Consider the following 56,867-nt stretch of genomic DNA (forward strand, 5'->3'; position numbering starts at 1 on the left):
GTACGCGCCTGCTGGATCGCAAGCTTGAACTGGGCGTGCGCGGCATTTATCACAGCGATGTCAAAACCAGCCAATACGACCGCCTGCTGCAACAAGGGCTGGCCGACATCTTCACCTTCACTGGCAAGCCTTACCACTGGCGCCCCACGCTGCTGCTGGATGCCTATGGCCGTTATCGGATCAACGACACCCTGTCGGTCAATGCCAGTGTCACCAACCTGACCAACCGCTACTACCTGGACCCGATGTCCAACGTCGCTGCGCCTGGTCCTGGCCGCACCGTCATGCTGGGCATGCAAGCCCTGTTCTGAACCGTCTTTTGCCGGTTTTCAAACGCAAAACCGGATGCTTACCCACTCTCACAAGGAAGCCTGTCATGATGTCCAAAACCATCCTGTCCGTCGTTCTGCTCGGTGCCTTTGTGCCTGCCCATGCGGCGGTCACCGGTGGCACCAGCAATGCCGCCAGTGTTGCCCCGCAAGCCTCGACTGCACTCCCCTTCGGCGCCAATAAGCCGGGGCTCTCGCTCAATGGATCTTCACTGGTCATCAACCTGAAAGACGGCCCGATTCATCACATTGCCAAGAAGTACAGCAACACGCCCATCAATAGCTCGCTGAGTGCCAGCGTGGACGGGTTGGCCAACCCGAAGTACCTGACGCTCAAGGATGTCAACGCCGTCGCCGGCCTGTTCACCAACCCGACCCTGGGCCAGATCTGGTACGAACAGCGCAGCCCGAATGAAGCCGTGGCAGGACAACAAACGGCCATCTTCGGGGTGTACAGCATCCGCCAGATCGCCAACCCGGCTCTGCCAGCCGCACCGAAATTCGGTGGTCTGGTGATCGCCGAGGTTCCCAACCTGCCTGCAGGCACGGCCGTCTATTTCGGCGAATGGGGACCACGCGCCGGCAATCCCAGCACGGGCTCCGATACCAATCTCAACCTGAATACGGCAGACCACACGGTGTGGTATGTCGGTGAAAACGCAACCGGCAGCACCAAGCACCTCAGCACGGCAAGCTATGCCGTGCTGGGGGTCAATCAGCACGTTCCCGGCCAGAATGATTTCTTCCAGGGGCAACTGGACGCCACCTTCGGCAATCAAGCCGAGGGCAGCCTGAATGGCGCATTGACCCGGGTGTCCAACAGCAGCGATGTGGTCGCATTCGATAACGTCACCATCAACAACAACGACGGGACTTTCTTCAAGGACGCCGCCGGCAACCGGATCATTTCCGGCCAATTCTTCGGGCCTAATGCCGACGCGTTGGCAGGCTATGCCACCCGCGGCACCAGCAACCCTGCCGATGATGTCGCCTTCGGCGGCAACAGGGTCCAATAAACCGGGCTGCCCAAGCCACACCGGTCCCGCCCACATGGCGGGGCCTGTCCCGACTCAGGAAAGCGACACTCGCCGCAGCCGCCCTCTTTGCCTCGCAGATGACCCGTCCGCTCCCCAAGCTGTTCCTGGCCTGCCTTCTCGCCTGCCCTTACTTTTCCGCCTGCGCCGACGACGACGATACCCGTTTCCTGCTGAACACCACGCAACAGCAACTGCGTGTCGAACAACAACGGGACTGGGCGCACGCCGATACGCCGGCAGGGGAAAGACGCCTGATCATCGAAGGCCAGGAATATCGTGTCGCAGAAGATGCTGCCGGCCTGGCATTGGGTATCTTCTATGCCATCAACCTGCAGCAGTGGGATAAAGTCGAGGAATTCCTTTCGAAGTACCGTCTGTTGGCAGCCAGCCGAAAAGAAGTGATCCTGCTGGCCGAAGGCCTGCATGCCCGCGCACGAGGCGATACCGCAACTGCGCTGGAGCGCCTGCGGCGCGCCAAGCTTGCCGCCCCCGGCGACACCCGTATCCGCCTGGAACTTGCGCGGCTTTATGCCGAGGACTATCAGAGCCACGAAGCCATCGAACAATTCGAAGCCGTAAGGGCCGAGGACATTCCGCCTGAAACCCGCAGCACCATCGACACCTACATTGCCGCCGTCGCTCAACGCAACCGCTGGCACGGCTCACTCAGCATCGGTAGCGGCTACAGCAACAACATCAACCAGGCCAATGGTGCGCAACGCTGCGTCGTCCAGATCCTGCAGCAATGCTTCGTCACCGAATCCCTGCCCGCACCGGTGTCATCGTCCTTCCTGAACTACCAGCTTTCCCTGCAGAAACGCATTGCGCTGGGCGGCCATCACAACCTGCTGCTCCGCCCGCTGCTCTACGGCACCCGATATCACAAAGAAGACAACCAAAGCACTTTTCTCAAGGACAGCAGCGACAACACCACCGTGCTCTATGCCGGCTACAACTACAAAAACGCCAGCACGGAGTTTGCCGTCTCTCCCTACTTCGAGCACTATTACCGGGGCACACACACCCATTACACAGCACCCGGCCTGGAACTCAGTTTGTCGCATGACCTGAACCGCCGCTGGACACTGAATGCCCAGGCCAACAGCAAGCGCTACCATTACTCGGACGCGGAAAAGTTGTACTTCTCGGACTACACGCAGTCCTCGGCCGGCCTGGGAGCCAGCTTTCAATTGTCTGCCACGGGGTCCCTGTTCGCAGGGGTCGATTGGACCCGCCGCCGCTACCCCTGGGCGGCCGCCAGCAGCAAGGACCAGGCCTGGCGCATCGGCCTGTTCAAATATTTCGACAGCGGCTTTTACCTCAATGCCATGGCGCTCTATCGTGACAGCCGCTATGACGAGCGCACCTTCCTGTCGGACAACCCGCGTAAGGACATTCAGAAAATGCTGATCGCCACGCTGGGCATGCCACGCTGGCGCATCGGCAACGTTTATCCGGAAATCCGCTTCAAAAGGCTGATCAACGATAGCAACATCATCCACTATCAATATCGTCAAAGCGAAGCATCACTCAATTTCAAGTACATCTTCTGAGCCCTGGCAGACCTGGCAAACCGGCCTTCGACTGCACACCCAACAGCATCCAAAACAGCTCCCACAACAGCGGGAATGATAATTGTCATTGTCTTTCACGCCATGACGCGCCACACTGCGACGCATCAAGGCTTTCCATCCAGACATCATGCATCGCCCGTTTCCACACCCGCAACGCCGCCGTTTGCTGCTGTCCCTGGCATTGGCGCCTGCTGCGACAGCACTGCCCTGGCATACCCATGCCTCGGAAGCCGCTGCACCTGCCCGCTACCCTATCCTGACCCTCTCCGGCCCGCCCGCGACTGTCACCCTGCCGTTGCTGCACATGCTGGAAACCAATCCGCTGGCCGATGTTGCCGAAAAACTGGTGTTCAAGCCCTGGCGCGATCCCGACCAGCTGCGTGTCATAGCCATCGAGCAAAGCGCGGATTTCATTGCGGCGCCTTCCAATGTGGCAGCCAATCTGTATAACCGCGGCGTGCCGCTGCAACTGCTGAATGTGTCCGTCTGGGGCATGCTGGCGCTGGTGTCGCGCACGCCAGGCCGCCATACGCTGGCAGACTTCAAGGGCGAAGAAATCGCCATGCCGTTTCGCGCCGACATGCCCGATATCCTGTTCCAGCTCCTGGCACGCGCGCAGGGGCTGGACCCGCAGCGCGATTTCAAGCTGCGTTATGTGGCCTCGCCCATGGATGCAGCGCAATTGCTGATCACTCGCCGGGTCGATCATGCGCTGCTGGCCGAACCTGCCGTTTCCATGGTGCTGGCGAAGTCGCAGTCTTTTCCTGCCAATGTCATTGCGCCCGACCTGTACCGCAGCGTGGATCTGCAACAGGAATGGGGCCGGCTGCTGCAGCGCGAACCGCGTATTCCGCAAGCCGGTATCGCCGTGCTGGGCCAGGCCGCGCAGGACCCGGCCCTGCTGGCGCGTTTCAACGCCGCCTATGCCGATTCGCACGCCTGGTGCCTCGCCAACCCGGACGCCTGCGGCGAGCTGGCGGAAAAGTATATCGACCTGCTGCGCGCCGATGCCGTCGCGGACGCCCTGCGCCATACCCCCGGCTATCTGACCAGCGCCGCCCAGGCACGCCCGGAACTGGAATTCTTTTACCAAACGCTGCTGGAACAGAATCCGCAAATGGTGGGCGGCAAATTGCCCGACGACGGCTTTTATTACACCCCGTAACCCCCCACGGCCAGACTGGAACTCAGTACCGACACCCAGCCAGGCGCCATGCCGCCTGGCCGCCGCCCTGGCATGCCGGACGCCCTCGGGATGGCCTGCTCTATATGGCCTGCCTGTATGACCATGCTGCATGGGGCTGGCCCAGCGTACGGGATACGCGCACAAGACCGCTCGCCTCCGGCTGCCCTGCCCGGGCCACAGTCAAAAATAGTCGGCCACTGTCCGGCCAATGATAATTATCATTGGCGTTGCATGCCCGATCTGGTGACATGGCAGGTTTACTTACCTGTCCGGTATTTTCCCTGCGCCATTCCTGTGTCCATGCCTTCATGCCAGGCCTCTTCATGTCAGACCTCCTCATGCCTGCCTTTCTTTAGCGTCAACAGGCCGTCCACGTCATGACCTTATTCCGCCGTCTGCTGGCCGCTGTGCTGGCCTATCTCTGGAGTGGCTGGGGCGCCATCGCCAGCCTGTGCCTGTTCGCCGCCGCCTGGGAATGGGCAGCGCTGGCCTATGGTCCGCTGATCCTGCCCGCGCCGGGCGCAGTGCTGGCCTCGCTGGCCCAGTTGCTGGATACGTTTCCGGCCTGGGAAACACTGGCCATCTCGGCGCGCCGCGCCATGGCAGGCTTCACGCTGGCCCTGGTGGCAGGCAGCCTGCTGGGTCTGCTGGCCGGGTTGTCCATGACCGCCGCCATGGCCTCGCGGCCGCTGGTCACGCTGCTGGTCGGCATGCCGCCCATCGCCTGGCTGGTACTGGCCATGCTGTGGTTCGGCAGCGGCGACCTGACCCCAATTTTCACGGTGTTCATCGCCTGCGTGCCCATCGTGTTCGCCGCTGCCATGCAGGGCGCGCGCACCTTGGGCAATGAGCTGAAGGACATGGCGCGGGCCTATCGCATGCCCTGGCACATGATGCTCACCGATCTGTATCTGCCGCACATGCTGTCCTATCTGTTCCCTGCCTGGATTACGGCGCTGGGTTCGTCCTGGAAAGTCGTGGTGATGGCAGAGCTGCTGAGTTCGTCCGACGGCGTGGGCGCGGCACTGGCCGCCGCACGCTCCCATCTGGATACCGTCGCAACACTGTCCTGGATCGCCGCCATCCTGGGCCTGCTGCTGGCCGTGGAATACCTGCTGCTGGAACCCATCAAGCGCCAGGTGGAACGCTGGAGGCCGCAAGCATGAACTGTTCCTGTCAGGTGCCCGCAGAAACAACCCCCATGCCGCCCGCCGCTGCGCCTTTGCTGCATCTGCAGGGCATCCATCACCGCTATGCGCTCACCGACGCGCTGGTGGGCGTGGATTTCGCCATGCAGGCCAGCGAAACCGTTGCGCTGATCGGCCCATCCGGCTGCGGCAAGAGCACGATGATGCATATCGTGGCCGGCCTGCTGCAAGCCTCGCACGGCAAGGTCGTCAATCGCGCCATCAGCATCGGCTGCGTCTTCCAGGATGCCCGGCTGCTACCCTGGAAACGCGTGCTGGAAAATATCGCGCTGGGCCTGCGTGCCCGTGGCGTATCACGGGTCGCCAGGATGCGGCATGCCGCTGCGCTGGCCGCCCGGATGGAGCTATCAGTCAACGATTACCGCAAGTTTCCGCACGAACTGTCCGGCGGCATGCAAAGCCGCGTCGCCCTGGCCCGCGCGCTGGCCATAGACCCGGATCTGCTGCTGCTAGACGAACCGTTTTCAGCGCTGGATATCGGCCTGAAAACCGAGATGTACCGGCTGCTGCGCGAATATGTGGATGAACGCGGCTGCGCGGTGCTGATGATTACCCACGACCTGATGGAAGCCGTCCGGCTGGCCGATCGCATCATCATGATGGCACCTTCGCCCGGCCGCATCGTTTATGCACATGCCCTCGCCACCCCGCGCACGCAGCGCGACGACGCCTGGATTTACCAAACCGCCGGCGCCTTGATGCAGCTGCCCGAGGTTCGCCAGGGCTTCGAGCTGGAGCCCGCAACCGACCTGCCGCCCATCGTTCACCAGGGACACTCATGCGCCTGAACCCGCCCCAGGCCCTGCTCGCCCGCTGCCTTCGGCCGATGCTGGCCCACCCGGTGCTGACCTGCGCCTTCCGGCCGTTTTTCCTTTTGACCGCCATCAGCGGCGCCCTGCTGCTGCTTCTTTGGCTGGCATCTGCCACCCCATTGCCGCTGTTCGCCTGGCTGCGCCAGACCATGCCCGGCGGCGGCACGGCCTGGCATGCCCATGAGCTGATCTACGGCTATGGCATGGCTGCCGTCGCCGGTTTCCTGCTGGTGGCCGTGCCCGAATTCACGCAAACACCGGCATTCTCACGCGCCAGGGCTGCCACCCTGGCCCTGCTCTGGCTGCTGGCCCGGCTGGCCTACCTGGCCGCACCCATCTGGCCCTTCGGCCTGGGGCTGTGGCCCGCCTTGCTGTGCAATCTGGCCCTGGGGCTGCTGCTTGCCGCGACGGTCCTGCCGCCGCTGCTACGTGCGTCCGGGCGCGGCCAGTCCGGCTTTGCCTGGGGCTTGATCTGCTTGCTGCCGCTACAGGCCGGCTTCTTTGCCGCGTCGCTCATGCATGGCGATGGCATGCGCTGGCTGCATGCCGCTGTCGGCGCGTTGATGGCCCTGATCATTGTGGCGGCCAGCCGCATTTCCATGCGCATCGTCAATAGCCGTATCCATGAAGGCCGGCTGCTGGACCCCTTGCCGGAAACACCGTTGTACCTGGCCCGGCCGCCACGCCGCAATTTTGCCATTTTCACCATCGCGCTGTGCGCAGCGCTGGAATTCCTGCAAGTCGCGCCCACGGTGCTGGGCTGGTGCGCGCTGGCCGCCTGCGCCGCCATGCTGAACCTGCTCAACGACTGGCATGTCGGCCGGCCCTTGCTGACCCGCTGGGCGCTGATGCTGTACGCCTGCTACTGGCTGATGGCGCTGGGCTACGGCCTGATGGGCGCGCACTGGCTGGGCTTGCCGGGCGCCTTGTCGGCCGGGCGCCATCTGCTGATGATAGGCGGCATGGGGCTGTCCATTTTCGCGGTCATGTGCATCGCCGGGCGTTTCCACAGCGGGCATTGGCTGGATCAACGGCGCTGGATACCGCTGAGCGCCATCGCCTTGTGCGCTGCCGCCCTGCTGCGGGCCTGGGCCGGCCTGACGGCCTCGCCGCTGGTGCAGCACCTGACACTGGCCGCGTCCGGCCTGCTTTGGGTGGCCGTGTTCTCCGCCTATGCGGTGTACTTCTGGCCCATTCTGATGCGTCCCCGCACAGACGGTCTGGAAGGCTGCGCCGAACCACTCGGTGATGAGCACGGCGGCGCTCCGCACCAATGCGGATAACGTTCCCGCCACGATCCCACCGGGATGGCGCTCAGGCAACACCTGCTGCACCAGCAGAAGTTGCCGCCCCGACAACAAGCACTGGCGGCGCCCCCTTCAAATGAATAGTTCTTATTTCCTACCCAAGCCACGCTATTCATGCCAAAATCAACGTCCCACCAGGCATCCCTAGCGCAGCCACGCCACCCAGGCCGGGCTGCGTCCTCGCCACCGCGATACGGACATGGCCTTGATTGACGACACCTCGTTTGCCACACTGACTGCCCATCCCTTGTTCCGGCCACTGACGGAAGCAGGGTGCCGGCAACTGGCAGCGGAAGCATCCACCTTCCGCTTCAATACGGGCGAACATGTTTTCCATACCGGCGGCCCGGCGGAGTCCTTCTATCTGATCAAGGAAGGCAGCATACGGCTGTACCGGCCCAACCACGAAGGCAACGAGAAAGTCTTCCAGATCCTCCACGGCGGTGATCTGGTGGCCGAGACCGCCATGTTTGCCGAGCCCTGCCTGTACCCGCTGTCGGCCCAGGCGGAAAGCGCCGCCACGCTCTACCGCTTTTCCCGCGACGGTCTGCTGGCGCTGGCACGGCGGCACAATGAATTCTGCATGCATCTGCTGGCCACGATGTCCGCCCGCATCTACCAGGCGGTCAACCGCATCGACCATCTCACCGTCGGCAATGCCAGCCAGCGCCTGGTCATGTACCTGCTGGATCTGTGCCGTGAACAGCGCAGCCGGCGCATCCACTTTCCGGTATCCAATCATGCACTGGCGCGCCAGCTCAATATCACGCCCGAGACCTTGTCACGCCAGCTCAATCATTTCAAGCGCACCGGCCTGATGGACGGCAAGAACCGCGACTGGATCCTGCTCGACCTCGATGCCCTGCACCTGGCGGTCGGTCTGCCCTCGCCAGGAAAAGCCATGCGCGAGCAGTTCCAGGTGACCGACCTTGGCGGCAATCTGTTCGGTTGCTGCAACTTCCGCTAGCTCCCCCGGAAAGCCGCTGCAACCGATGCTCACGCACAAACTTTACGCAATGCTCACCAACAGACACAGTCGGGTTGTAGTACAGTGGCTCCCTGATGTGCCGCATCGTCCGCGCGAGGCGCGTGGTCTGCCGTACGCACCGGTTTTTGCATTGGAAGTCGCCACATGAACATGAGCTCGCGCGTCCGTGCGCATTTTGAAGCCAATATTGCCGCCACCCAGGCCAGCATGGATGTGCTGACCGAACCCGTGGCGCTGGGCGTCGATATTCTCTTCAACGCCCTGGTCAATAACAGCAAGATCCTGGCCTGCGGCAATGGCGGTTCGGCCGCCGATGCCCAGCACTTCATCGCCGAACTTGTGGGCCGGTTCGAGCGTGAACGCCTGCCACTGGCCGGTGTTGCGCTCAACACCGATACGTCCATCATGACAGCCGTCGGCAACGACTATGGCTTTGAACATGTCTTCGAGCGCCAGGTCCAAGCGCTGGGCCAGCCCGGCGATGTGCTGGTGGCCATCACCACCAGCGGCAATTCCGCCAATGTCCTGCTGGCTGTCGAAGCCGCCCGCGAGCGCGAGATGCGCGTCATTGCCCTGACTGGCAAGGACGGCGGTTCCATGCACGATCTGCTGTCCACCGATGATGTTCACCTGTGCGTTCCCAATGACCGCACCATGCGTATCCAGGAAGTCCACATAGTGTTGCTGCATGCCCTGTGCGACGGCATTGACGCCCTGCTGCTCGGAGACCCGGAATGAAACAAACACCGCTGCGCGCCTGCCTTTGCGCTCTGCTGCTGAGTTCCACCCTGCTGTCTGCCTGCGCGCCGCTGATCATCGGCGGCGCGGCGGCAGGCACGGCGCTGGTGGCAACTGATCGCCGTACCGCTGGCACACAGCTGGAAGACAAGAACATCGACCTCAAGGTCGATCAAGTGCTGGTCAAGGAATTCGATAATGACACCGTACGTGTGATCAGCACGGTGTATCTGGGCAAGGTTCTGCTGACCGGTGAGGTGCCCGACGCCGCGATGAAAGCGAAGATCGTCGATCGCATCAGCAAGGTGGAAAACGTGCGCGGCGTACTGGATTACATGGTCGTGGCCGAACCCATGACCCTGGGCCAACGCACAGATGACAACTGGCTGGGCTCCAAGGTACGCACCGCCCTGCTGCGCACCAAGGGCGTGCCGTCACGCACCATCGTCAGCACGACGGAGCGCGGCGTGGTCTATCTGATGGGCCGCGTCACCCAGACCGAAGGCGCCTACGCAGCCGCTGCTGCCGCACGCGTGAGCGGCGTGCAGCAAGTCATCAAGCTGTTCGACTACGTCACACCGGAAGAAGCCATCGCCCTGGACAACGCCAACGGGTCCCCCGAGGCTGACAAGCAACAGCCGGCTGACACGGCAGCGCCCACCGCGCCGGCCAGCAATACGCTGCCCGCCCCGATCAATGACGGTCCCGAGGTCATGGCCATCGACTGACGGCCGAGCCCCCAGGATTGGTTCGATATCCGCTGCATGAAAAAATGGCCCGGCGCATGAAGCGCCGGGCCATTTTCCTTGGTGGACGCAAGCGGCTGTCCTGCCCGCCTGCCTGTCCTTCAGGGCAATGCGCCGATCAGAATGCCGGCACCACGGCACCCTTGTACTTTTCGACCAGGAAAGCCTTCACTTCCGGCGTCTGCAGCGTTTCCACCAGTTTGATCACATCCGGATTGCTGGCGTTTTCAGGACGCACGGCAACCAGGTTGGCATAGGGAGAATCCTTGTCTTCCAGGAACAACGCATCTTCCAGGGGGTTCAGACCGGCTTCCAGCGCGTAGTTGGTGTTGATCAGTGCCAGATCCACGTCAGCCAACACGCGTGCCAGGGTAGCGGCTTCGAGTTCACGGAACTTCAGCTTCTTGGGGTTCTCGACAACATCACGCGCAGTTGCCAGGATGTTCGTCGGATCCTTCAGCTTGATCAGGCCTTGTTGCTGCAGCAGTACCAGCGCACGCCCGCCGTTGGACGGATCATTGGGCAGCGCAACGGTAGCGCCGTCGCGCAGTTCGCTCAGATTCTTGATCTTGCTGGAATAGCCACCAAACGGCTCAACATGCACCAGCGCCACCGAGACCAGATCCGTGCCGTGATCCTTGTTGAAGCTGTCCAGATAAGGCTTGTGCTGGAAGTAGTTGGCGTCGATATTCTTTTCGAAGACCTGCTGATTGGGCTGGATGTAGTCCGTGAACACCTTGATGTCCAGGTCCACGCCTTCCTTGGCCAGGGTAGGCTTGATGAACTCCAGCACTTCGGCATGCGGCGTCGGCGTGGCGGCGATGGACAGCTTGCCGGCGTGGGCAGCACCTGCGGCCACGGAGAAAACGGCGGCCAGCAGGGCAGAACGGATCAGGGTCGATTTCATGATGAAGCTCCTTGAAAACCAGATTAAAGGTACGCTTATGACAAACTAAAAAACAGACAAAGACAGCACCCGCGCCCCGCTGCATGCGGCAGGCGCAGCGCTACCCGGTCATCCGGGCAGCGACACATCAACGGCGCTGCAAACGGCGCACCAGGCTATCGCCAAATACCTGCATGGCCTGCACCAGCGCCACCAGGATAATGACCGTGGCCCACATCACATCGCTTTGGTAGCGTTGATAGCCGAAACGCAATGCCAGATCACCCAGGCCGCCGCCACCAATCACGCCCGACATGGCGGAATAACCGACCAGCGTGATGGCCGTCACGACAATCGCGGCCACGATGCCGGTACGCGCTTCGGGCAGCAATACCCAGAATACGGTTTCCCGCGTGTTGGCTCCCATGGAGCGGCTGGCCTCCAGCACACCCGGATCCAGCTCGCGCAATACATTTTCAACCAGCCGCCCGAAGAAGGGTGCAGCGCTGACCACCAGTGGCGGAATCACGCCAGGCACCCCCAAAGCCGACCCCATGATGATGCGCGTCAAGGGAATCATCAGGATCAACAAAATCAGGAAAGGCACGGAACGCAGCACGTTCACCACCAGCGACAAGACCTGATACGTTCCACGCTGCTCGAGCATCTGCCCGGGGCTCAGCAGGAACAACAGGACGCCCAGCGGCAAACCCAGCAACACCGTAAACACCAGGGAGGCGCCCGTCATCGTCAGCGTTTCTACCGTCGCCCAGCCGATCAGTTCCCAATCCAGTCCAGCCAGCAATGACCAGAAGCCTTGCACATCCGCTCCGTTCATCGCAGCACCTCGTATTCAATCCCGGTTTCTTCCAGCTTTCCTGCCAGCGCTTGCCAACCTGCATCGGCGCCACTCACGGCCAGCACCAGTTGCCCATAGGGCTCGTCCTTGATACGGCCGACGGTCCCCTGCAGGATGGATAGATCCAGCGCCAGTTCGCGGCTGACCTGGCTCAGGAACGGCGTCAGCGTCGTTTCGCCACGGAAGCTCAGGCGTACCACGCGGCTGCCGTCAGCCGCCTGCTGCACCAGCTCGCGCCAGCCATCGGCATCCTGGCCACTTTCCGCCAGCAAGGAACGGGTCACATCATGCTGAGGGTGCAGGAATACATCGAGCACATCCCCTTGCTCCACCACCTGCCCCGCTTCCAGCACCGCCACACGATTGCAGACGGCACGGATCACATCCATGCCATGCGTGATCAGCACAATGGTCAGGCCCAGCTGGCGATTGATGTCCGTCAGCAGACGCAAAATCGACTGCGTGGTTTCCGGATCCAGGGCGGAAGTCGCTTCATCACACAGCAGCAGCTCCGGCCGATTCGCCAGCGCGCGTGCAATGCCTACCCGCTGACGCTGACCACCAGACAACTGCGCAGGGAATTTGTCACGGTGGCTTTCCAAGCCGACCAGTGCCAACACCTCATCGGCGCGGCGCTCGCGCTCCGCCCGGGGCATGCCCGCCAGACGCAACGGAAAGCAGACATTTTCCAGCACAGTGCTGGAGGCCAGCAGATTGAAGTGCTGGAACACCATGCCGATACGCTGGCGCAACTGCCGCAGGCCGGTTCCTTGCAGCTGAGTAATGTCCTGGCCATCCAGAATGACCTTGCCCGCGCTGGGACGCTCCAGCAGGTTGAGCAAGCGTATCAGCGTGCTTTTCCCTGCGCCCGAGCGCCCGATAATGCCAAAGACTTCGCCCCGGCGGATATGCAGGTTTATGCCGCGCAAGGCATGGTAGCCCTGGGCATCGGCCTGCCGGCCGGGCGCTGGCGGATAAACCTTTTCAATGTTTTCTAGATGGATCACAACAGTAATAGCATCAAAAGGCATAAAGAGGCTTTTGACCCCCTTATTTGCCTTATTTGGGAAGCAGAAGCGCAGATTACCTGAAAAGCCCCGCAAAGCCCAAAACACATCTGGTTGTTAGCTAAGAACCAAAAAAGTAATAAGCGAGCGAAATAACCTATTCATCCAGGCATAAACACCACTGACTGACGCCAGACCGGCTTGCAGCACCACCGACCTAGGACAAATGGCAAGACGCGCCACGGCTCGGCCCCCAGGTCTGTATCGGCGATACGCGTTCTGCCCCGACTGGCCGGAAAGAAAAAAAACCGGATGGCGGGCTGCACCATGCAGCCCGCCATCCGGCCAGACAGATCCTTAACGGATCACGGAGAAATCGTGGGTCAGGCGCTACAGATCCAGCACCAGGCGGGGGGACTTGGCACGCGATACGCAAACCATCATGACCTGATTCGAGGCTTTTTCGACACTGCTCAGAATCCCGTCAAAATGCTCTACCTCGCCATCCAGTACGCGGACTTCGCAGGAACCGCAAACCCCTTCCTTGCAAGAATGGTCGCAGGCCACGCCCGCATCCAGCAACGCATCGAGCAGGCTCTTGCCCGCAGGAACCTGCACGGTCTGGCCCGATTGTTCCAGATAGACTTCGAAGGCGCCGTCCTGCGCATCCGGCGGCAATTCCACCGCCGCGAAGCGCTCAATGTGCGCATGCGGGTACCCCAACTGCTCGCAAGCGCCCTCGAATGCCGACAGCATGGGCGTCGGGCCGCAACAGTAGTAATGCGTGTCCGCACCCTTGCCCGCCAGCAAGCCTGCCAGATCCGGCGGGCAGCCGGCTTCCTGGTCAATATGCCAGGCGACCGTTACGCCTTGCTCGCGTGACAGATCCTCAATGGCTTCAATAAATGCCGCTTCGCGACGGCTGCGGGCACAGTAAACCAACTCCACGCTGGCGTGGCGCGCCACCAGATGCTGCAGCATGCACAGCAAGGGCGTGATACCAATACCGCCAGCGACCAGTACCGTGTGCGGCGCCGCGTCATCCAATGCGAAATTGTTGCGGGGAGCTGAAATCGTCAGCCGTTGCCCGACCCGCAACTGTTCATGCACCCAACGTGAACCGCCACGGCTGCCACGATCATTCAATACCGCGACGCGGTAGCAATCATGCCGGGCATCGGCCGGTGTCGCCGGCTGGCACAGGGAATAGCTGCGCACCAGGCCATTGCCCAGGTGAAGATCAATATGCGCGCCCGGCTCATAGCCGGGGAAACGTGTCTGCGCCTGGTCTGGCCGCAGTTCGATACTGACGATGCCTTCGGCTTCGTAGCGGACGGAATGGACCAGGGCACTCAGGGTTTTTTCTGTGCTCATACAAAGGCTTCTTCATCAGTAGGGAGAGGACGCACAGCCCAGCCCGCCCGGATGGGCGGGCCAGGCTCAGGCCACGCTGGCAGTACGCACCGCAGGCTTGGCCTGCGCCGCTTCCCGCGCCTGGATCTGCTGCTTGGCCTGCGTACGCAGATAGCGCCGCAAGCGCACCAGCCCCATGTCGTGCTGATACAGCGATTCCCGCTGATTGGCATCGGCTTCCATATGCTCGACCAGCACCCTATCCTGCTCCAGCACGGCCCAGTGGCGCGCCTCCAGGCGATTGCGGTACAGGAAACGCCAGGTGTCGCGTTGCCAGCCCGGCGCGAGCCTGCGCACACGCCAGAAGAACACCGCGGACATGGTCGGGCTGATCGGCGAAACGCCGTAGATGATGGTGAAGTTGCCGCCGGGCCCGCCCGTCTTCGGATACGGAATTTCCAGGCGCATCCAGTGCGTGCCGGTATCGCCCCATTCCGTCCAGTCGAAGTTGACGTTGCGCTGCCCTTCCTTTTCAAAGACGAAGCCGTGCTCGGTATCGCGGATGGCGAACTTGGCCTTGGTATCGCCTTCGAACATGGTGTGCGATTGCTTGTGCAGGAAAGTGCCATGCATCGGATCCATGACGTTGTCGCTCACATAGCGCCAATCCCCTTTCCACTCGACATAGCAGAGGAAACGGGAATAGGTGTCGTCATCCGTCAGCTCCTCCGGCAGCACCAGTTCCGGCGGCGTTTCGCAGTCCGGCTCAAAGGCGTTGTACACCCACACGGCACCCGCCACTTCGCGCACATGGAATGTACGCGTCGCACGCGAACCCTCCAGCTTGCAGCCGGGGCTGCCGGGCACCTTGGTCACCACCCCGTCGCTGCGCACTTCCACGCCGTGATAGGGACAGGCAATCGTGTCGCCCAGCACCACCCCCAACGACAGGGGGGCACCGCGGTGCGGGCAATGATCTTCCAGCACATGCAGTTTGCCGGTCGTCGCATCGCGCCAGAGCACCAGTTTGCGGCCCAGGCGGCGCAGCGAAACCGGCGTTTCCTTCACGAAACCGGATGGGCAGATGGGATACCAGAGATCTTTCAGGCCTTGCTCCAGCAACTGCTCTACAGGGTCGATCTGAGTCAGGGTTTGCATGATTCGATTCCTTCTTGCATGCACCGGCATGCCGGTGCGGTATGACGGACAGGCTGGCCTTTCGTTGCGCAGCCAGCGTGGCGGTTACTGCGCCAAGGTCTTGATTTCGGCCTGATAGCTCTCCGGCGTCCAGGGCTTGCCGCTGGGGCTGACCGGGCCAGTCCGGTTCAAGTACTCGACCAGGCCATCCAGCTCGTGAATGCCCATGGAAAACGCCCGCTCCAATGCATCGCCCAGCAGGTCTTCATAGGTGGTGGCAGGACGCGTACGGGCCTGATGCGGGTCGAGGTAACGATCATTTGCTTGCATGCTGTACTCCTTTAGTTCCGTTGATGATGGCGCCGACAGGCGCTCAAGCCGTGACGCGGTCGTGATCCAGCGGCGTGCTCCAGGCGTCATAGCCATAAACCCAATCGGCGTTGCCGCCCTCCCGCAACCAGTTGTTGCCGCGCGAACCCAGCTGCACCCGGCTGGTACGTTCCTGCCGCGCCTGCTCGAACTGCTGCAGCGCCTGGGCCACGGCGCTGGCATCTGCACCATCCACGCCTGCCAGGCAACGCGCCAGTACCACACCGTCCTCGATGGCCATGCCCGCCCCCTGTGCCATGAAGGGCAGCATCGGGTGGGCAGCGTCTCCCATGAGAGTCACGCAGCCCTGCGACCAGGCCGGGAGGGGGTCGCGTTCATACAGGGCTGTCTTCAACACCTCGTCGCAGGCTTGCAGCAAGGCGCGCGCATCCTCATGAAAACCGGCATAGGCCGCACGCAGCTCATCGACATGACCCGGTGTAGTCCAGGACTCCTGCTGCCAGGATTCCTGGGCCGTCGTGGCGAAAATGAAAATATCCTCGCCGCGATTGAGGGGGAAAGTCACGATCTGGGTGTAGTGATCCGGCCCCCACCACTTGGTGAACGCGCCCAGGTTCGGCACACCCGGCAAACGCGCGGCGGGCACGACGGCGCGGTAGGCGACAAAACCGGTAAAGCGCGGCTGGTCCGGCCCGAACATGGCATTGCGCACGGCGGAGTGAATGCCATCGGCGCCGACCAGGGCAGCCGCCAGCAGCTGGCGGCCATCGGCAAGCTGTACCTGCACGCCTGCCTCGTCCTGAACAAAGGACTGCACTTTCGCCCCCAGCAACACGTTGTCGGCTGGCAGCGCCTGCGCCAGCGCCGCCAGCAGATCGGCCCGATGTATGGTCAGCTGCGGTGCGCCGTAGGCGCGCTCGGCCTGATCCGACATCTCCAGGCGCGAGGTTTCCTCACCCGTATCCCAGGTGCGGCTGATGCGATGCGTAGGCCGTGCGGCGCTGGCCCGGATCGCCTGCTGCAGCGCGGTGTCACCCAGGCCGTCCAGGGCACGGACGGCATTGGGCGTCAGGTTGATGTCCGCGCCCACCCGCATGAATTGCCGGGTCTGTTCCAGCACCAGCACATCATGGCCCAACCGGCGCAGCGCAATGGCAGCCGTCAGGCCGCCGATACCGGCGCCAGCAATCACGATAGGCCTGGCAGGTGCATTGTTTTGGTTCGTCATGGTGGTTCTCGTCGTCGATTCGCGTCGTCAGGATTGGCAGGGCCGATGCGGCTCACGCGCCAATTCAGGATTTTTCGGTCAGGAACTTGCCCTGCGGGCCATCCGCATTCTTCTGCCGCCGGGTATTACCGTCTATCCCGCCGTCGATGGCCCATTCGGCAAACACCGTCGGCCCCGGCTCGAACTCGCGCGGCTCCCATTCGGCGGTCAGGTGATCTTCGTCCGCGTAATACTCGATCAGCGCGCCCGCCGGGTTGCGGAAGTACCAGAAATAGGCGGACGACACCGGGTGCCGGCCCGGGCCCAGCTGGGTTTCCCAGCCGCAGCGCGAAATATGCATGCCGCCGCCGAACACCTCATGAATGTCGCGCACGGTAAAGGCAACGTGGTTCAGCCCGCGCTTGCCGGTGGGCAATTGCAGCAGGAACAGGTCGTGGTGGCCGCCGTCCGCCGAACAACGCATGAACGCGCCACGGCCTGGGTAGCGGTCAGACGCGCTGAAGCCCAGCTGATTGGCGTAGAACGCTTCCGTCCTTGCCACATCGGCCACGAAAAAGACCACGTGCCCGACTTCGATAGGCGTCGCGCGTTCGTAGATCGGCGCCGGCTGGTTGACGCGCGGCTGTTCCTGCCAGGTATTCATCGCCGCGCAGGGCAGCTCCAGAGCGTGCTTACGCGTCACCTGCAGGCGCACGGCCAGCCCGTTGGGGTCGGTGCAGCCGATACGGCGCACACCATTCACCAGCCCATCCACAAAACCCGGTTCTGTCGCAATGCGTGCGGCAATGGCATCCAGGTCTGCCGGGCTTTCCACTCCCCACACCACTTCGCGCAAGGTCGGCCCCTCCTCAATCCCGGCAGGCAACCCTGGCTTGGCCGTATCGGCCACCACCACGCGGCAGCCATTCAGACATTCGAACACCAGCTCGTCCGGTGCTTCGGCAACCAGCGTCAGCCCCCAGTCCTGCATGAAGCGCCGGCAGGTTTCGAGGTCATCGACACCATAGGTGATCTGGTCTATGCCCAATATGCTCATGTTCTGCTCCTTGCTGATTCAGTCGGCGGGGTTGGCCCAGGCGATGGGCGACTCGTTCGTGCCCCAGTACAGGCTTTTCTGCTCCATGTACTGAAGGATGCCTTCATGGCCTTTTTCCCGGCCCAGGCCGGAATCCCGCCAACCGCCAAATGGCGTCGAAATCGAAAACTGCTTGTAGGTATTGATCCAGACCGTCCCTGCCTGCACCGCACGGCCCAGGCGCCAGGCGCGCTTGAAATCACGGCTCCAGATACCCGCAGCCAATGCATACAGGCTGTCATTGGCCTGTTCGATCAGGCTGCCCTCATCATCGAAAGGCATGGCCACCAGCACCGGCCCGAAGATTTCCTCGCGGGCGATACGCGCCTGGTTATCCAGGCCTTCGATAATGGTCGGGGTATAGAACCAGCCGCGCTCGAACTGGCTGCCTGCCGGGCGTACGCCACCCGTCCGGATGTGGCCGCCTTCGGACACGCCCAGATCAACGTAGCGCTCAATGCTCTCGCGATGGCGCGCGGTAATCAGCGGCCCCATCTGCGTTTTCTCATCCGCCGGATCGCCCACGCGCAAGGCCTGCGCGCCCGCAACCAGCCGCTGCATGAATTCGTCGTAGATGCCGCGCGCCACGAACAGCCGCGACCCGGCAATGCAGGATTCGCCTGAACTGCTGAAAATGCCGTACAGCACGCCATTGACGGCATGATCCAGCTCAGCATCATCGAGCACCATCGTGGCGGATTTCCCCCCCAGCTCCATCGAGACCGGCATCATTTTCTGCGCGGCAATGCCGGCGATATGTTTGCCCGTGGAAGTGCCGCCGGTAAAAGACACCCGCCGCACCAAAGGATGGCGCGTGATGATGTCGCCAATCACCGACCCCTTGCCGGGCAACACGCTGATCATGCCCTTGGGAACGCCGGCTTCTTCACACAGACGCGCCAGTTCCAGCGCCAGCAAAGGCGTCACCTCGGCAGGTTTCAGGATCACGGCATTGCCCGCAGCCAAAGCCGGTGCCAACTTCTGCGCATCGCTGGCGATGGGAGAGTTCCAGGGGGTGATGGCGGCCACCACCCCCATCGGCTCATGCACGCTCATGGTGACGTAATCGCCACGCGAAGGCGTGATGACATCTTCCAAGGTTTCGCAGGCGGCGCCAAAGTATTGGAAAGTCGCCGCAGCACTGGCGACCAGGGCACGGGTTTCCTGGATCGGCTTGCCGTTGTCCTGGCGCTGCAATTGCGCCAGCATTTCCGAACGCTGGCGAATGAGCGCTGCCACACGGTAAAGCACTTCGGCACGCTGGTGCGGCAGACGGCGGGCCCAGTCGGTACGCAGAAAAGCCGCGTGCGCACCCTCGATGGCTTCTTCGGCATCGGCCGCGCTGGCTGCATGCAGGCGCGCAACTTCCTCGCCCGTTGCCGGGTACAGGCTGGCATATTCCTCGCCGCGGCCTGGCCGCCATTCACCGGCAATATTGATGGGCAAAAGCGCTGGATACATGATGTCTTTTCCTGGAGCGTTAGGTTTCGCTGCGGCGCTAGATCGCCACTGCCGCCACCCGGTTGTGTATCGCCCGCGCCAGGCTATAGACCGTCTGCGCGGAAGTTTTGGGATTGCTGGCCAGCGGCAGGTTGCGCATGCTCAGCTCGAAGCTGCCGAAAGCGCCCGTGGCTTCGACGGTATGAATGTTGTCGCTCACGCCCGGATCCGCCACCAGTTGCACCTGCGTCGCGTCCAGGCCCAGACCGGCCAGCGCCACTGTCGCCGCCACATTGGCATTGCGCGGGTACAGCCGGGCAGCTTCTCGTGCCGTCCCTTCAAAAATCACCTGGGGTTGCGCCAGCCCGGCCAGGTCGGCCACCTGCTCTGCCGGGGTATCGCGCCAGGCGCGCGGCGGCTTGCGCCCGATGTAGCGCACCTGATCCAGCCCACCCAGTCTGGCGGCGGCCAGCACGTCGATGGCGCCGATGGCGCCAGCCACGAACTCGGCCCGCGTCGCACCGTCCTGGGCCGCCTGTTCGATCTGCTCCACCATGCCCGGCTCCGCCATCGCCCCCATGGACGCCACGATGCAAGGCACCCCTGCGCGCAGGGCCGGCAGGACGTGCTGGATCACGGCGGCATGGCCGGCGGCTTCCACGACCAGATCGACCGCCGCCAGCGGCACCTGGCGCACTGCCTGCGCATCCGGCAGGACAGCAGCCAGCCGCGCCGCCATCGCGTCATCCGGGGTGACGACCGCCACAATGCGAACCGCCGGCTCTTGCTGCAGCAACTCCGCCAGCGCGCTGCCTATGGCGCCAAAACCAATCAGGGCGATGCGTAGCATATTCAGGCGCTCCTGCTCACAGCGTGGCCGGCTGCAGCGCCGGGATCTGATTCAGCTGGTTCACCGGCGGACCGGCAAAGACAGACTTGAACTGACCGATAGACAACATATCCACCTCCAGCAGGAAGGGCCCTGGGCGGCTATTGGCCTGCTGCAGCACGCCAGGCAATTGCGCCAAATCCGACACCCGTGCATGCGCCAGGCCCATGCTCTGGCACAGCTGGGCATAGTCCGGCGTGTGCAGATCCACATAGCAACGACGGCTGCCGTACTGGGCATCCTGAATGTTCTTGATGACGCCATAGCCCTTGTCGTTCATCAGGACGATCAGCACATCGCAGGCTTCCTGCACCATCGTCGCCAGCTCACCCAGGTTGAGGATGAAGCCGCCATCACCGGCCAGACAGAGCGTCTTGCGTCCGGATTGCGTCACTGCCGCCCCGACTGCCGCCCCGATCGCCATGGGCATGCCCTGGCCGATACCGCCGCCCGTGGCATGCACGCCCTGGTTAGGTTCAAAAATCCGCAGTTCACGATTGCCCCAGGTGCTGTTCGATACCGTGACATCACGCACCCAGTTGAAGTGGCGTCCATAGGTCTGCTGCAACTGCGCCACCAGCGCCTGATACGGTCCCAGCCCATCGCGCAAGGTCGCGACGGCTTCTGCCTTGACTGCCTCCAGATCGTCGATCAGGGCAGGGTCGGCATGCCAGCCGCGCTGTTCCAGCCGATCCGCCAGGCCTTCCAGCACCAGACACGCATCCCCCCAGACAAACAGATCATTGGCATAGCACCGGCCGGCTGCGGCCGCATCGGCGTCCACGCGGTACAAGGGCTGCGGCAACTTCAATTCGTACTTCAAGGTTTCATTGCTGCGCAGGCGCGAACCCACGACCAGCATCGCATCGCAACGCTGATAGAACGCCTCGACCGGCTTTTGCAAGTTATAGGCGCCCAGCGAACCCCGCTCGTCTTCCGGCACGATGCCACGGCCCTGCACACTGGCCACGATGCCGAAACCCAAACGGCGCAGGCGCTGCACCGCCGCGCCTGCATGCCGCGCGCCACCGCCCAGCCACAGCAAGGGACGGCGAGCCGCCGCCAGCTGGTCGGCCAGGCTGTCGAGCTGCGCGGCATCCGGAACGGCGCGGGGAATGGGCAAAGGTTCCAGGGCCAGGTCATCTGGCAGCGGAATCAGGCTTTGCTGCACATCAATCGGAATTTCCAGGCTGACCGGGCCGGTGGGTGCCGTCAATGCGGCCTGCACGGCTTTTTTCAGCACGCCCAGCACATTCTCGGGGCTATACACACGAAACGCTGCCTTGGACACCGCTTCGAGCATCTTCAGTTGTGCCGGGGCCTCGTGGATGTACGACATGCCACGATCCAGATACGGCACCTCGATCTGGCCCGTGATATGCAGCACCGGCGCGCCGGCAGTCAAGGCTTCGACCATGCTGCCGGCGATATTGCCAGCCGCCGGGCCGGTGCTGGTGATGCATACGCCCAGTTGCGAGGTCGAACGCGCATAGGCGTCCGCCATATTGCCGGCACCAGCTTCGCCGCGCGCCGGGACGAAACGCACCACGCCGCGCTGCGCGAAAGCATCGAGAATCGGCATGTTGTGAATGGAGATGACGCCGAACGCAGCGCGCACACCGCACTTTTCCAGAAAGGCAGCGACGACCGCACCTACGGTCACCATCGGGGGTTGTTGATGTTCAGGCATTGCGCGAATGACCTCCAGAAATATCCATGTGGCTGCCCGTCGTATAGCTGGACAGGGGAGAAGCAAGAAAAACCACGGCCTGCGCCGCCTCTTCGGGCCGGCCCAGCCGGCCCAGGGGAATGTGTTTGGTGCGCGCCAGTTCGCGGGTCCAGTCCGTCCAGTCCTGCTCGCGTTCGCTGCGCGCCTCGAAGCGCCTGCGCCACTGGCCGGATTCGATCAGGCCGATCAGGATGCCGTTGACACGCACGCCCTGGGGCGCGAACTCCGTCGCCAGCGAACGCACCAGATTCAGCAATCCGGCCCGGGCGGCCGAGGTCGCCACCATATGCGGCTCGGGCTGCCGCGCCAGCAGCGAGTTGGAACAGACAATCGCGGCATCGCCCAGCTCGGCCGCGCTTTGCGACAGCTGCGGCAGAAAGGCGCGCGTGGGGTAGATCACGGAAAAAAACTTCAGATGCAGCTCTTCACGCCAGGCCTCATCTCCCGTGCTGGCAAAGGTGGAGACCCTGCCCTGCCCCGCGTTGTTGATCAGCATGGCCGCCGGACCGAGCTCGCGCTCCACCGCATCGGCAAAATCACGTACGCTGGATTCGTCCAGCACATCGCAGGTTCGCGCCAGCAAACGCGCGCCAGGATGGCGCTGGCGCAGGGTGTCCTGAGCCGCCGCCAAACGTGCGCTGTCTCGGCCGCAAATCGCCACCGCAGCACCGCAGGCCAGCAGCAGATCCGCGGTCGCCAGGCCGATGCCGGAACTGCCGCCGGTCACGACGGCCGTCCGGCCAGCCAGCGCATCATGCCGCCAGCCAGCCACCGGCTGCGACACCGGCGGTACATGCCCCTGTCCGGCAATGCTTGCCGATCCCACGCCTGCACCTTGGCTTGTGCTCATCATGCCGCTCCTTTCATCAGGTACTGGGGCTTGCGGCGCTGCTGCGCCGGGGCGTAATCCAGCAGTCCGGACAGTTCATTGGCCACCTGGCTGACGCTGTCGATCAGCATCAGCTTCTGTGCCGGGTCGATATGCGGCATGCCCAACGTGACGCCCAGCGCGGCAACGATCTGGCCCTGGTGGTTGTAAACCGGCGCTGCAACCGTCGAGATATGCAACTCATAGAAACCTTCGGCAGCGATGTAGCCGCGCTCGCGTATCCGCACCGCCGATTCGTACAGTTCATTCACATCTTTCGGCGTCTGCGGCGAGAACACTTCCAGGCTGTTTTCGGGATACAGCTCCTTGAGTTGTGCCAGCGTCAGGCCGCCCAGCAGCACATGCCCCAATGCGGTCGCATGCGCAGGCAAACGCGTACCGACCGACACAGAGCCGATGAAGGGCGTATTCGGCGTCGTGGTCTTGGCCACATACACGATGTTCTGCCCGTCACGCACCACCAGATTGGCCGCATGGCCGACTTCATGACACAAGCGGTTGATCAGGGGCGTGCCCAGCTCCGTCAGGTCCAGCGAAGCCAGATACTCGAAACCCAGCCGCAGCACACCCAGCCCCAGCTTGTATTCCCGGCCATTTTCCGAACGCTCCAGATAGCCCATGTATTCCAGCGTATTGAGCAAGCGAAATACCGTCGAGCGCGGCAACTGCAGGCGCTGCGTCAGCTCCGGCGCACCGATCTGACGCTTCTCCCGGCTGAACTCGCTCAGTATCAGCAGGCCGCGCTCCAGCGCCGGCACGATGTAGCGCAGTGCCTCATCATCCTGTGCATTGATGGCGATTTGCTCGTTCATCCGTTGACTCCTTGATCGGGTCGGGCAGGCAAGCTCTGCAGCACCTGCCCCAACATGGCAGCCAGCTCGGCCGGCTGCTCCACATAACAGGCATGCCCCGCGCCGCTGATGCGTTGCAAAGGCACATCCAGCGCCGCCGCCACGGCCTCACAGGAGGCGGGCGGCGTCACGACATCTTCGGCTCCACACCAGACATGCACCGGCAGGCCGGGCTGCACGGCAGCAATATGGCGACAATCCGCCAACACATCACCGCCACACAGCATTTCCACGGCCTGGGTGTAGCCAGGCTCATGCAAGCGCGCCATATTCCAGTGCACCCAGGCCCGAGCACGCGCATCCGCCTGCGGAGCCAGCAAACGGCCATGGCGGCGGGCGGCCATGCCCGGAATGCCTCCGGCCATGGCGATTTCCGCCAGACGTTGCTGCCTGACCTCCGCGCCCTTGGCTTCGCGCGCCAGCGCGCCGTAACCCTGTGCCGGACTGATCAGCACCAGCGCTCGCGGCGTACAGCCCGGCCACTGTTGCGCCACCAAGGCTGCTGCCACCAGCGCGCCCAGCGAATGCCCGACCAGCACGAAATCGTCGATGGACAACGAGTGCAGCAGGCGGCGCAACGCTGCGGCATAATCCCGCGCCGCGGGCCGGCTCACCGGCAAGGGCGTGGATTCGCCGTAACCCGGTGCATCCCATGCCAGCAAGCGATGCTTCAGGTTGAAGATACGCGCCAGTTCCAGCCAAGACGCAGCACCTGAGCCGATACCGTGCAAACAGACCAGGACGGGCTTGCGCACATCACCGGCGACGGTGTCGCGTACGGAAACCAGCTCGCCATCCGCCAGGCGGATGTTGAACAGGCCGAACGTGGCTTCCAGATCCGCCAGTTGCCCGGCCGTCATTGCCGGAGAAGCTGTCAGGGTTTCAGTCATCATGTCCATGTCGGGAAAGGGCCGCGCTTGCCGCGATGCTTACTTGGGCGCCCGCTTGATATGAGCCAGCGGGTGATCTTCGGGATAAGTCGGCGTGACCGGTTTTTTGGCTCCCAGCATCACGCACATCAGCGCATCCTCATCGCCGATGTTGATTTCCTCGCGATAGACGCCCGGCGGCACGGAGACCAGGTCACGGTCAGTCAAAATGGTTTCATAGCGTTGATCACCCTGAGTGATGACCAGCTTGAGCTTGCCCCGGATGACGAAAAACACTTCTTCGACATCGACATGGATATGCGGCGGGCCTTCATGACCGGCAGGAATCACCATGGTAGAAAAGGTGAAGTGCTCGCTGGGAACGGTATTGGTATCTGCCGCGACCCCGGTGCCGCCGGTGCCGACATAGCGCATCTGCGCACGGCGGTATTTGGGGTCGTAGTCAGCCTGGAACTTCAGCGCATCCCAGTCGTACTTGCGGGTCGAGAAACGGGCGATACGGCTGTTGATCCACTCTTCGAACGAGGCGCCTTCCGGACGCGTCCAGGTAGGCTCGGTATGACGGGATTGATCGACGACTTCAGACATGGCGGACTCCTGCGTAAGATCGGTTGAACTTTCGAAATGAAATTGACGGTTGAGCTTTCGGCATGCGCAGTGGCTGCGCTTCAATGCATCACAAAACCGCCGTTGACCGGCAGTACCTGGCCGGTGACGAAACGCGACAAATCGGACAGTGCGAACAGCACGGCGCCGCAAACATCGGCAGCCTGCTGCTCGCGCGGCAACGCCCGGCCGTCGAGATACTTCTGGTGGCGTGCCTGCGGCACATACTCCGTTGCCTCCACCAGCGTCAGGCCCGGCGCCACGGCATTGACGGTGATGCTGTCGGCCCCCCATTCACGGGCCAGGGCATGCGTCATGGCCGACACCGCCCCCTTGCTGGCAACATAGGCCAGCAGATTGGGCGCGCCCCACATCGCGGTATCGGAGGACAGATTGACGATTGCCCCCCGGCCGCTGGCCTTGAGCGCCGCATGGCATGCCCGGCTCATCAGCCAGGTGCCGCGCACGTTCACATCCATGACCTGATCCCAGGTCGCAACACTCAGTGCATGGGCATCCTTGCCGCCGGAATTGGTAATGGCCGCGTTGTTGACCAGGCCATCCAGGCCGCCCAGGCGCTGTACCGCCGTTTCGGCTGCTTGCTCGACACTGGCGGGATCCGCCAGGTCCAGCGACACGGTATGCACATCAGCCCCCTCCTGGCGCAAGGCGGCCCCGGCCTGCGCCAGCAAATCTTCCAGCCGATCCGCCATGACCAGGCTGGCGCCTGCCCGGGCGATGCTGCGGGCAAAGGCCAGCCCCAGGCCACGTGCCGCGCCCGTCACCAGGATGCGGCGGCCACTCAGCAAGCCCGCCGGAATGGCGTCCAGCCAGGCCTGCAGGCTGGCCTCATCGGCCGCGCCCAGGGCTTGCGTATGATGGTTCTGCTGACTCATGATTTCTCCCCGGCCTCAGTGCGTTGTCACCGAAGCACGCGGCAGGTAGTGCAACACCCTGCGCTCCAGCCACACCACCGCCCAATAGGCCAACAAGCCCACCAGCGTCAGCGCCGCGATGGCGACGAATACGGCAGCGGTATTGCCCTGCCCTTCGCCATCCACCAGCAGATAGCCCAGGCCCTTGTTACCGCCCACCAGCTCACCGACCGTCACGCCGATCACGGCCAGCGTGGCAGCAATGCGCAACCCGGAAAACAGCGATGGCAAGGCGGAAGGAAACTCCACCAGACGGAATATCTGCACCCGGCTGGCATTCAGGGTACGCACCAGATTCACCATGTCCGGATCGACCGTCCGGACAGCCGACAGCACATTGATCATGACCGGGAAGAACACGATCAGAATGGCGACCAGAATCTTGGGGTAGATGGTGTAGCCCAGCCACATCACGAACAGCGGCGCGAATGCCACCTTGGGCGCAATCTGCAAGGCCAGGATATACGGCGACAGCACGGACTCCGCCTTGGGCGACAAGCCCAGCACCACGCCAAACATGATGCCCAGCAGAGAGCCCAGCAGAAAGCCCAGCACGACTTCCAGCATGGTGATCCAGAAGTGCGAGGCCAGATCGCTGTTGTGCCACATATGCACCGCTTCGTTGACCACCCGGGAGAACTTCGGGAACACATACTCGGGCATACCGAACAGGCCCGGCCCCCATTGCCACAGTGCCAGGAATACCAGCAGCACCGCGATGCTGCTGAGATAGGTGGAGAAATCTTTCTTCATTGCGCCATTGCCTTGTAGTGATGCCCTGTCCGCCCGGCCTCAGCGGCTCTCGACAAATTCGTTGGTGTAAAGCTCATCGAGCGGCTGCGCCCGCGGCACGATGCCCTGCTCGACATAGAAGGCCTGAACGTCCTCCAGACGCGCCGGATCCATGCGGCCCAGCACTTCCTGATCGGCATACACATATTCGCGATAGAGATCGAAGATCCGCTCGATCATGGCCTCTTGCCCCTGGTAGGAAGGCACTGCCTGGATGTAGGCAGCCGCGGCCGCCTTGGGGTCGCTGATGATGTCTTCCATGCCGCGCAAGGTCGCACGGACTAGCTTGCGCACCAGCTCGGGGTTCTCCTTGATGGTCTGCTCGGATGCGAGAATGGCCTGTGCCATGCTCTGGAAGGTTTCTTCCCTGGGCAGAATGCGCACCTTGGTGCCGGTCTGCTCAACGTTGGCAATCCAGTCCGGCACGGCCGCCATGGCATCGGCACGGCCCGCGTTGAACAACTGCCACACCCCGGCCGGACCCGCTGCCTGGGCATCGACGTCCCGACGCGTCAGCCCGGCTTTTTCCAGCGATCCGAGAAAGGCGTAGAACGTGGTATCGCTATAGGCCATGACAGTCACCGTCTTGTCCTTGAGGTCTTTGACATGGTGAATATCGCCATCCTCTTTAGCCGCCAACAACGTCAGCGACCCGCCCCCCAGCACCGCAACCGCTTTCACCGGAATGCCATTGGCGCGCACGATGATCGGCGTATCGCCGATGGCACCCCCCACAGGCGCATTGCCTGCGCCCACCTGCTTGGCGACATCCACGCCTCCCCGGCCCGCCACGAATTTGACGTCCAGCCCTTCTGCTTCGTAGTAACCGCGTTGTTTGGCCAACATCCACGGCGCAAAGGCCGTCAGGGTTGCCGGTGCCGGCAGGAGATACGTCACTTCTTCCAGCTTCGCGGTCTGGGCCTGCGCCCCGGCGGGCACCGCCAGGCTACAGCTCAACGCCAGCGGTGCCAGCCATTTGCGTACTGCGGGTATGCCGTTCAGAGTCATCACAGAGCTTCCTAGAATGGGTGGGGTGACAAGGAAACACACGCACTGGCAAGACTGCGCCGCCAGGCGCGCTATTCCGGCTTCAGTGCAGCGAGTCCTGCCCGACTTTGAGCAGTTCCATCAGGCGCCCCTGGATCGGAGCCACTTCCGGCATCCGGCGGCGCTGCATCGGGTTTTCGCGATGCGGCAAATCCACAATGATTTCTTCGATGATCCGGCCCGGCCGTTCACTCATCACCAGAATGCGGTCAGACAGCGCAATGGCTTCGATCAGATCGTGCGTGATGAACAGCGCGGTTTTCTTTTCTTCATGCAAGGTGGCAGCCAGATCCTGCTGCAACACCATCTTGGTCTGCGCGTCCAGCGCCGAGAATGGCTCGTCGAGCAGCAACACATCGGGATTGACGGCCAAGGTGCGAGCCAGCGCAGCGCGCTGGCGCATGCCCCCGGACAACTGGTATGGATAATGGTTTTCAAACCCCGCCAGATGGCAGCGCACCAGCAAGGCCTCGGCGATGGCGCGGCGCTTGGCGCGCGGCACCGAATTGATTTCCAGGCCCAGCTCGACGTTTTCGCAGATGGTGCGCCATGGCATGAGCAAGTCTTTCTGAAGCATGAAAGCCACCTGGCGCACCGGGCCGGTGACCGGCTGGCCATCCACCATCACCTTGCCCTCAGTCGGCAGGTACAAGCCCGAACCCATGTTCAGCAGCGTACTCTTGCCACAGCCCGACGGGCCGATGACCGACACGACCTCGCCACGGGCAATCTGCAGGTTCAGATGCTGCACGGCATACGGGGGCTCGGCCTGGGTTCGCGTGGGAAAGCGCTTGGCGACAGAACTGAATTCGATGTGGTGGTGCATTTCCGCCCTTTGTTTCATCTATAAAACAACAATTCACCAATGGAATTTGAGTGAATTAAATCAATATCGTCTTTGAGCCGATATCAGTGAAAACACTGCCTCATCCCGCATTCAGACCCACGCAAAATCCGTGCCAGTTTTTCACTATCGAATTGTTGTTTCACTGATAAATCACTCTATTTCAGGTGCGGAATAAACCGTGTTTCAGGACGATAAATTCACCCTTGAAAAACCTTTTCCCATTCATGGACTTAAAAATAAAATCCGAAAATAAATTGAATTGTCAGATCCCATTGCAAATGCCCTTCCCTGGTGCATTGCAATATTTCCAAAGCACTCAAAAGGTGCTAAGCAATTCCTCAAATACGGCAATTGCAATTCATTCCCAATTCCCTCTAAACATAAGAATCAGGTAATAAAGAAAATCCAATCATGACTTGCAGCGCCCTGGCTCCCGCCAGCCATCGGGCTGTTTGACACGTCCGGGATGGACACGCCTGACCACTGTGTCCGTATCTGTATGGCAACCGCAGCGAGCACATGCGCCGTCACGCATACAGGAACACGTCTGCCACCAGATTCCCGCCCCGGGCGCGATACAATGCCGCGCAGATGGTCTGCACCGTTGCAGCCGAACCGCTACCGAACGAGACCCGATCCGCCATGTCTGATTCCCCTACTCTCACTACCGCGCAACTGCCCTCGGACATCAAGGCCGAAGTGCTGTCGGAAGCCCTGCCCTATATCCGCCGGTTCCACGGCAAGACCATCGTGGTCAAGTACGGCGGCAATGCCATGACCGAAGAGCGCCTGCAGCGCAGCTTTGCCCACGATGTGGTGCTGTTGAAGCTGGTGGGCCTGAACCCGATCGTCGTGCACGGCGGCGGCCCCCAGATCGACAATGCACTGCAACGCCTGGGCAAGCAGGGCAAGTTCATCCAGGGCATGCGGGTGACTGATGAAGAAACCATGGAAGTGGTGGAGTGGGTGCTGGGTGGCCAGGTGCAGCAAGACATCGTGATGATGATCAACGCTGCCGGCGGCAAGGCCGTCGGCCTGACAGGCAAGGATGGCGGGCTGATCCAGGCTACGCACAAACTGATGGACGACCGCGAGCACCCCGGCCAGAAGATCGACCTGGGTTTCGTTGGCGACATCGCCCGCATCGAACCTGCCGTGGTCAAGGCATTGCAGGATGATCAATTCATCCCGGTGATTTCTTCCATCGGCTATGGCGAAGACGGCAATGCCTACAACATCAATGCCGATGTCGTCGCCGGCAAGATGGCGGAAGTGCTGGGCGCGGAAAAGCTGGTCATGATGACCAACACCCCCGGCGTGCTGGATAAGGACGGCAAGCTGCTGACGCGCCTATCGGCAGCGACGATCGACGCCATGTTCGAGGACGGCACGATCTCCGGCGGCATGCTGCCCAAGATTTCCTCCGCCCTGGACGCAGCCCGCAATGGCGTGAATTCGGTACACGTGGTCGATGGCCGCGTGCCGCACTGCCTGCTGCTGGAAATCCTGACGGACAAGGGTGTGGGAACGATGATCCAGGGCGCCTGAACCCGGCGCATCCTGACTCCGGAGCGGCATTTCAAGCTGCCGCTCCCACTGCATCAGCCGTGGCGCTCGCCACAGACCGGACAGCCCGGATCGCGCACGACCTTGACGCTGCGCCACTGCATACCAAGCGCCTCCAGGCGCCACAGCCGTCCGCTCAGCGTCTGGCCCATACCCGCCAGCAGCTTGAGCGCCTCGGCCGCCTGCATCGCGCCTATCATGCCCACCACCGGGCCAAACACGCCAGAGGTGGCGCAAGTCATGGTATCCGGCTCATCAGATTCCGGAAACAGGCAGTGGTAACAGGGTGAACTGGCCTGACGGGTATCGAACACACTGATCTGCCCATCAAAACGGATGGCTGCCCCCATGACCAGTGGCTTGCCCAGACGGACGCAGACCCGATTGATTGCATGGCGCGTCTCGAAATTGTCGGTGCAATCCAGCACCACATCGGCATCCGCTGCCAGGGCTTCCAGCCCGGCCTCATCCAGCCGCTGGCAGACGGCCTGCACCTGCACTTCCGGGTTCAGGCGCGCAAGCGCCTGCTTGCCGGATTCGGCCTTGTATTCGCCTACCGTGGTCGTGTCATGCAGCACCTGGCGCTGCAGATTGCTGAGTTCAACCCGGTCATCATCGACCAGAATGAGGCGTCCCACGCCTGCGGCAGCCAGATATAGCGCCGCCGGCGACCCCAGGCCGCCAGCACCGACCACCAGCGCGGTACTGTCCAGCCAGCACTGCTGGGCTTCTATGCCCGCCTCATCCAGCAGGATGTGGCGGGCATAGCGCAACAACTGATCGTCATTCATGACGGCCGGTCATCACTTCTTGCCGGGCACGACGCCATCGACCGTAATGCGCTGGGGCACTGCAGGCGCCGTTTCCACGACCGTCGTACCGCCAGGTCCGCCGGTTTCCACAGGCTTGCCCTCCAGCAGGTTGATCGCCTGGCGCAGCTGGAAGTCATCCGCACCGCCGAACTCGAACATCTTGAAGTCTTTCAACTGTTCCTTATCGAGTTCATTGGAACGAACTTCTTCTTCCGGCGTCTGCTTGTTCGACAGGTGGCGCTGCAGATCCGCCTCGCGCGGCAAGCGGAACAGATCGCCCTTCTCGGTATCGGACACAACGATGTCGGGTTCGATACCCTTGGCCTGGATGGAACTGCCATTCGGCGTGTAGTAACGCGAGGTGGTCAGCTTGATGCCGGTATTTTCGGACAACGGCAGGATGACCTGCACCGAACCCTTGCCGAACGTACGGTTGCCCATGACCTTGGCACGATTGTGGTCCTGCAGCGCGCCCGCCACGATTTCCGACGCCGATGCCGAACCTGCGTTCACCAGCACCACCAGCGGCACGGTCTTGGCCCATTCAGGCAATTCCCGCATGTAATTGCTTTCGCCACGGGCGAAATCAACGGGGTTGGCCAGATAACGATGGCGCGATTCCGGCGCGCGGCCATCCGTGGACACCACCAGGACGTCCGGCGGCAGGAAAGCTGCCGATACGCCGATGGCGCCCGTCAGCAGGCCACCCGGGTCATTGCGCAGGTCAAGCACCAGGCCCTTGGGCGCGCCGTCGCGGCCCAGCTCACGCAAATGCTGCACCAGGTCGGCCCCGGTGCGCTCCTGGAACTGCGACACACGGACATAGCCGTAGCCGTCGTCCAGCATCTTGCTGCGCACGCTGCGCACCTTGATGACGTCGCGCACGATGTCGATCACGATGGGTTGATCCACACCATCGCGCACAATGGTCAGGCGGATCGGCGTCTTGGGCGCGCCACGCATGAGCTTGACGGCGTCGGTCAAGGTCATGCCCTTGGTCGGCGTATCGTCGATTTTGATGATCAGGTCGCCGGCCAGCACGCCGCCACGGGCGGCAGGCGTATCCTCGATAGGCGAAATGACCTTGACGAAGCCGTCCTCTGCGCCGACTTCGATCCCCAGGCCGCCGAATTCGCCCTGCGTCGCCGTCTGCATATCCTCGAAGGCTTCTGCATCCAGATAGGCCGAATGCGGATCCAGGCTCGACAGCATGCCGGAAATGGCACCATTGATGAGATTGGTATCAGTGACCGGTTCGACGTAGTTGTTCTTGATGGCGCCGAAGACGCTGGTGAACTGGCGCAGCTCATCCAGCGGCAATGGTGTGCCGCTGCGCTCCGCCACGGCACTGATGCCGATACTGGTCAATACGCCGGCCACGGCGCCCAAGGCAACCAGGCCGAAACTCCGCGTTTTACGAGTGCTCATGCACATTCCCGTATGAAGGCCGGCGGTGGAAACGCCGGCGATAGATTGCCGCCCTGCCAGGGTATCGTGCCGCCGGGCTCAACGCGCAATGAAACGCGCCGGATCGACAGGCGTCCCACGATGCCTGACCTCGAAGTATAGGCCCGAATCCACCTGTCCGCCTGTCGCGCCCGCCAGTGCAATGGCTTCCTGACGGGCCACCGCATCACCGACCTGTTTGAGCAGGCTCTGGTTGTGGGCATAAACAGACAAGTAATCCCGGCCATGGTCAACGATGATGATATTGCCGAAGCCTCGCAGCCAGTTCGCATACACCACCGTGCCGGATTCAATGACCCGCACCGCCGTCCCTTCCGGCGCCGCGATCAGCTGGCCGCGCCACGCGCCGCCATCCGGTTTCTGCGTGCCGAAACGAGCCAGCACCTGGCCGGACAACGGCGCTTTCAGGCCCGTACGCAAACCATTGCTCAACCCTGCCTGCCCCTGGCCGCCGGGCGCCACTGCCGCCACAGCCGTCCGTTCCGTCCGTTGCACGGGCTGCGCCGGTTGTGCCGGCAGCTGCGTTACCGTCGGTTCGACAGGTGCGGGTGCTGGCGGTTCCGCAGGCCTGACATCTACGGTTTCGACCGGCTCTTCGCGCGGCAGTTCCGCCTGCGCCAAGGCAGGTGCCGGCGCGGCGGCGCTCGCCCCCAGACGCGGCCCCTCAACCTGCCGCAACGTGGAAACCGGCCCGCCTTGCGTGGCGGTCTCACGAGCAGCCAGCGCACGTTCACGTTCACTGGCGCGCTGGGCAGCACGCTCCGCTGCGGCCTTTTCTGCGGCCACCTGCTGCGCAGCGGCGCGCGCCGCGGCCTGGCGTGCCCGGCGCTCGGCTTCTGCCTTTTCGCGCGCCACACGCAATTCTTCCTGGCGCCGCAACTCGGCCTGCCGGCGCACCTCGGCAGCACGCCTCGCCGCTTCCAACTGCTTGCCCAGGTCATCGACCAGGCGGCCCAGCCGTTCATCATCGCGGCTCAGGCGACTGGCCTCGACACGCTGGGCGCGAATACGATCTTCCAGCCGCGCCAGCACAGCCGCGCGCTCTCGCTGCTGCGCCGCGCGCTGGCTGCGCTGGGCCTCGGCATCACGATTCAAGGCGACCAGACGCTCGTTGCCAGCGCGCTGCTCCGCCTGCAGCGTCTCCAGGCGACTGATTTCGGCGTCCAGGCCACGCACGGTTTCTGCGCGCGCCTGCGCCACATAATCCAGATAGGCCAGCTGACGGCCATTATCTTGCGGGTCGCCGCCTGACAGCCAAACGCTCCAGGGCGACAACTCATTGGCATATTGTTCGCGCAGCTGGCCCGCCAGAATCTGGCGGCGCTGCTCGAGATCCTTCTGCAAGGCGGCGATGTCACGCTCCAGGCGCGTCAATACCGCTTGCTGCTGGCGGGCCTGTTCGGCCAGTTCATGCAGACGCCGGTTGCTGTCGGAAAGCGCCTGTTCGGACTGGCGCAGGGCATCTGCCGCATCCTTGCGCTCTCCTTCACGCAATTCAAGTTCCTGCTGCACGGTACGAATCCGTTGCTGCAGTTCCTTGCGGCGCTCCTGCGCTTCACGCTGGCTGTCACTCACCTGCTGCGTGTCCGGCGCCGCGCCCGCCAATGGCGGCGCCAACAGCGCCAACCACAGCAAGCTCGATCGGCACAGGCGGCACCACGCGCCCGGACGGAGATTCATGATGGACAGCCCCTGTGAATGCCAGCCTTCTATTACTTCGCGGCCTTGCCCTGCGCAGCCACGGCGGCAACCGCCGCCGCGATGGCCTCGGGATCGCCCAGGTAGTAATGGCGGATCGGACGCAGATTTTCATCCAGCTCATAGACCAGCGGCTGACCCGTCGGAATATTGAGGTTGACGATTTCCTCTTCGGAAACACCATCCAGGTACTTGATCAGGGCGCGCAGGCTGTTGCCATGCGCCGCCACCAGCACCTTGCGGCCGGCGCGAATGGCCGGCGCGATGGATTCGTTCCAGAACGGCACCACGCGATCCACCGTGTCCTTCAGGCATTCCGTCGCCGGCAGGTTTTCAGCCGGCACACGAGCATAGCGCGGGTCGAAACGCGGGTGGCGCGGATCGTCGATATCCAGCGGGTTCGGTGCAATGGCGTAGGCACGACGCCAGATCAGCACCTGCTCGTCACCATACTTGGCGGCGGTCTCGGCTTTGTTGAGACCTTGCAGCGCCCCATAGTGACGCTCGTTGAGACGCCAGCTCAAGCCCAGCGGCACATACATGGCGTCCATGGCGTCCAGCGCAATCCAGGCGGTACGGATGGCACGCTTGAGAACAGACGAAAAGGCCACGTCAAAGGTATAGCCTTCGCGCTTGAGCAGCTCGCCTGCCTGCCTTGCCTGTTCGCGGCCGGTTTCCGTGAGATCGACATCGGTCCAGCCGGTGAAGCGGTTTTCAAGGTTCCACTGGCTTTCGCCGTGACGCATCAACACTAATTTATACATGGCGGGCTTTCAAAAAGAGTTGTAGAACCCGTCCATTTTAATGGCTTCGGCAGCGTGTGGCGGCGCTTGCGGCATTCCTCTGCCCATTCCCCGTGTCATTCACTGCCCCCTGGGTGCCACCGGTGTGGCGCGACTGCGGTAATATCTGCTATTCAGATCAATCCGGGCCGCATCCCTGCCGCCCGCGCCAGCCCGCAGGAAATACGAAGTGGACTTCATTTATTCGCCTGAAAACCTCATGCTCATCGCCGTGGTGCTGCTGTCCGGCATCATGCTCGCCTGGCCTGCCATCAGCCGCAGCCGCATGGGCACCAGCCTGGCACCCGCCGCTGCCGTGCAATACATCAACCACAAGAACGCCCTGGTCATCGACGTACGCACCAGCGAAGCCTTCCAGAAAGGCCATATCGCCCAGGCCCGCCACATCGCGGCCAGCGAAGTCGAGCAGAAAGCCGACGCCCTGCCCAAGAACCGGCCCCTGCTGGTTGTCAGTGATACCGGCCGCGATACGGCACGCATCATCGCCACACTGAAGGCCAAGGGCCACACCGACATCGCCAACCTGGACGGCGGGCTGCGTGCCTGGAGCCAGGCCGGCATGCCGCTTTCCGGCGGCAAACGCTAAGTTTTCCGGAGCTGCTGCCATGAATCCCGTCCGCATGTATTGCACGGCCGTCTGTCCGTACTGTGTCCGTGCCGAAATGCTGCTGCGTCAGCGCGGCGTGGAACAGATCGAAAAAATCCGCATCGACACCGACCCGTCACAACGCGATGTCATGATCGCCGCCACGGGCCGGCGCACCGTACCGCAGATCTATATTGGCGATACGCATGTCGGCGGCTTCGACGACCTGGCCGCGCTGGATCGCGCTGGCGGGCTGCAGACGCTGCTCGCCGGCTGATACCGCCGGCCTGTTACCCATTTCTATTGCAACCATTTTTCGCAGGAAACACCATGTCCGACCAGGAACAACAAGCCAACGGCCAAGCCGCACCGTCCTTCAGCATGCAGCGCGTTTACCTCAAGGACCTGTCGGTCGAGATGCCCAATGCGCCGCAAATCTTCCTGGAACAGGAAGGCCCGAAGGTGGAAGTCAGCATCAACGTCGGCGGCCAGCGCCTGGCGGAAACCGTGTTCGAATCCACCGTGACGGCCACGGTCACCACGCGCATCAACGACAAGGTGCTGTACCTGGTTGAAGGCACGCAAGCCGGTATCTTCGAACTGGCCAACATCCCCGGCGAGCAAATGGATCCGCTGCTGGGCATCGTTTGCCCGACCATGCTGTACCCCTACCTGCGTGCCAACATCGCCGACGCGATCACTCGCACCTCGCTGCCGACGCTGCACCTGGCCGAAGTCAATTTCCAGGCGCTCTACGAGCAACGCATTGCCGAACTGCAGCAGCAACAGGTGGAACAAGCCGACAGCGGCATCATTCTGCCTCCCGGCGCAACCCGCCAATAAGCCGATGTCCGCCACAAGGGAAGCTGACCGCCAAGCCCGGATTGCCGTCCTGGGCGCTGGCGCCTGGGGCACGGCCCTGGCAGCCGCCGCCAGCCGGCATGGCGATGCCATGTTGGTCGCGCGTTCACCCGAAGCCTCGGCCACATTGGCCGACACGCACGAGAATGCGCGCTATCTGCCTGGCATCAAGCTGCCCGACAACCTGCGCTACGGTCACGGCCTTGACGCCGCCCTGGCCCACCTTGCCGGCGATCACGCTCCCCTGCTCATTCTGGGCATCCCGGTCGCCGGGCTGTCAGCCACTTGCGCCAGCCTGGCCGCCGCCCTGCTGGCGCGGCCACTGCCCGGCCTGACGGTCTTGCGCACCTGCAAGGGCTTTGACGCCCAGACGGGCGAGCTGCCCTATGAAATCAGCCGCCGCCTGCTCGACGGCATTCCAGGGGTCGCCACCGGTGTGCTTTCCGGCCCATCGTTCGCACAGGAAGTGGCCCGTGGCCTGCCGGTTGCACTGACTGTTGCCAGTTCCGCCCCACACGCACGCGCCGTCACCACCATGGCACTGCATGGCGGTCCGGTACGCGTTTATGGCAGCGACGATGTCATCGGCGTGGAAATCGGCGGTGCACTCAAGAATGTCATGGCCATCGCCTGCGGGATCGCCGATGGCCTGGAGCTGGGCACCAACGCCCGTGCCGCACTGATTACCCGCGGCCTGGCAGAAATGACACGCCTGGGAATCGCATTGGGCGCACAGGCCGCGACCTTCTCTGGCCTGACAGGCCTCGGTGATCTGGTGCTGACCGCGACAGGTGATCTGTCGCGCAACCGCCGTGTTGGTCTGGCACTCGGACATGGCATGACACTGGACGCCATTCTCGCCGACGGCATGACAGCCGAAGGCGTACGCTGTGCCCAGGCTGCCTGGCAACGCGCCCTGGCCCTGAACGTCGATATGCCCATTACCGCTGCGGTCTGCCAAGTCCTTGATGGCACGCAAACGCCGGAACAGGCTGTCGCGACACTGCTGTCACGCGAAGCCAGGGCCACGGAATCACCGGCGCACCGCTGAGCCGGTCATTCCCGACCGTGTATTGAAGCCCTGTGCCTTCAAGCCAGGCTTACTGCCAGATGCTTTCCAGGGTTTTGGCATTTAGCAGCCGCCGAGCCCAGACTCTCAGGCTGCTGCCATCCGCCTGACTCAACCTCATCCTGTCTTCGGCCGACAAGGCGCCAAAACGGCTTTCCAGCTGCTCACGCAGCAGGAAAGCCATACCTTCATTGCGCCCTTGTTCCAAGCCCTTGCGGATACCAATGCGTTCCACACTGCTGATGTAGGCCATATTGCGCTCCTCCTCGAAACTTGCCAGTGATTGCCAGAAATCTTCGTCCAGGCTGGCCGGTAGCGCCAGGATGCCGTCAATGAAGATAAACAGCTGCCGGATGCGTTTGGGCGGCCAGCCATAGTCATAAAGACTGCGCACCAACTGCTTTTTTTCTTCCAGGCGCGTTTGCGGGGCACTGCGCCTGGCTGCAGCCAGTTCCGCCAGGATGACGATGGCAAAGGGATTGCCGGGGGCCAGGCGGCGCAATTCGTGCTCCTGGCCAGCCCAGTCTTGCAAATGTACCACCGGCACGCGGTAGCTCAGACTCAGAAAATCCTGACCTTTCGGAGCATAGTGATAATGCAGCGCATCCGCTTGCCTGCGGCTGCGGGTGATGATGGCGAACTGCAAGATAGCATCTGCTGGAAAACGTTCCTGAATTCTGGCGAAATAGCCATACATGCGACGAGCAAAATGGCTCGCGAGACGTTGCTGTATTTCCAGATGCAGCAGCATCAGCGTCGGCTCGCCAGACTTCAGATAAACACGTACCAGCTTATCCAGGTAACGACGGCTACGCCGACGGCCGGGAGCCAGGGCACGCAGTTCCTTATCCAAGAAATCCGGCGCGCGCGCCCAGTCAATATCGGCATGCAGAGTAGGCCAGAACAAAGCCACACAAGGTTCCAGCAAGGTTTCCAGTGCATCCTTCCAGTGGCCATCAAAGTCTGTGCCCGGCGCCTCATCCACCGCCTTAAGGGCGGACACCACCTCCGTCCTGTCCCATGCCGGTGGCGAACACACCCGGCCTGCAGCAAAGGGCAGGATCCGATATTGCATTCGGGAGGTTTCATGGGCCCGTCGCGATAACGATGGCACCTGTACCGAGCCGGCCGCTGCCGCCAGATATCCCCGCCCGCCCGGCACGCAGGCAGCGCTGGAGGCGGAAGATGCCGCCGGAGGGGCAGGGGTCAGCCATACAGGCCTCGCCCTGGACAGGGCGGACTGCCGGCGCAAGAGGCCGGAGGAGGGCATAAGCTTGCGCACGGGTGCTCCTGACAAGGCGAACAGGCATAGCCTAGCGTCAGGCGAATCGCGGCGGGACAAAAGCGTGTCAAAAACGACGCGCCCAGCGGCCGGGACCTCACCCACAACCTCCTGCGGCAATCCGTTTGCAAACGGGTGGCACACTCGGTCCCTGACGCGCCTGACCTGCGTTACGCGGCGGTCCTGCCGCCAGCGCAAGCCCGCTTAGAGAGCGCAGCCCGCGTAATCTTGCTGGCGCCAGGCTTCAAACACGGTGACGGCGACGGCATTGGACAGGTTCAGGCTGCGCTGCCCTGGCCGCATGGGCAAGCGTATGCGCTGCGGCGCCTGGAAAATCGCCAGCTCGGCCTCTGCCAGCCCGGCTGTCTCGCGGCCGAAGACGAACACATCGCCCGGCTGAAACCCCACTCCCGCAATACTGCGCGCGCCCTGGGTCGTCAGCGCAAAGCAACGCTCGGGTGGCGCCCCCGTGGCCGCCAGTGCGTCAGCCAGGGAGTCGTGTACTTTCATCGGCTGCCATTCATGGTAGTCAAGCCCGGCGCGGCGCAAGCGCGCATCATCGAGGTCAAAGCCCAGCGGGCGCACCAGATGTAGCTGCGCACCGGTATTGGCGCACAGGCGGATGGCATTGCCGGTATTCGGCGGGATTTCCGGATGAACAAGGATGACATGAAACATGGCGCTATTTTGCCACTGCCGCGCTATCTGCGCGCACTTTCGGCGCCATCAACCCCGCCCTTCCCGGTACGGACAAACGAGCTGCTGCAGCCAGCATGCCTGAATTATCACTATTCAATATGGTTGAATATCGTAATAACGATATTTCAGGTTACTGGCGATTGCGCGTACTTGGGCATTGGGCAATTGGCGTTCACTCCCTCTCCGCGTGCGCCAGCATCGACGGCCTGCCTAGCGGCGGTACCCGGGCCGCCGCCAGCACGCCGACCCATGCGGCGCCGGCAGCTTTCAAGCTCAGTGCCGCCGCACTGGCCGTGCTGCCTGTCGTCACCACATCGTCCACCAGAATGACCACAGCGCCAGGAATGGCGGCAGGACAATGAAATACGCCATCCCGGATTGCACTGCGTGCCCGCCGTCCCAGGACCGCCTGCTTGTGCGCCGTTTCATGGCGCAACAGCCAGTCCGGGCGTTCCCGCAGCATGAGCTGGCCTGCCAGATGGCGCGATAACTCACGTGCCGGGTTGAACCCGCGCCGCAACAGAGAACGCCGGCTGGACGGCACCGGCACCAGTACCGGCGCTCCAGCCTGGCACGGCAGCCCGGCAGCCCATGGCTGCTGCGCGCGCCAGGCATCGGCCATCAGTCCCGCCAGGAGCCTGGCATGGCGCAGGCGCAGCCCAACCTTGTATTGCCAGATCAGCACATCCCCCGGCGCCTCATAGGCAAAGGCATGGCACAGGGCATCAACACCCTCCAGACTGGCAGGCGGCAACTGGCCGCTGCCTTGCCGCAGCGCGGCCCGGCATACGCCGCACAAGCCGCAAAACCGGCCACTGGCAGCAGGCGCCCGGCACAAGGGGCACTGTGACGATACCCACGCCAGCAGCGGCGCTGTCCAAGCAGCGCAGCGCGCGAGCACCGCCCGCCAGTCCACCATGAGCTTACCCATTCCCACCTCCCCATTTTCATTCCTGCCCACAGACTTCACGCCGTGGCGCAAGTGCGCGTACACTGCACAGCGTCCATCCCATACCAAGCATGGTTTGCCGTCCAGCCCATGCGAGCAGAAAATGTCCACCACTCCGCCACGCCTGCCCCTGGATCCTCGTCATGTCATGCTGCAATTCTCCCGTCGTGGGGATCTGGCCGGCGGGCGCTTCCTGTATGACGAGATCGCGGCCCGCATGGAAGAGCGCCTGCGCTATATCCGTATTACGCCAGGCGCGCTGATGGATGCGGGTTGTGGCGCTGGCCATGCCCTGCCGCTACTGCAGGCGCGCTATCCGCAAGCCAGTTACGCGGGCGTGGATCACAGCGCCCCGGTGCTGGAACTCGCCCGTCTGCGCCATGCCCCCGGCAGTTTCCGTACCTGGCTGGATACGCTGCGGCGGCGTGATACGGCACCGCGTTTCATCCAGGCCGATATGGCAGCCACCGGCCTGCCTGCGGAATCCCTGGAGCTGGTCTGGTCCAATCTGGCGCTGCACTGGCATCCCCAGCCCGACGCCGTCCTGGCCGAATGGCGCAGGGTGCTGAAAGTCGGAGGCCTGGCAATGTTTTCCTGGCTGGGCCCGGGCACCTTTATCGAACTGCGGCAGGCGCTCGCCAGCGCTGGCCTGGAGACTGTCACCCCGGCGTTTGTGGACATGCATGATTTCGGCGATCAACTGGTCGAAAACGGTTTTGCCGATCCCGTCATGGATCAGGAAACCCTGACACTGACCTACGAAACGCCGGAACGTCTGCTGGAAGATGTTCATGCACTGGGCGGCAACCCTGCCGTGGGCCGACGTGCCGCCCTGCCCGGACGCCGCTGGCTGCAACGCCTGAAAGATGCACTGAACGAGCGTCGCAGCGCAGACGGCCGCATCGCGCTGAGCGTGGAAGTGTCATACGGCCATGCCTGGCGCGCCGCAGCGCGGCAGGTGGGCGGAGAGACCCGCCTATCGGTCAGCGCCATCGGCCGCAAACAGCCCTGACCCCCGGCCGCCCCTCACCAGGCATGCGGCGCGCTCAACGGCGCCAGAAGTCAGGCAGGAACAGCACCAGGACGGTAAACAACTCCAGGCGTCCGATCAGCATGGCAAACGTGCATATCCACGCCTGGAAATCCGTCATGCCCGCGTAGTTCCCCATGGGGCCGACTGCCCCCAGGCCCGGGCCGATATTGTTGATCATGGCGAAGACGGCTGTCAGGGCCGTCAATGCGTCCAGCCCGCTCATCAGCATCAGCGCGCTGAACACCCCCATCGACAGGACATACAGCAACATGAACGCCAGGATGGAGATCATCAGGCGTTGCGGTACGATGCGGCCCGCCACACGCACCGGCATCACGGCATGAGGGTGTAGCAGGCTGCGCATTTCCTGGCGCGCCTGCTTGAACAACAGCACCACCCGGATCATTTTGATGCCACCACCGGTAGATCCTGCCGAGGTACAGAAAGACCCGGCCAAGAGCATGGTCAAGGGCAGCAGAATCGGCCAGAGTGCGTAATCGGTATTGGCGAAACCCGTTGTCGTCCCCACCGATATCGTATTGAAGAAGCCTTTGCGCAAGGCGTCCAGCACCCCGTCATGCGGGTAATGCCAATACAAATAGGCCGACACCAGCACACACAGGGACAACAAGGTGGCCAGATAGGGAATCGCTTCAGGGCAGCGGCGATACGGACGGAAGCTGCGAAACCGGAAAGCCTGGAAATGCGTCGCGAAATTGATCCCGGCAATCAGCATGAAAACCATCGCCACGGCCTCTACCGCCGGGGAGTCAAAATGCATGAAGCCATCGTCATAGGTAGAGAAACCGCCCAGGCCCATGGTCGATGACATATGCGTCCAGGAATCAAACCAGGACAGGCCTGCAAAGCGATAGCAAACGAAGCACACCAGGGAAATGCTGACATAAATGGCGTAGAGTGCCTTGGCCGTTTCCGCAATGCGCGGCGTCAGTTTTTCATCCTTGATCGGCCCCGGGACTTCTGCACGGAATACCTGATGGCCACCGACCCCCAGCAGCGGCAACACGGCCACGGCCAGCACCAGAATCCCCATGCCCCCCAGCCAGACCAGTGTTGTACGCCAGAGGTTGATGGACATCGGCAGGCTGTCCAGGCCTGTCAACGCCGTCGCTCCCGTTGTCGTCAGCCCGGACATCGCTTCGAAATAGGCATGCGCCACCGTGATCGGCGTCCCGGCTCGCAAGAAATACAGGTACAGAGGGATGGCTGCCAATGCCGGCAAACTGACCCACACCACCGACACCAGCATGAACCCATCCCGGGGACGCAGCTCACCACGCCGCCAGCGGCCAAGCAGCCAGAACAGCACGCCCAGGCCGAAGGCTATCAAAAAGCTGTCCTCGAACACAGGCAGCGCACCGTCATTGGTGGCGACCGACACCGCCACAGGCAGCAGCATGGCGCATGCAAACAGCGTCACCGTCACGCCCAGCAGGTGCAGCACGGCAAAGAAACGACGGCTCATGGCGATTGCTGTCTAGTTATCAGAAGAAGGCCGCGCTGACCTGGAACAGGCTTTCTATCTGCGGAATCTGGCGTCTGGTCGGGGCGAATACGATCACATGATCATCGGTTTCGATGACCGTATCGTCATCGGCCATGATGATCTGCTCTTCGCCACGCACCAGCGCGACAATACGGGCGCCACGCGGCAAACGGACATCCTCGACCCTGCGCCCCACCACCTTGGAAGTACGCCGATCGCCATGCGCAATCACTTCCAGCGCTTCGGCCATGCCCTGACGCAAACGGTGAACCGCGACAATGTCGCCGCGCCGCACATGGCGCAGCAGTTCGCTCATGGTGGCCTGTGCCGGTGAAATGGCCACGTCGATATGGCTGCCCTGCATCAGTTCGCCATAGGCCTGCCGGTTGATCAGTGCAATCACCTTGCGGGCCCCCAGGCGCTTGGCCAGCAGCGACGACATGATGTTGTCCTCGTCGTCACTGGTCAAGGCCAGCCAGGTATCCATGTCCTCGATGCTTTCGCCTTCGAGCAAATCTTCATCCGTACCGCTGCCGTGCAGAACCAGCACATGATCCGGCAGTGTTTCAGCCAGGTATTCGCAACGCTTGATATCACGCTCGATCACCCGAATGTTGTAGCCATCGGCCGCCAGCTCTCGCGCCACGCGGATGCCGATGTTGCCGCCACCCGCAATCATGACGCGGCTGACGCTTTTCTCGGCACTGCGCACCTGGCGCACGGCGCGCCGCGCATGCAGGGTATCCACCACGACCAGCGCTTCATCGCCGACGGCCACCCGCAATTCCGGGCGCGGCAGCAAGGAGCGGCCGCGCCGCACCACATCAATGACCCTGGCATTGATCCCCGGAAACACACTGGTCAATTCATCGGTACGACGCGCCACGAGCGGGCTGCCTTCGCCCACCCGCAGCGCCATCACGCTCAGGCGGCCGTTGGCGAACTCAACCATCTGCAGGGCTTCGGGGAATTCGATCAGCTTGTTCAGGTAGCCGCTGACGCTGCGCTCCGGGCTGATCACGGCATCCACGCAAAAACCGCCTTCGCCCAGCAACTCCGGCATTTCCGGCAGTTCGGCGGAGCGTACCCTGGCAATCCGGCGCGGCACGTTGAACACCTGCCGCGCCAGCTTACAGACCACCAAGTTCACGGCGTCCAGGCTGGCACAGGCAATCAGCAGGTCAGCGTCATCGGCACCCGCCTTGCGCAGCACGGACACCTGGCAGGCATCCCCATGCACCACGCGCAGGTCGAAGTGCTCTTGCAGCGGCGCCAATTGCTCCGCATTCATATCGACAACGGTAATGTCGTTGCGCTCGGAAACCAGATTTTCCGCGACGCTGACACCGACTCGCCCAGCGCCGACGATCAGGATTTTCATGATGAACGCTTGCGCGTAGCCTCGATACCCAACTGTTTGAGCTTGCGATACAAGTGTGTACGCTCCAGCCCGGTACGCTCGGACACACGCGTCATGCTGTGACCTTCGCGTGCCAGGTGATACTCGAAATAAATGCGTTCGAAGGCATCCCGGGCTTCACGCAGCGGCAGATCCAGGGAAATTTCGCCAAGCCGGCCATTCGCAGGCGACTCCTGTTCGACGCTGGGCGCTGCCGCATCCTGCACGGCCCGCTGCGGCTGAGGCGCCGCCGGCGTGCTTGCCGTCGCCTGCGCAGGCACCACCCGACGACGGGCCAGGCCATTCTCTACGGTCTTGAGCAAGCGCTGCAGCGTGATGGGCTTTTCCAGGAAGTCGATCGCACCGATGCGCGTCGCCTCCATGGCGGTATCTATGGTCGCGTGCCCGCTCATCATGACGACCGGCATATCCAGCAACCCCTGGGCGCTCCACTCCTTGAGCAGGCTGACGCCATCGGTGTCCGGCATCCAGATGTCGAGCAGCACCAAGTCAGGCCGGAACGCCTGCCTGGCGGCCCGTGCCTGACTGGCATTTTCGGCCAGTTCGACCGTATGCCCTTCGTCATAGAGAATTTCGGACAACAGCTCGCGTATGCCAACTTCGTCGTCCACTACCAGGATTCTGGCCATAACCTCTCACCTATCGCTTGCTGCATTATCCCTGTTCTGGCCCCGCGCCGTCCAGTTTCGCCGAAGTCGATGCCGGTGCCAACCGGGTCAACAGAATGGTCACCCTCGCGCCGCCTTCCTTGCGGTTGCCCAAATCAATCTGGCCACCATGTTCATCCACGATTTTACGGACAATGGCTAGGCCCAGACCCGTACCATGGGATTTGGTGGTGACGTAGGGTTCGAACACCCGTTGCTGCACATGCGCGGCAAACCCCTTGCCCGTATCCGACACCGAGAACCGGAGGGCCGGCTGCTCCGTGCCATCAGCCCGCGCAGTCAAGGCCCGTACGGTTCTTACCCGGACTTTACCTTGTTCTTCCTGTTCGACAATGGCATCCCTGGCATTACTCAGTAAATTATGGATAACTTGGCGCAACTGGGCCGCGTCCCCCATGATAATCGGAGCCTCGGGATCCAGGTGCACTTCCAGCCAATGCGCGGCGCCAGACGTCCCGTGCTCCACCGGATCCCAACCATACAGGGCCAGCACATCCGTGACCAGCCGGTTGAAATCCACCGGCCGCATGACAGCCTGGGGCGCACGCGCATACTCACGGAATTCATCCACCATCTGCTTGAGCGAGGCCACCTGATCAACGATGGTCTGCGTCGCCCGCCGCAGCATGCGGGCATCATTTTCTTCCAGCTTGTCCGCCAGTTTCATGGCCAGACGTTCGGCAGACAGCTGGATGGGCGTCAGCGGATTCTTGATTTCGTGCGCCAGCCGCCGCGCTACTTCACCCCAGGCAACCGTACGACTGGCGGACATCAACTCGGTAATATCATCGAAAACGACCAGATAGCCGTTGTCGCGCTCGGCCACGCGCAGATGCGTGCCTCGCGCCATCAGGGTTGCGGGCTGCTGTGCCGTGCCGCTGACCCCGTCATCGGGCAATGCCAGCTCAAAACGCTGCGTCCAGTATGGCGCTTCCGAGTCCACTGCCTCGTGCGAGGAAAAGGCGTGGCGGATGACCGTCGCAAAACCAATCAAGCCATCGACAGTTTCCAGGGGCCGCCCCACCGTCTGCCGCAGGTCGGCGTGCAGAATGGCCTGCGCGCCCTGATTGAACATGGTGACGCGAAACAGTTCATCGAACACCAGCACGCCGGATGACAAATTGCTCAGGACGCTTTCCAGATAGACATTGGAACGCTCCAGCTGCCGGCGGTTGCGTTCCACCATGGAGCGCGCCTCGCCCAACTGCCGGGTCATGGCATTGAACGAACGGGTCAACTGGCCGACTTCATCATTGCCTGGCGGCTCCGGCAAAGGCCGGTAATCCCCAACGCTGACGGCTTTGGTACCCGCAGCCAGCGTCAGCAACGGACGCACCAAGCGGCGCGACAATGCCAGCGCCACCGCCACGGAAGCAAACACCGTCAACAGCAAGGCCATCGTCAATGTGATGCCGTACAGCTTGCGTAGCCCCAGCCGCGACAATGACAGTTCCTGATAGTCCCGGAAACCTTCCTGGACCCGGCTGGCGTTATAGGCGATCTGTTCCGGCACTGGCTGGATCAACTGCAACCAGCGGGGATCACCGGTACTCCAACCCCGCAGGCGGTCTATCGTCGCATCCGACGACAAGGGCAAAACTACACGCAGATACAAGCGTTCACGCCCGACAGCGCCGCTGGTTTCATCAGACTCGGCCGCCGCATAGCTGCGCGCAATCCGCAGCTGATTCATGACGGACGGCGGCGGCAACTCCGGCAACAACGCGCCATAGCCTTCGGTGGAATAGGCGATGGACCGGCCATTGCTGGTAAATACCATCGCATCCGACACATTGTGTGAATTGCGCAGGCGGGTAAGCGCCAAGGCCATATCGGCATCACTGGTGCGGTTCAGTTCCAGCAGCATGGCGCGCCCGCGCGCCTCAAGCTCGGCCAGCTGCGAATCCAGGGCTGCCCGCCCCAGGTTGAGGCCGGCCTCCAGCGCCGCGTTGACGCGCACGTTGAACCAGGATTCGATGGAGCGTGACATGAACTGCACGGACAGCATATAGATGGCAACGCCCGGCACCACGCCGATCACGGCAAACGACAGCGCAAATCGCGCCGTCAGGCGCGCGCCAAAAGCACGCCGCCGGAACTGCCGCCACATGCGCAGGCTAAGCCCCAGTACCCAGACGAACATCGCCAGGGCCAGCACGCCATTGAGCAGCAACAGCAAATCATAATATTCAGCGAAACGGGATGCATTGGCTGTGGACCAGACCAGCATGGCCAGCAGCGCCAGCCCACACGCGCCGCCCAACAGCAAGGCCATGCGCAGCATCTGGCTCATGGGCCTTCCGCCACCGTATCAGGGACCTTGAACGAAAAATCGTACCAAGGGGAGCTAGCCGTCCAGGCGCTGCTGTTAAAGGCGTTGATCTGGAACGGCCGCGACAGGCGCGAGGTATCCAGGCGCAAGCGTAACCGGCCGTCATAACGCACCCCTGGCGACAACTGGGACAATTTGGCCACCGGCCAGCCGCGAATGGTACGTACCACATCCATGGCTTCTTCCAGGCCCGCCACCGGCAGGGACAAATCGCCCGTGCCCACGCGCCATTGACGCGTCAAGGCGTTGTACAACACACGCCAGGTAATGCGCGACTCGATTTCAGTCGCATCGAACCACCACCAGCGCTTGCGATCCACTTCCAGATCGACGCTGAAATACAGCGGCACGCCGCGCTCTGCCGCTTCGCGCAGCTCCGCATTCAGTTCAAACGGCAGCTGTGCGTCGATTTCGACATCACCATGCCGGAAGGACACGGCAATATCCGCCTGGTTGGCGAACGCCGCCCCCGCTGGCAGCAAACATGCCGCCAGACACAGCGAAACCCAGGCAAGCAGGTTTCGGAGGAGGAGAAAAGAAGTGCGTGGCATAGCCATCATTCTTGGCGATTCAGGCCTGCTTGGCAAACAAGGCGTAGAAAAAACCGTCATGCTGCTGCGACAGTGTTGCATTCGCCCCAACCGGCAGCATCTGCCCCGGTGCCGTCAGCGCCACGGCATCCGCATGCGCCTTGAGAAAGGCGCGGGCTTGGCCGGCGCATTCTTCCGAAAACACTGAACATGTGACATACAACAGCTGACCGCCAGGCGCCAGCAATGGCCAGAGTGCATCGAGCATCCGGCGCTGCACGGCTGCCGTCTTCTGCACATCGGCCTCACGCCGCAACCACCGGATATCCGGATGGCGCCTGACGACGCCTGATGCCGTGCATGGCGCATCGACCAGGATGGCATCGAACGGACGGCCATCCCACCAGCTCTGCGGCCTGGCCGCATCGGCAGCACGTACCTGGACACCAGGCCCGTTCAGGCGCAGACGCGCCAGATTTTCATGCACCCGCTTCAAACGGCCGGCGTCGGCATCCAGCGCCAGCAAATCGACATCGGCGCACTCCAGCAAATGCGCCGTTTTGCCACCGGGCGCAGCGCAGGCATCCAGCACCCGCATGCCATCACGCGGTGCCAGCAGCTCTGCGGCCCGTTGCGCGCCGGCATCCTGCACCGACCACCAGCCTTCTTCGTAGCCAGGCAAACGCGCCACCACATGCGACCCATGCAAGGTCAGGCCCCAGGATCCGGCCGGCTCTGCCTGCACACCGGCGTCCGCCAGCGCCTGAACCACCTGCGCCACACTGGCACGGCGGCGATTCACCCGCAGCGTCAAGGGCGCAGGGCTTGCCGCGCTCTCCAGCACGGCTTGCCAGTCATTCGGGTAGGCAAACTGCAACTTGCGTACCCACCACTGCGGAAAGTTCCAGCGCGCTTCATCATCATCCCGCGACAATTGCCCAAACTCACGCAGGAAACTACGCGACACCGCATTGACCAAGGCCTTGAAATGCTTCAGTTTGGCATGGCTCGCCGCTGCTTCCACCGCCTGATCCACCAGGGTATGCGGCGCATAGTTGGGCTCATGCGGCAAGGCCAGGCCTTGTTCGTGGCGCACGGCCGCATCCAGCAAGGCCAGCGTGCTCAACAGCAAAGCGTTCAATAAGGGTTGCTCGGGCCGGCGATGCACCAGAAACGAGCGGTCCGCAATGGCTGTCCCGAGCTTGCGCATGACATGCGAGGACAAAGCCTGGGCGGCCGGACGCCGTGCGGCAGGCAGTTCTTCCAGGACTTCTGTCAGGGAGCGCCCGGCCAGCACTGCCTCTACAGCGACCGCCGTATCCAGCAACAATGCCGACAGGGGCGGCTGCAAGCTTGCGTTGGTGCTCATCGCCCCTGCTCCCCGGCCGGCGCCTGCCAGCCACGTACGAAGACATCCACCGGCTGGCGTTTACCGCCAGCCTTCTGCAAAACGAGCAAACGCAGGCGGCCATCCGCAGTGGCAATATCTATGCCTTCCGGCGTTACGGCCAGCAAACTGCCTGGCGCCTGGCACCGCGCGGCTTCATCAGCGGGCAAGGCAAGCGCTGCCCACACCTTGACCGGATCGGCCAGTCCGGGCAGGCGCATCGTCGCCCCCGGCGCTGGGTCAAAGGCACGGATACGCCGCGCCAGCGCATCGGCAGGCAAAGTGAAATCCAGCGGCGCTTCGGCCTTATCCAGTTTGGCTGCATAGCAGATGCCTTCCTCGGGCTGCGGCACGGCCTGCAATGCCCCTTGCTCCAGCGCTGCCAGCGCTTCGACAATGGCCTGCCCGCCCAATGCCGCCAGGCGATCATGCAGTTGTGCCGCATTCTCTTGCGCGTGGATAGGCGTACTTTTTTCCAGCAGCATCGCGCCGGTATCCAGGCCTTCGTCCATCTGCATGATGGTAATGCCGGTACGCGCATCCCCAGCCTCGATGGCGCGTTGAATCGGTGCGGCGCCACGCCAGCGCGGCAACAGGCTGGCATGAATATTCAGGCAGCCCAGGCGCGGCAGCGTCAGCGTCCAGGCCGGCAGTATCAGGCCATAGGCCGCCACGATCATGACCTCAGGCTGCGCCGCCTCCAGGGCAGCACGGGCAGCCCCGGCTTCTTCCGGAAACTTGCCATCCAGCCGCAGGCTACGCGGCTGCAGCACCTCAATTCCTGCAGCCAGCGCTGCCTGCTTGACCGGGCTGGCCATCAACTTCATCCCGCGGCCGGCCGGGCGATCGGGCTGAGTCATGACCAGCACGATCTCATGGCCCGCTGCCAGCAACGCATCAAAAGCAATGCGTGCGAATTCCGGAGTCCCGGCAAAGACAAGTCGCATGTGTAAGGTTCAGGAATAACAGCAATTGAGGGACGCGTACCCGACCCGGTACCGCGGCGGAGCAGACCGCCGGGCAAGGAAGCCCGGCAGCGACAGGGATCAGGCCCGCGACAGTTCGCGAGCCTGCTTGCGCAACTTGTTGCGGATGCGATTGAGCTTCAGGCTGGACAGGTATTCGACAAACACCTTGCCATCCAGGTGGTCGATTTCATGCTGCACGCAGACGGCCAGCAGGCCATCCGCGTCGAACTCGTAGGTTTCGCCTTTTTCGTTGACCGCCCTGACCTTGACCTGTGAAGGCCGGCAGACTTCGTCATACACGCCGGGCACGGACAAGCAACCTTCTTCGTAGGTCTTGCTGTCGTCGCTGTGCCAGAGGATTTCCGGGTTGATCAGCACCCGCAGCTCATCCTGGTTTTCAGAGACGTCTATGACCACGACGCGCTCATGCACATCGACCTGCGTTGCCGCCAGGCCAACGCCCGGCGCTTCATACATGGTTTCCGCCATATCGCGCACCAGCTGACGGATACGGTCATCAACCTGCTCGACAGGCTTGGCGACCTTGTGCAGACGGGGGTCGGGATAACGGAGGATGGGGAGCAATGCCATGGCAAGGTACCGAATAAACACAAAAAGCGCCCTGAGACGCGCATGGGCACATCATAAATCATCTACCCGGCAGCACGGGGAAAAGCCATGCAAATGACCAGGTGAAGCCGCCGCCAAGTGTGTTCGAATGCTCACACTTGCATCCCGTCGAGCCGCCGGACATGCCAGACTGGACGCATGCCCACATCCTGCCTCTTTCCGGACCCCGACCTGATTGCCTGGCTGCGTTTCGCCCAGGAACCCGGCCTGCCGCCGCGCGCGGCGCTTGCCTTGTTGCAGCATGGCGGGCCGCCTGCGCAGATTTACCAGCAATCTGCCAGCGAGCTGGGCCGCTGGCTGGCGCCCGGCCTGGCCCTGCAGCTTAGCCGTGCGCCCTCAGCCCATCAGGCCGAACAACTGGCGCACACGCTCGCCTGGCTGCAGGCAAGCCCGCGCCGTCATGCCATCCCCTTGCATCATGCCTGCTATCCAGAGCGCCTGCGCCAATTGGCCGACCCTCCTCTCGTCCTCTACCTGGAAGGCGACCCGCAGGCGCTGGCACGGCCTTCGCTGGCTATCGTCGGCGCCCGCAATGCCACGCCTGCCGGCCTGCAGAATGCCCAGGCCTTCGCCCAGGCACTGGCACGCGCCGGCTGGCTCATCGTCAGCGGCCTGGCGCGCGGCATCGACGCTGCTGCCCATCTCGGCGCGCTTGCCGGAGCGCCCGCCCCCCTTGCCACCCTGGCCGTGCTGGGCTGCGGCCCGGACATCATCTATCCCGCCCGGCATGCCGCGCTGGCCCGGCGTATCGCAGACCAGGGCGCCATTGTGTCCGACTACCCGCCAGGCACGCCGCCGCTGCCTGGCCATTTTCCACGGCGCAACCGCCTGGTGGCGGGCCTGACGCTCGGCACCCTGGTCATTGAGGCTGCCCTGCGCAGCGGGTCGCTGGTGACGGCCAGACTGGCAGCCGAGCACAACCGCGAAGTCTTCGCCTTGCCCGGCTCCATACACGCCCCGCTGGCGCGAGGCTGCCATGCGTTGATCCGCCAGGGCGCCAAGCTGGTAGAAACCGTTGCCGATATCCTGGAAGAATTGCCGCCCTGCCCCCTGCCCGACACCCCGGCGCCGCCGTCACCCGCGCCACTCGCACCCCAACCTGCCCAGGCCACCGGAGCAACCCCGATATCCGCCGACGCGACACGCCTGCTGCCGTTTCTATCCGACGCCCCGGCTACCCTGGATACCCTGGTGCAAGGCAGCGCCATGGGCGCCGCCGCCATCAGCGCAGCGCTCTGGGAACTGGAAATTGCCGGGCTGGCCACACGCACCGATACCGGCGCTTATCAGCGCCTGAAGGGAAGCGGCCCCCTTTTCCCGGGCCACAAGCCCTAGAATCGGCATTTTTGCTTTCCTTCGGCAGCCTCACATGAATGAACATCGCCACCAGCTTTCCATGAGCATCCTGATGACGCCGGACATGGCCAATTTTTCCGGCAATGTCCATGGCGGCACCATTCTGAAATACCTGGACCAGGTGGCCTACGCCTGTGCCAGCCGTTACGCCGGCAGCTATGTCGTTACCTTATCGGTCGATCAGGTCATGTTCCGCCAACCCATCCATGTCGGGGAACTCGTCACCTTCTATGCCAGCGTCAACTACACCGGCAGGACATCCATGGAAATCGGCATCAAGGTCGTGACCGAAGACATCCGGCAACAGATGGTGCGCCATACCAACAGCTGTTACTTCACCATGGTTGCCGTGGATGACGACGGCAAGGCCACTGCCGTACCGCCGCTGCACCCCGTCACGCAAGAAGAACGTCATCGCCATGAAGCCGCGATCCAGCGGCGCGCCTTGCGGGAAGAAATGGAAGCCAGGCACCGCCGCATCAAACAGGAAAGCATGCGCAACGACAACTGAACCCAGCCATCCCGCCAGGGCCGCTCCGGCACCTGGCGGGAGGCGGGCCTATATGACCTCGCCCAGCCAGCGACGCGCCACGGCCTTTTCTATTTCCAGCAAAACGAACAGGGCAACCCCCACAGCCAGCACTGCGGCGGCCTGCCCGGCGGTCAGCGCCGCCGTCTGAAACCAGCGCTGCATGAACGGCGCGTAGGTCAACAACAACTGGCCTGCCGTCACGGCCGTCAACGCCATCACCACTGCTGGCGTACCCTTGATTCCCTGCCAGTTGAAGGAAGGCATGTGCAGGTAGCGTACGCTGAACAGGTATGCCACCTCCATGACGACAATCACATTCACAACGGCCGTGCGAGCCACTTCCAGCGACGCGCCGTGCGCCTGCAGAAACAGAAAGATGCCCAGTGCGCCCACCATGAACAGGAAGGAGACAAAGCCCACCCGCCACAGCAGGAACCCCGACAACAGGGGTTGCCCGGCCGGGCGCGGCGGCCGGGCCATGACGCCTGGCTCAGCGGGTTCAAAGGACAACACCAGCCCCAGCGTTACCGTCGTGGCAAGATTGATCCAGAGTATCTGCGCCGTGGACATGGGCAGCACCCAGCCCATCATCAACGCCAGGATGACCACCATGACTTCGCCGCCATTGGTGGGCAGCGTCCAGGAAATGACTTTGGTCAGGTTGTCATAGACCGTCCGGCCTTCCTTCACTGCCGCCACAATGGAAGCGAAATTATCATCCGCCAGCACGATTTCTGCCGCTTCCTTGGCGGCCTCCGTGCCCTTGTCTCCCATTGCTACGCCGACATCCGCCTGCTTGAGCGCAGGCGCATCGTTGACCCCGTCGCCCGTCATGGCCACCACCGCACCACGCGACTGCAAGGCACGCACAATACGCAGCTTGTGTTCCGGCGTGGCGCGCGCAAACACCGTGGTGCGCTGCGCCGCGTCCGGCAGATCTGCATCGCTAATGCGGTCAAGCTCGGCCGCACCCAGCACCTTGGGGTCGTTGCACAACCCCAGCTGCCGCGCAATCGCCAGCGCCGTCGCCGCATGATCGCCAGTAATCATCTTGACCTCGATCCCGGCACTGATGCAATCTCGCACCGCTGCCAGCGCCTCTTCACGCGGCGGGTCGATAAAGCCGATCACACCCAGCATCACGAAACTATCCGGCAAGGTCGCCGGATCCATCGGCAACACCTCGTCCGAACCCAGCTCGCGCATGGCGAACCCCAACACACGCTGCCCCTGTTCCGCCAGCGCCGCAATCTGCGCCTCCCAGTACTGGCGTTCCAATGGCGCTTCGCCTTGTGCCGTGCGCTGCGTCGCGCAACGCGCCAGCACTTTTTCCGGCGCCCCCTTCAAGCACAGCAAACGAACGCCACTGCCAGCGGCATCGCCATGCAGGGTCGCCATATAGGCATAGCGGGCATCAAAGGGAATTTCATCCAGGCGCGGCCAGGCCATGCGTTCTTCCGCAGCATCCAGCCCTCCCTTGGCAGCCAGTGCCAGCAAGGCGCCTTCCATGGTATCGCCGCGCACATTCCAGGCCCCGCCTGGGTCCTGCAGCAGGCGCGCATCATTGCAGAGCAGGCCGCAACGCAGCAGCGCCTGGGCCAAGGCAGGCTGCGCCGTCTCCGTTTGCGGCAGCAGTTCGCCCTGCGGCGCATAACCCTGGCCAGAGATATCCCAGCTGGCATCTGCCGCCACCACTCGCTGCGCCGTCATTTCATTGCGCGTCAGCGTACCGGTTTTATCGGAACAGATGATGGAGGTCGCGCCCAGGGTTTCCACGGCTGGCAGCCGGCGCACGATGGCTTGCCGACGCGCCATGCGCTGCACGCCAATGGCCAGCGTAATCGTCATGACAGCCAGCAGACCTTCCGGCACGACGGCGACGGCCAGACTGACAACGGCCATCAACGCATCCATGGCACTGTAGCCGCGCCCCCACACGGCAAATAAGAACAGCAGCACGGCGCCGATCAGCACCGCGATGCCGAACACACGGCTGAAACGATCCACCTGGCGCAACAGCGGCGTACTGAGCGCGTCCACCTGATCCATGAGCGTACTGATACGCCCGATTTCCGTCGCCGCCCCCGTACCGACTACCACGCCTGCGCCCATGCCCGCCACCACCAGCGTGCCGGAAAAGGCCATGCCGGCCCGGTCGCCCAGCGGGGCATCCGGTGCTGTCGCCCCGCTGTGCTTTATCGCATTGACGGATTCGCCCGTCAGAATGGCTTCATCCACCATCAGCCCACGCGCGCGCAGCAGGCGTAAATCCGCCGTCACCCGATCACCCGGCTCCAGCAGAACGATGTCACCAGGCACCAGTTCAGCCGCGTCACACACGACCCGGCCCCCATCACGCAGGACCGTGGCATGCGGGGCAATCAGCCGCCGGATGGCATCCATGGCCTGCTGCGCCCGGCCCTCTTGAATGAAGCCGGTAATGGCATTGACCACCACGACCAGCAGGATCACCGCTGCATCCACGCGATGCCCCAGCACCATGCTGACAACCGCCCCGACAAACAACAGATAAATCAGGCTATTGTGGAACTGTGCCAAAAAACGCCGCCAGGCCGGCTTGCCACGCGCCGTTGGCAGACGGTTGGGACCATAGGCTTGCAACCGCTCTGCCGCCTGCTCGCCATCCAGGCCATCCGGACTGCTGCGCCAATGCGCCAGCACCTGTTCTACCGGCATGGCATGCCAGGGCTGCGCCGCCTCATTTGCCGGATACTCACTGGCACGCTGTTCAACCTCAGTCACCGCCCCCGGCGTCTGCCCCCGTTGTTGCATAATTCCCCCGAAAACCTGAATGCCGTTTCCGCCAACCCCCATGGCTTGACTTCGGCTGCCGCGCGGCACCGGCCTTTAGCAAAAGATAACATGCTCATCCCCGCCCTCCACGCCGGGCCTGGTTCTACACCGTCATGGCCTTCGGGAAAATGCCATAATCCTCGCGTTACGATGCCGCCCGACCGGCGCATCGCCCTACTGCTGCCCACGCCTGCCGGCACACCCGGCCAGCGACACGGCATTCCCTGAAAAAGATACCCCTGCGCCGTGCCGCTGCCGGCCAAACGCCCCCTGCCTGGATCAAGCGGGGGCTTTTCGCTTTGGCATGGCGCAGGATAAAAAAAACCACGTCCCCCAGTTCAAGCCAGGGTGGACGCCCAGGCATGAATACAGCCATGCCCCCTGGAGACACCATGACTGCGTCAGTCGCTGCACCGCCTTTACCCCGCCATATCGCCATTACCATCCTGCTGCTGCTCGGCACCTGTTTTGCCGGCAACCATATTTCAGCCCGCCTGGCCTTCGATAATGGCGCGGGCCTGCTGGTAGCCATCCTTTTTCGTTCCGGCGCCAGCCTGCTTGCGTTGACTGCGCTGCTGATCTGGCTGCGTCAGGTACCCCGCATGCCTGCCGGCACCCGCAAGTGGCAGCTGGCGCTTGGCCTGCTGATCGCCCTGCAAAGCCTGTTTCTGTACTCTGCGGTCGCACGCATTCCCGTGGCCCTGGCCCTGCTGGTAGCCAATACCTTTCCCATCCTGCTGGCCCTGCTCACCTGGGCGCTCGGTGGCAAACCGCCGACGCGCCGGACGGCAGCCATCATGGCCCTGATTCTGTTTGGCCTGCTGTTCGTGCTTGACCTGCCCACGCTGGTTCGCGGCGGCAATACGCTCGGCCCGCATTGGGTCAGCGGCCTGTTGTTCAGTTTTTGCGCTGCCTGCGTCTTTGCCGTCGGCATGTGGATCACCGAGCACAAGCTTTCCGCCGTCACCGGCCCGGTACGCAGTTTCTATACCATTCTGGTCGTCTTTGCCGGCATGGTCACGGCCGGCTTTGCCGATGTGATTCCCGGCGGCATGGCTGTACCGGGCAACAGCCTGGGCTGGCTGTCACTGGTGCTGCTGAGCATTCTCTACACCATCGCATTCAGTTCGCTCTTCGTTTTCGCGCCACGCCTGGACATGGCGCGCAACGCCCCGGTGATGAA

The 56,867-nt window shown here is 62.9% G+C and carries 53 protein-coding genes and 1 pseudogene (2 of these 54 running past the window's edge); 19 read left to right on the plus strand and 35 right to left on the minus strand.

Annotated elements, in window-relative coordinates:
* From ACNA1V_RS03355 to ACNA1V_RS03400, 10 genes are all read left to right on the plus strand, one after another.
* Positions 1-311, plus strand: the final stretch of a protein-coding gene (locus tag ACNA1V_RS03355) for a TonB-dependent receptor domain-containing protein (RefSeq protein ID WP_415832167.1). It extends 3,115 nt beyond the left edge of the window; 311 of the gene's 3,426 nt are visible here — the last part of the coding sequence; its start codon lies off the left edge, out of view; its stop codon occupies positions 309-311.
* Positions 312-376: 65 nt separating this feature from the next.
* Complete coding sequence (locus tag ACNA1V_RS03360) at positions 377-1,345, plus strand: Slam-dependent surface lipoprotein (RefSeq protein WP_415832168.1); 969 nt, start codon at positions 377-379, stop codon at positions 1,343-1,345.
* Positions 1,346-1,443: 98 nt separating this feature from the next.
* Positions 1,444-2,919 (plus strand): surface lipoprotein assembly modifier, encoded by a 1,476-nt coding sequence (locus ACNA1V_RS03365; protein WP_415832169.1) that lies wholly within the window; start codon positions 1,444-1,446, stop codon positions 2,917-2,919.
* Between the two features lie 148 nt (positions 2,920-3,067).
* Positions 3,068-4,105, plus strand: a complete 1,038-nt coding sequence (locus tag ACNA1V_RS03370; RefSeq protein WP_415832170.1) for an ABC transporter substrate-binding protein — start codon at positions 3,068-3,070, stop codon at positions 4,103-4,105.
* 398 nt (positions 4,106-4,503) lie between these two features.
* Positions 4,504-5,292 carry an ABC transporter permease gene (locus tag ACNA1V_RS03375; protein WP_415832171.1) on the plus strand — a complete coding sequence of 263 codons (789 nt, stop codon included), beginning with the start codon at positions 4,504-4,506 and terminating at the stop codon, positions 5,290-5,292.
* Positions 5,289-6,122 carry an ABC transporter ATP-binding protein gene (locus tag ACNA1V_RS03380; protein ID WP_415832172.1) on the plus strand — a complete coding sequence of 278 codons (834 nt, stop codon included), beginning with the start codon at positions 5,289-5,291 and terminating at the stop codon, positions 6,120-6,122. Before ACNA1V_RS03375 ends, ACNA1V_RS03380 begins: the two co-directional genes overlap by 4 nt.
* On the plus strand, positions 6,113-7,429 hold the full coding sequence (locus tag ACNA1V_RS03385) for an NnrS family protein (RefSeq protein ID WP_415832173.1): 1,317 nt from the start codon (positions 6,113-6,115) through the stop codon (positions 7,427-7,429). Before ACNA1V_RS03380 ends, ACNA1V_RS03385 begins: the two co-directional genes overlap by 10 nt.
* A 223-nt stretch (positions 7,430-7,652) precedes the next feature.
* Positions 7,653-8,420, plus strand: a complete 768-nt coding sequence (locus tag ACNA1V_RS03390; protein WP_415832174.1) for a Crp/Fnr family transcriptional regulator — start codon at positions 7,653-7,655, stop codon at positions 8,418-8,420.
* A gap of 165 nt (positions 8,421-8,585) precedes the next feature.
* Positions 8,586-9,179 (plus strand): phosphoheptose isomerase, encoded by a 594-nt coding sequence (locus ACNA1V_RS03395; RefSeq protein ID WP_415832175.1) that lies wholly within the window; start codon positions 8,586-8,588, stop codon positions 9,177-9,179.
* On the plus strand, positions 9,176-9,907 hold the full coding sequence (locus tag ACNA1V_RS03400; protein WP_415832176.1) for a BON domain-containing protein: 732 nt from the start codon (positions 9,176-9,178) through the stop codon (positions 9,905-9,907). The genes ACNA1V_RS03395 and ACNA1V_RS03400 overlap by 4 nt, the downstream gene beginning before the upstream one ends.
* Positions 9,908-10,043: 136 nt before the next feature.
* Here ACNA1V_RS03400 and ACNA1V_RS03405 read toward each other — a convergent pair whose 3' ends face one another.
* The 19 genes from ACNA1V_RS03405 to ACNA1V_RS03495 form a co-directional block, all read right to left on the minus strand.
* Complete coding sequence (locus ACNA1V_RS03405) at positions 10,044-10,832, minus strand: MetQ/NlpA family ABC transporter substrate-binding protein (RefSeq protein WP_415832177.1); 789 nt, start codon at positions 10,830-10,832, stop codon at positions 10,044-10,046.
* A gap of 127 nt (positions 10,833-10,959) precedes the next feature.
* Complete coding sequence (locus ACNA1V_RS03410; RefSeq protein WP_415832178.1) at positions 10,960-11,649, minus strand: methionine ABC transporter permease; 690 nt, start codon at positions 11,647-11,649, stop codon at positions 10,960-10,962.
* Positions 11,646-12,677: a methionine ABC transporter ATP-binding protein gene (locus ACNA1V_RS03415; RefSeq protein ID WP_415832179.1), complete on the minus strand. Its 1,032-nt coding sequence runs from the start codon at positions 12,675-12,677 to the stop codon at positions 11,646-11,648. Before ACNA1V_RS03415 ends, ACNA1V_RS03410 begins: the two co-directional genes overlap by 4 nt.
* A gap of 390 nt (positions 12,678-13,067) precedes the next feature.
* Positions 13,068-14,051 (minus strand): PDR/VanB family oxidoreductase, encoded by a 984-nt coding sequence (locus ACNA1V_RS03420; RefSeq protein WP_415832180.1) that lies wholly within the window; start codon positions 14,049-14,051, stop codon positions 13,068-13,070.
* Between the two features lie 66 nt (positions 14,052-14,117).
* The gene (locus ACNA1V_RS03425) at positions 14,118-15,188 is read right to left on the minus strand and encodes a Rieske 2Fe-2S domain-containing protein (RefSeq protein ID WP_415832181.1); all 1,071 of its coding nucleotides are present in this window, start codon (positions 15,186-15,188) and stop codon (positions 14,118-14,120) included.
* A gap of 84 nt (positions 15,189-15,272) precedes the next feature.
* Positions 15,273-15,497: a recombinase-like helix-turn-helix domain-containing protein gene (locus ACNA1V_RS03430; RefSeq protein ID WP_415832182.1), complete on the minus strand. Its 225-nt coding sequence runs from the start codon at positions 15,495-15,497 to the stop codon at positions 15,273-15,275.
* Positions 15,498-15,540: 43 nt separating this feature from the next.
* On the minus strand, positions 15,541-16,725 hold the full coding sequence (locus ACNA1V_RS03435; RefSeq protein WP_415832183.1) for an FAD-dependent monooxygenase: 1,185 nt from the start codon (positions 16,723-16,725) through the stop codon (positions 15,541-15,543).
* 64 nt (positions 16,726-16,789) lie between these two features.
* Positions 16,790-17,761 (minus strand): VOC family protein, encoded by a 972-nt coding sequence (locus ACNA1V_RS03440; RefSeq protein WP_415832184.1) that lies wholly within the window; start codon positions 17,759-17,761, stop codon positions 16,790-16,792.
* A gap of 18 nt (positions 17,762-17,779) precedes the next feature.
* The gene (locus ACNA1V_RS03445; RefSeq protein WP_415832185.1) at positions 17,780-19,261 is read right to left on the minus strand and encodes an aldehyde dehydrogenase; all 1,482 of its coding nucleotides are present in this window, start codon (positions 19,259-19,261) and stop codon (positions 17,780-17,782) included.
* Between the two features lie 37 nt (positions 19,262-19,298).
* A complete protein-coding gene (locus ACNA1V_RS03450) occupies positions 19,299-20,090 on the minus strand; it encodes an aspartate dehydrogenase (RefSeq protein WP_415832186.1) in 792 nt (263 codons plus the stop codon).
* A 16-nt stretch (positions 20,091-20,106) separates the two neighbouring features.
* Positions 20,107-21,819: a thiamine pyrophosphate-binding protein gene (locus tag ACNA1V_RS03455; RefSeq protein ID WP_415832187.1), complete on the minus strand. Its 1,713-nt coding sequence runs from the start codon at positions 21,817-21,819 to the stop codon at positions 20,107-20,109.
* Positions 21,812-22,711, minus strand: coding sequence for an SDR family oxidoreductase (locus tag ACNA1V_RS03460; RefSeq protein ID WP_415832188.1), 900 nt, complete (start codon positions 22,709-22,711; stop codon positions 21,812-21,814). The genes ACNA1V_RS03455 and ACNA1V_RS03460 overlap by 8 nt, the downstream gene beginning before the upstream one ends.
* Entirely contained in the window at positions 22,708-23,559 is an 852-nt protein-coding gene (locus tag ACNA1V_RS03465) for an IclR family transcriptional regulator (RefSeq protein WP_415832189.1), read from the minus strand. Before ACNA1V_RS03465 ends, ACNA1V_RS03460 begins: the two co-directional genes overlap by 4 nt.
* Positions 23,556-24,491 carry an alpha/beta fold hydrolase gene (locus tag ACNA1V_RS03470; protein WP_415832190.1) on the minus strand — a complete coding sequence of 312 codons (936 nt, stop codon included), beginning with the start codon at positions 24,489-24,491 and terminating at the stop codon, positions 23,556-23,558. Before ACNA1V_RS03470 ends, ACNA1V_RS03465 begins: the two co-directional genes overlap by 4 nt.
* A gap of 36 nt (positions 24,492-24,527) precedes the next feature.
* Positions 24,528-25,076: a cupin domain-containing protein gene (locus ACNA1V_RS03475; protein WP_415832191.1), complete on the minus strand. Its 549-nt coding sequence runs from the start codon at positions 25,074-25,076 to the stop codon at positions 24,528-24,530.
* Positions 25,077-25,156: 80 nt separating this feature from the next.
* Entirely contained in the window at positions 25,157-25,990 is an 834-nt protein-coding gene (locus ACNA1V_RS03480; protein WP_415832192.1) for an SDR family oxidoreductase, read from the minus strand.
* 15 nt (positions 25,991-26,005) lie between these two features.
* Positions 26,006-26,782, minus strand: a complete 777-nt coding sequence (locus ACNA1V_RS03485) for an ABC transporter permease (RefSeq protein ID WP_415832193.1) — start codon at positions 26,780-26,782, stop codon at positions 26,006-26,008.
* A 39-nt stretch (positions 26,783-26,821) separates the two neighbouring features.
* Positions 26,822-27,829 (minus strand): ABC transporter substrate-binding protein, encoded by a 1,008-nt coding sequence (locus ACNA1V_RS03490; protein ID WP_415832228.1) that lies wholly within the window; start codon positions 27,827-27,829, stop codon positions 26,822-26,824.
* 82 nt (positions 27,830-27,911) lie between these two features.
* Entirely contained in the window at positions 27,912-28,712 is an 801-nt protein-coding gene (locus ACNA1V_RS03495) for an ABC transporter ATP-binding protein (protein ID WP_415832194.1), read from the minus strand.
* Between the two features lie 645 nt (positions 28,713-29,357).
* Between ACNA1V_RS03495 and argB the strand changes: the two genes are divergently transcribed.
* The gene (gene argB / locus ACNA1V_RS03500) at positions 29,358-30,263 is read left to right on the plus strand and encodes an acetylglutamate kinase (protein ID WP_415832195.1); all 906 of its coding nucleotides are present in this window, start codon (positions 29,358-29,360) and stop codon (positions 30,261-30,263) included.
* A gap of 53 nt (positions 30,264-30,316) precedes the next feature.
* On the opposite strand, the gene ACNA1V_RS03505 is transcribed toward argB, so the two are convergent.
* From ACNA1V_RS03505 to gpmA, 4 genes are all read right to left on the minus strand, one after another.
* Complete coding sequence (locus ACNA1V_RS03505) at positions 30,317-31,072, minus strand: HesA/MoeB/ThiF family protein (protein WP_415832196.1); 756 nt, start codon at positions 31,070-31,072, stop codon at positions 30,317-30,319.
* Between the two features lie 12 nt (positions 31,073-31,084).
* On the minus strand, positions 31,085-32,521 hold the full coding sequence (locus ACNA1V_RS03510) for a S41 family peptidase (RefSeq protein WP_415832197.1): 1,437 nt from the start codon (positions 32,519-32,521) through the stop codon (positions 31,085-31,087).
* Positions 32,522-32,599: 78 nt separating this feature from the next.
* On the minus strand, positions 32,600-34,240 hold the full coding sequence (locus ACNA1V_RS03515; protein ID WP_415832198.1) for a murein hydrolase activator EnvC family protein: 1,641 nt from the start codon (positions 34,238-34,240) through the stop codon (positions 32,600-32,602).
* A 32-nt stretch (positions 34,241-34,272) separates the two neighbouring features.
* Entirely contained in the window at positions 34,273-35,022 is a 750-nt protein-coding gene (gene gpmA / locus ACNA1V_RS03520; protein ID WP_415832199.1) for a 2,3-diphosphoglycerate-dependent phosphoglycerate mutase, read from the minus strand.
* A gap of 208 nt (positions 35,023-35,230) precedes the next feature.
* On the opposite strand from gpmA, the gene ACNA1V_RS03525 reads away from it, so the two are divergent.
* Genes ACNA1V_RS03525 through ACNA1V_RS03540 form a run of 4 tightly spaced genes read left to right on the plus strand, consistent with a single transcriptional unit; the run spans position 35,231 to position 37,559 of the window.
* On the plus strand, positions 35,231-35,647 hold the full coding sequence (locus ACNA1V_RS03525; protein ID WP_415832200.1) for a rhodanese-like domain-containing protein: 417 nt from the start codon (positions 35,231-35,233) through the stop codon (positions 35,645-35,647).
* A 19-nt stretch (positions 35,648-35,666) separates the two neighbouring features.
* On the plus strand, positions 35,667-35,924 hold the full coding sequence (gene grxC, locus ACNA1V_RS03530) for a glutaredoxin 3 (RefSeq protein ID WP_415832201.1): 258 nt from the start codon (positions 35,667-35,669) through the stop codon (positions 35,922-35,924).
* A 53-nt stretch (positions 35,925-35,977) separates the two neighbouring features.
* Positions 35,978-36,490 carry a protein-export chaperone SecB gene (gene secB / locus ACNA1V_RS03535; protein WP_415832202.1) on the plus strand — a complete coding sequence of 171 codons (513 nt, stop codon included), beginning with the start codon at positions 35,978-35,980 and terminating at the stop codon, positions 36,488-36,490.
* A gap of 4 nt (positions 36,491-36,494) precedes the next feature.
* Positions 36,495-37,559, plus strand: coding sequence for an NAD(P)H-dependent glycerol-3-phosphate dehydrogenase (locus ACNA1V_RS03540; RefSeq protein ID WP_415832203.1), 1,065 nt, complete (start codon positions 36,495-36,497; stop codon positions 37,557-37,559).
* Positions 37,560-37,608: 49 nt separating this feature from the next.
* On the opposite strand, the gene ACNA1V_RS03545 is transcribed toward ACNA1V_RS03540, so the two are convergent.
* The 3 genes from ACNA1V_RS03545 to ACNA1V_RS03555 form a co-directional block, all read right to left on the minus strand.
* On the minus strand, positions 37,609-38,580 hold the full coding sequence (locus ACNA1V_RS03545; RefSeq protein WP_415832204.1) for an RpnC/YadD family protein: 972 nt from the start codon (positions 38,578-38,580) through the stop codon (positions 37,609-37,611).
* A gap of 483 nt (positions 38,581-39,063) precedes the next feature.
* A complete protein-coding gene (locus tag ACNA1V_RS03550; protein ID WP_415832205.1) occupies positions 39,064-39,537 on the minus strand; it encodes a tRNA (cytidine(34)-2'-O)-methyltransferase in 474 nt (157 codons plus the stop codon).
* A gap of 193 nt (positions 39,538-39,730) precedes the next feature.
* Complete coding sequence (locus ACNA1V_RS03555; protein ID WP_415832206.1) at positions 39,731-40,489, minus strand: ComF family protein; 759 nt, start codon at positions 40,487-40,489, stop codon at positions 39,731-39,733.
* A gap of 121 nt (positions 40,490-40,610) precedes the next feature.
* Here ACNA1V_RS03555 and ACNA1V_RS03560 point away from each other — a divergent pair, with 121 nt between their 5' ends.
* On the plus strand, positions 40,611-41,519 hold the full coding sequence (locus ACNA1V_RS03560; RefSeq protein WP_415832207.1) for a methyltransferase domain-containing protein: 909 nt from the start codon (positions 40,611-40,613) through the stop codon (positions 41,517-41,519).
* Between the two features lie 34 nt (positions 41,520-41,553).
* Here ACNA1V_RS03560 and ACNA1V_RS03565 read toward each other — a convergent pair whose 3' ends face one another.
* The 8 genes and pseudogenes from ACNA1V_RS03565 to def form a co-directional block, all read right to left on the minus strand.
* Positions 41,554-43,026 (minus strand): TrkH family potassium uptake protein, encoded by a 1,473-nt coding sequence (locus ACNA1V_RS03565; RefSeq protein ID WP_415832208.1) that lies wholly within the window; start codon positions 43,024-43,026, stop codon positions 41,554-41,556.
* Positions 43,027-43,045: 19 nt separating this feature from the next.
* Positions 43,046-44,428, minus strand: coding sequence for a Trk system potassium transporter TrkA (trkA, locus tag ACNA1V_RS03570; protein WP_415832209.1), 1,383 nt, complete (start codon positions 44,426-44,428; stop codon positions 43,046-43,048).
* Positions 44,425-45,096: a response regulator gene (locus ACNA1V_RS03575; RefSeq protein WP_415832210.1), complete on the minus strand. Its 672-nt coding sequence runs from the start codon at positions 45,094-45,096 to the stop codon at positions 44,425-44,427. The genes trkA and ACNA1V_RS03575 overlap by 4 nt, the downstream gene beginning before the upstream one ends.
* Positions 45,097-45,102: 6 nt before the next feature.
* A pseudogene (locus ACNA1V_RS03580) lies at positions 45,103-47,428 on the minus strand (sensor histidine kinase).
* Entirely contained in the window at positions 47,425-48,018 is a 594-nt protein-coding gene (locus ACNA1V_RS03585; protein ID WP_415832211.1) for a DUF4390 domain-containing protein, read from the minus strand. The pseudogene ACNA1V_RS03580 and the gene ACNA1V_RS03585 overlap by 4 nt, the downstream one beginning before the upstream one ends.
* A 19-nt stretch (positions 48,019-48,037) precedes the next feature.
* Positions 48,038-49,366: a 16S rRNA (cytosine(967)-C(5))-methyltransferase RsmB gene (rsmB, locus tag ACNA1V_RS03590; protein ID WP_415832212.1), complete on the minus strand. Its 1,329-nt coding sequence runs from the start codon at positions 49,364-49,366 to the stop codon at positions 48,038-48,040.
* Positions 49,363-50,331: a methionyl-tRNA formyltransferase gene (gene fmt, locus ACNA1V_RS03595; protein ID WP_415832213.1), complete on the minus strand. Its 969-nt coding sequence runs from the start codon at positions 50,329-50,331 to the stop codon at positions 49,363-49,365. Before fmt ends, rsmB begins: the two co-directional genes overlap by 4 nt.
* A gap of 99 nt (positions 50,332-50,430) precedes the next feature.
* Entirely contained in the window at positions 50,431-50,943 is a 513-nt protein-coding gene (def, locus tag ACNA1V_RS03600; RefSeq protein WP_415832214.1) for a peptide deformylase, read from the minus strand.
* A gap of 177 nt (positions 50,944-51,120) precedes the next feature.
* Between def and dprA the strand changes: the two genes are divergently transcribed.
* Positions 51,121-52,317, plus strand: coding sequence for a DNA-processing protein DprA (gene dprA / locus ACNA1V_RS03605; RefSeq protein WP_415832215.1), 1,197 nt, complete (start codon positions 51,121-51,123; stop codon positions 52,315-52,317).
* 34 nt (positions 52,318-52,351) lie between these two features.
* Positions 52,352-52,849 carry an acyl-CoA thioesterase gene (locus tag ACNA1V_RS03610; protein WP_415832216.1) on the plus strand — a complete coding sequence of 166 codons (498 nt, stop codon included), beginning with the start codon at positions 52,352-52,354 and terminating at the stop codon, positions 52,847-52,849.
* Between the two features lie 48 nt (positions 52,850-52,897).
* Here ACNA1V_RS03610 and ACNA1V_RS03615 read toward each other — a convergent pair whose 3' ends face one another.
* The gene (locus ACNA1V_RS03615; RefSeq protein ID WP_415832217.1) at positions 52,898-55,663 is read right to left on the minus strand and encodes an HAD-IC family P-type ATPase; all 2,766 of its coding nucleotides are present in this window, start codon (positions 55,661-55,663) and stop codon (positions 52,898-52,900) included.
* A gap of 413 nt (positions 55,664-56,076) precedes the next feature.
* Between ACNA1V_RS03615 and ACNA1V_RS03620 the strand changes: the two genes are divergently transcribed.
* Positions 56,077-56,867, plus strand: the 5' portion of a protein-coding gene (locus ACNA1V_RS03620) for an EamA family transporter (protein WP_415832218.1). It continues 142 nt past the right edge of the window; the window shows 791 of its 933 coding nt (coding positions 1-791); its start codon is at positions 56,077-56,079; its stop codon lies off the right edge, out of view.

Origin of the sequence: Kerstersia similis, assembly GCF_965139615.1 — a bacterium.
Taxonomy (GTDB): domain Bacteria; phylum Pseudomonadota; class Gammaproteobacteria; order Burkholderiales; family Burkholderiaceae_B; genus Kerstersia; species Kerstersia similis.

Coding starts and splice junctions, on each gene's coding strand:
- ACNA1V_RS03400 (WP_415832176.1), top strand. CDS start 9,176: ATGAAACAAACACCGCTGCGCGCCTGCCTTTGCGCTCTGCTGCTGAGT.
- ACNA1V_RS03465 (WP_415832189.1), bottom strand. CDS start 23,559: ATGAACGAGCAAATCGCCATCAATGCACAGGATGATGAGGCACTGCGC.
- ACNA1V_RS03505 (WP_415832196.1), bottom strand. CDS start 31,072: ATGAATGACGATCAGTTGTTGCGCTATGCCCGCCACATCCTGCTGGAT.
- ACNA1V_RS03510 (WP_415832197.1), bottom strand. CDS start 32,521: ATGAGCACTCGTAAAACGCGGAGTTTCGGCCTGGTTGCCTTGGGCGCC.
- ACNA1V_RS03610 (WP_415832216.1), top strand. CDS start 52,352: ATGAATGAACATCGCCACCAGCTTTCCATGAGCATCCTGATGACGCCG.
- ACNA1V_RS03565 (WP_415832208.1), bottom strand. CDS start 43,026: ATGAGCCGTCGTTTCTTTGCCGTGCTGCACCTGCTGGGCGTGACGGTG.
- ACNA1V_RS03365 (WP_415832169.1), top strand. CDS start 1,444: ATGACCCGTCCGCTCCCCAAGCTGTTCCTGGCCTGCCTTCTCGCCTGC.
- ACNA1V_RS03360 (WP_415832168.1), top strand. CDS start 377: ATGATGTCCAAAACCATCCTGTCCGTCGTTCTGCTCGGTGCCTTTGTG.
- ACNA1V_RS03460 (WP_415832188.1), bottom strand. CDS start 22,711: ATGATGAGCACAAGCCAAGGTGCAGGCGTGGGATCGGCAAGCATTGCC.
- ACNA1V_RS03475 (WP_415832191.1), bottom strand. CDS start 25,076: ATGTCTGAAGTCGTCGATCAATCCCGTCATACCGAGCCTACCTGGACG.
- ACNA1V_RS03440 (WP_415832184.1), bottom strand. CDS start 17,761: ATGAGCATATTGGGCATAGACCAGATCACCTATGGTGTCGATGACCTC.
- fmt (WP_415832213.1), bottom strand. CDS start 50,331: ATGCGACTTGTCTTTGCCGGGACTCCGGAATTCGCACGCATTGCTTTT.
- ACNA1V_RS03480 (WP_415832192.1), bottom strand. CDS start 25,990: ATGAGTCAGCAGAACCATCATACGCAAGCCCTGGGCGCGGCCGATGAG.
- grxC (WP_415832201.1), top strand. CDS start 35,667: ATGAATCCCGTCCGCATGTATTGCACGGCCGTCTGTCCGTACTGTGTC.
- ACNA1V_RS03490 (WP_415832228.1), bottom strand. CDS start 27,829: ATGACTCTGAACGGCATACCCGCAGTACGCAAATGGCTGGCACCGCTG.
- ACNA1V_RS03450 (WP_415832186.1), bottom strand. CDS start 20,090: ATGCTACGCATCGCCCTGATTGGTTTTGGCGCCATAGGCAGCGCGCTG.
- ACNA1V_RS03405 (WP_415832177.1), bottom strand. CDS start 10,832: ATGAAATCGACCCTGATCCGTTCTGCCCTGCTGGCCGCCGTTTTCTCC.
- ACNA1V_RS03420 (WP_415832180.1), bottom strand. CDS start 14,051: ATGAGCACAGAAAAAACCCTGAGTGCCCTGGTCCATTCCGTCCGCTAC.
- gpmA (WP_415832199.1), bottom strand. CDS start 35,022: ATGTATAAATTAGTGTTGATGCGTCACGGCGAAAGCCAGTGGAACCTT.
- ACNA1V_RS03470 (WP_415832190.1), bottom strand. CDS start 24,491: ATGATGACTGAAACCCTGACAGCTTCTCCGGCAATGACGGCCGGGCAA.
- ACNA1V_RS03425 (WP_415832181.1), bottom strand. CDS start 15,188: ATGCAAACCCTGACTCAGATCGACCCTGTAGAGCAGTTGCTGGAGCAA.
- rsmB (WP_415832212.1), bottom strand. CDS start 49,366: ATGAGCACCAACGCAAGCTTGCAGCCGCCCCTGTCGGCATTGTTGCTG.
- ACNA1V_RS03515 (WP_415832198.1), bottom strand. CDS start 34,240: ATGAATCTCCGTCCGGGCGCGTGGTGCCGCCTGTGCCGATCGAGCTTG.
- def (WP_415832214.1), bottom strand. CDS start 50,943: ATGGCATTGCTCCCCATCCTCCGTTATCCCGACCCCCGTCTGCACAAG.
- ACNA1V_RS03615 (WP_415832217.1), bottom strand. CDS start 55,663: ATGCAACAACGGGGGCAGACGCCGGGGGCGGTGACTGAGGTTGAACAG.
- ACNA1V_RS03435 (WP_415832183.1), bottom strand. CDS start 16,725: ATGACGAACCAAAACAATGCACCTGCCAGGCCTATCGTGATTGCTGGC.
- ACNA1V_RS03575 (WP_415832210.1), bottom strand. CDS start 45,096: ATGGCCAGAATCCTGGTAGTGGACGACGAAGTTGGCATACGCGAGCTG.
- ACNA1V_RS03445 (WP_415832185.1), bottom strand. CDS start 19,261: ATGTATCCAGCGCTTTTGCCCATCAATATTGCCGGTGAATGGCGGCCA.
- ACNA1V_RS03370 (WP_415832170.1), top strand. CDS start 3,068: ATGCATCGCCCGTTTCCACACCCGCAACGCCGCCGTTTGCTGCTGTCC.
- ACNA1V_RS03540 (WP_415832203.1), top strand. CDS start 36,495: ATGTCCGCCACAAGGGAAGCTGACCGCCAAGCCCGGATTGCCGTCCTG.
- trkA (WP_415832209.1), bottom strand. CDS start 44,428: ATGAAAATCCTGATCGTCGGCGCTGGGCGAGTCGGTGTCAGCGTCGCG.
- ACNA1V_RS03410 (WP_415832178.1), bottom strand. CDS start 11,649: ATGAACGGAGCGGATGTGCAAGGCTTCTGGTCATTGCTGGCTGGACTG.
- ACNA1V_RS03560 (WP_415832207.1), top strand. CDS start 40,611: ATGTCCACCACTCCGCCACGCCTGCCCCTGGATCCTCGTCATGTCATG.
- ACNA1V_RS03375 (WP_415832171.1), top strand. CDS start 4,504: ATGACCTTATTCCGCCGTCTGCTGGCCGCTGTGCTGGCCTATCTCTGG.
- ACNA1V_RS03495 (WP_415832194.1), bottom strand. CDS start 28,712: ATGAAACAAAGGGCGGAAATGCACCACCACATCGAATTCAGTTCTGTC.
- argB (WP_415832195.1), top strand. CDS start 29,358: ATGTCTGATTCCCCTACTCTCACTACCGCGCAACTGCCCTCGGACATC.
- dprA (WP_415832215.1), top strand. CDS start 51,121: ATGCCCACATCCTGCCTCTTTCCGGACCCCGACCTGATTGCCTGGCTG.
- ACNA1V_RS03485 (WP_415832193.1), bottom strand. CDS start 26,782: ATGAAGAAAGATTTCTCCACCTATCTCAGCAGCATCGCGGTGCTGCTG.
- ACNA1V_RS03455 (WP_415832187.1), bottom strand. CDS start 21,819: ATGCCTGAACATCAACAACCCCCGATGGTGACCGTAGGTGCGGTCGTC.
- ACNA1V_RS03390 (WP_415832174.1), top strand. CDS start 7,653: ATGGCCTTGATTGACGACACCTCGTTTGCCACACTGACTGCCCATCCC.
- ACNA1V_RS03550 (WP_415832205.1), bottom strand. CDS start 39,537: ATGTTTCATGTCATCCTTGTTCATCCGGAAATCCCGCCGAATACCGGC.
- ACNA1V_RS03380 (WP_415832172.1), top strand. CDS start 5,289: ATGAACTGTTCCTGTCAGGTGCCCGCAGAAACAACCCCCATGCCGCCC.
- ACNA1V_RS03430 (WP_415832182.1), bottom strand. CDS start 15,497: ATGCAAGCAAATGATCGTTACCTCGACCCGCATCAGGCCCGTACGCGT.
- ACNA1V_RS03385 (WP_415832173.1), top strand. CDS start 6,113: ATGCGCCTGAACCCGCCCCAGGCCCTGCTCGCCCGCTGCCTTCGGCCG.
- ACNA1V_RS03585 (WP_415832211.1), bottom strand. CDS start 48,018: ATGCCACGCACTTCTTTTCTCCTCCTCCGAAACCTGCTTGCCTGGGTT.
- secB (WP_415832202.1), top strand. CDS start 35,978: ATGTCCGACCAGGAACAACAAGCCAACGGCCAAGCCGCACCGTCCTTC.
- ACNA1V_RS03395 (WP_415832175.1), top strand. CDS start 8,586: ATGAACATGAGCTCGCGCGTCCGTGCGCATTTTGAAGCCAATATTGCC.
- ACNA1V_RS03555 (WP_415832206.1), bottom strand. CDS start 40,489: ATGGGTAAGCTCATGGTGGACTGGCGGGCGGTGCTCGCGCGCTGCGCT.